This window comes from Rhodococcus sp. IEGM 1366, assembly GCF_033142425.1.
Lineage (GTDB): Bacteria > Actinomycetota > Actinomycetes > Mycobacteriales > Mycobacteriaceae > Rhodococcus_F > Rhodococcus_F globerula.
Genome location: NZ_JAWLRZ010000009.1, coordinates 144,860 through 201,947, shown reverse-complemented (window position 1 = coordinate 201,947; position 57,088 = coordinate 144,860). Strand labels below are relative to the sequence as shown.

General features: G+C 62.7%; 52 protein-coding genes (2 of these 52 cut by a window edge). 26 read left to right on the top strand and 26 right to left on the bottom strand.

From position 1 onward, the window contains the following. Nucleotides 1-489, bottom strand: partial view of a UDP-glucose 4-epimerase GalE gene (gene galE / locus R4P64_RS27065; protein WP_317823376.1) — the 5' end (the start) only. 495 nt of this gene lie to the left of the window's left edge; only the first 489 of its 984 coding nucleotides appear in the window; the start codon lies at nt 487-489; the stop codon falls past the left edge of the window. A gap of 8 nt (nt 490-497) precedes the next feature. Beyond that, complete coding sequence (locus R4P64_RS27060; protein ID WP_033234793.1) at nt 498-1,184, bottom strand: metal-dependent transcriptional regulator; 687 nt, start codon at nt 1,182-1,184, stop codon at nt 498-500. A gap of 176 nt (nt 1,185-1,360) precedes the next feature. On the opposite strand from R4P64_RS27060, the gene R4P64_RS27055 reads away from it, so the two are divergent. Both R4P64_RS27055 and R4P64_RS27050 read left to right on the top strand, forming a co-directional pair. Then, complete coding sequence (locus tag R4P64_RS27055; RefSeq protein ID WP_219111620.1) at nt 1,361-2,632, top strand: acetoin utilization protein AcuC; 1,272 nt, start codon at nt 1,361-1,363, stop codon at nt 2,630-2,632. Next, nucleotides 2,625-5,345, top strand: a complete 2,721-nt coding sequence (locus R4P64_RS27050) for a GNAT family N-acetyltransferase (RefSeq protein ID WP_317823375.1) — start codon at nt 2,625-2,627, stop codon at nt 5,343-5,345. The genes R4P64_RS27055 and R4P64_RS27050 overlap by 8 nt, the downstream gene beginning before the upstream one ends. A 102-nt stretch (nt 5,346-5,447) precedes the next feature. On the opposite strand, the gene R4P64_RS27045 is transcribed toward R4P64_RS27050, so the two are convergent. The 3 genes from R4P64_RS27045 to R4P64_RS27035 all read right to left on the bottom strand — a co-directional run bounded on the left by R4P64_RS27045 (nt 5,448) and on the right by R4P64_RS27035 (nt 8,469). Continuing rightward, nucleotides 5,448-6,419, bottom strand: coding sequence for a sigma-70 family RNA polymerase sigma factor (locus R4P64_RS27045; protein ID WP_033234790.1), 972 nt, complete (start codon nt 6,417-6,419; stop codon nt 5,448-5,450). A 163-nt stretch (nt 6,420-6,582) separates the two neighbouring features. After that, nucleotides 6,583-8,067: a methyltransferase gene (locus R4P64_RS27040; protein WP_045067418.1), complete on the bottom strand. Its 1,485-nt coding sequence runs from the start codon at nt 8,065-8,067 to the stop codon at nt 6,583-6,585. A 42-nt stretch (nt 8,068-8,109) separates the two neighbouring features. Then, the gene (locus R4P64_RS27035; RefSeq protein WP_045067419.1) at nt 8,110-8,469 is read right to left on the bottom strand and encodes a DUF3099 domain-containing protein; all 360 of its coding nucleotides are present in this window, start codon (nt 8,467-8,469) and stop codon (nt 8,110-8,112) included. Between the two features lie 85 nt (nt 8,470-8,554). Here R4P64_RS27035 and R4P64_RS27030 point away from each other — a divergent pair, with 85 nt between their 5' ends. After that, a complete protein-coding gene (locus tag R4P64_RS27030) occupies nt 8,555-8,791 on the top strand; it encodes a DUF3039 domain-containing protein (protein ID WP_033234787.1) in 237 nt (78 codons plus the stop codon). Here the strand turns inward: R4P64_RS27030 and R4P64_RS27025 are convergent. Further along, complete coding sequence (locus R4P64_RS27025) at nt 8,764-10,047, bottom strand: YihY/virulence factor BrkB family protein (RefSeq protein ID WP_317823374.1); 1,284 nt, start codon at nt 10,045-10,047, stop codon at nt 8,764-8,766. The two genes, R4P64_RS27030 and R4P64_RS27025, sit on opposite strands and share 28 nt — an antisense overlap. 255 nt (nt 10,048-10,302) lie before the next feature. On the opposite strand from R4P64_RS27025, the gene R4P64_RS27020 reads away from it, so the two are divergent. After that, on the top strand, nt 10,303-12,084 hold the full coding sequence (locus R4P64_RS27020) for a DEAD/DEAH box helicase (protein ID WP_033234785.1): 1,782 nt from the start codon (nt 10,303-10,305) through the stop codon (nt 12,082-12,084). 99 nt (nt 12,085-12,183) lie between these two features. On the opposite strand, the gene R4P64_RS27015 is transcribed toward R4P64_RS27020, so the two are convergent. Further along, a complete protein-coding gene (locus R4P64_RS27015) occupies nt 12,184-12,375 on the bottom strand; it encodes a hypothetical protein (protein WP_033234784.1) in 192 nt (63 codons plus the stop codon). A gap of 234 nt (nt 12,376-12,609) precedes the next feature. On the opposite strand from R4P64_RS27015, the gene R4P64_RS27010 reads away from it, so the two are divergent. The 4 genes from R4P64_RS27010 to R4P64_RS26995 all read left to right on the top strand — a co-directional run bounded on the left by R4P64_RS27010 (nt 12,610) and on the right by R4P64_RS26995 (nt 15,564). Next, nucleotides 12,610-12,987 carry a DUF952 domain-containing protein gene (locus tag R4P64_RS27010; protein WP_172935347.1) on the top strand — a complete coding sequence of 126 codons (378 nt, stop codon included), beginning with the start codon at nt 12,610-12,612 and terminating at the stop codon, nt 12,985-12,987. Between the two features lie 86 nt (nt 12,988-13,073). Then, entirely contained in the window at nt 13,074-13,556 is a 483-nt protein-coding gene (locus R4P64_RS27005) for a cation:proton antiporter regulatory subunit (RefSeq protein WP_033234782.1), read from the top strand. 7 nt (nt 13,557-13,563) lie between these two features. After that, on the top strand, nt 13,564-14,736 hold the full coding sequence (locus R4P64_RS27000; protein ID WP_033234781.1) for a cation:proton antiporter: 1,173 nt from the start codon (nt 13,564-13,566) through the stop codon (nt 14,734-14,736). Between the two features lie 21 nt (nt 14,737-14,757). Then, the gene (locus R4P64_RS26995; protein WP_317823372.1) at nt 14,758-15,564 is read left to right on the top strand and encodes a tyrosine-protein phosphatase; all 807 of its coding nucleotides are present in this window, start codon (nt 14,758-14,760) and stop codon (nt 15,562-15,564) included. Nucleotides 15,565-15,634: 70 nt separating this feature from the next. Here the strand turns inward: R4P64_RS26995 and R4P64_RS26990 are convergent, their stop codons facing one another. Together R4P64_RS26990 and ppgK are read right to left on the bottom strand one after the other, a co-directional pair. Next, on the bottom strand, nt 15,635-17,080 hold the full coding sequence (locus R4P64_RS26990; protein WP_202025569.1) for an RNA polymerase sigma factor: 1,446 nt from the start codon (nt 17,078-17,080) through the stop codon (nt 15,635-15,637). A gap of 112 nt (nt 17,081-17,192) precedes the next feature. Then, nucleotides 17,193-17,936, bottom strand: coding sequence for a polyphosphate--glucose phosphotransferase (gene ppgK / locus R4P64_RS26985; RefSeq protein ID WP_116104010.1), 744 nt, complete (start codon nt 17,934-17,936; stop codon nt 17,193-17,195). A 95-nt stretch (nt 17,937-18,031) separates the two neighbouring features. On the opposite strand from ppgK, the gene R4P64_RS26980 reads away from it, so the two are divergent. Further along, nucleotides 18,032-18,961, top strand: coding sequence for an inositol monophosphatase family protein (locus R4P64_RS26980; protein WP_317823410.1), 930 nt, complete (start codon nt 18,032-18,034; stop codon nt 18,959-18,961). On the opposite strand, the gene cei is transcribed toward R4P64_RS26980, so the two are convergent. After that, the gene (cei, locus tag R4P64_RS26975; protein WP_033234778.1) at nt 18,951-19,631 is read right to left on the bottom strand and encodes an envelope integrity protein Cei; all 681 of its coding nucleotides are present in this window, start codon (nt 19,629-19,631) and stop codon (nt 18,951-18,953) included. The genes R4P64_RS26980 and cei overlap by 11 nt on opposite strands. Before the next feature lie 535 nt (nt 19,632-20,166). Between cei and R4P64_RS26970 the strand changes: the two genes are divergently transcribed. Beyond that, entirely contained in the window at nt 20,167-20,469 is a 303-nt protein-coding gene (locus R4P64_RS26970) for a DUF4193 domain-containing protein (RefSeq protein WP_003942593.1), read from the top strand. A gap of 98 nt (nt 20,470-20,567) precedes the next feature. Here the strand turns inward: R4P64_RS26970 and R4P64_RS26965 are convergent, their stop codons facing one another. Then, nucleotides 20,568-21,068 carry a DUF3093 domain-containing protein gene (locus R4P64_RS26965; protein WP_141485953.1) on the bottom strand — a complete coding sequence of 167 codons (501 nt, stop codon included), beginning with the start codon at nt 21,066-21,068 and terminating at the stop codon, nt 20,568-20,570. Nucleotides 21,069-21,161: 93 nt separating this feature from the next. Between R4P64_RS26965 and dut the strand changes: the two genes are divergently transcribed. Continuing rightward, nucleotides 21,162-21,656: a dUTP diphosphatase gene (dut, locus tag R4P64_RS26960; RefSeq protein ID WP_033234988.1), complete on the top strand. Its 495-nt coding sequence runs from the start codon at nt 21,162-21,164 to the stop codon at nt 21,654-21,656. Nucleotides 21,657-21,659: 3 nt separating this feature from the next. Beyond that, complete coding sequence (locus R4P64_RS26955) at nt 21,660-22,487, top strand: DUF3710 domain-containing protein (RefSeq protein WP_033234776.1); 828 nt, start codon at nt 21,660-21,662, stop codon at nt 22,485-22,487. Here the strand turns inward: R4P64_RS26955 and R4P64_RS26950 are convergent. Further along, nucleotides 22,481-23,227, bottom strand: a complete 747-nt coding sequence (locus R4P64_RS26950) for an alpha/beta hydrolase (protein WP_317823369.1) — start codon at nt 23,225-23,227, stop codon at nt 22,481-22,483. The genes R4P64_RS26955 and R4P64_RS26950 overlap by 7 nt on opposite strands. Before the next feature lie 137 nt (nt 23,228-23,364). Between R4P64_RS26950 and R4P64_RS26945 the strand changes: the two genes are divergently transcribed. Beyond that, the gene (locus tag R4P64_RS26945; RefSeq protein WP_033234775.1) at nt 23,365-23,739 is read left to right on the top strand and encodes an OB-fold nucleic acid binding domain-containing protein; all 375 of its coding nucleotides are present in this window, start codon (nt 23,365-23,367) and stop codon (nt 23,737-23,739) included. A gap of 66 nt (nt 23,740-23,805) precedes the next feature. Further along, a complete protein-coding gene (locus R4P64_RS26940) occupies nt 23,806-24,483 on the top strand; it encodes a DUF3159 domain-containing protein (protein WP_045067432.1) in 678 nt (225 codons plus the stop codon). Here R4P64_RS26940 and R4P64_RS26935 read toward each other — a convergent pair. From R4P64_RS26935 to R4P64_RS26925, 3 genes are all read right to left on the bottom strand, one after another. Further along, a complete protein-coding gene (locus R4P64_RS26935) occupies nt 24,476-24,769 on the bottom strand; it encodes a GNAT family N-acetyltransferase (RefSeq protein ID WP_033234773.1) in 294 nt (97 codons plus the stop codon). The two genes, R4P64_RS26940 and R4P64_RS26935, sit on opposite strands and share 8 nt — an antisense overlap. A 50-nt stretch (nt 24,770-24,819) precedes the next feature. Beyond that, nucleotides 24,820-25,482 (bottom strand): potassium channel family protein, encoded by a 663-nt coding sequence (locus R4P64_RS26930; protein ID WP_033234772.1) that lies wholly within the window; start codon nt 25,480-25,482, stop codon nt 24,820-24,822. Nucleotides 25,483-25,560: 78 nt separating this feature from the next. Further along, on the bottom strand, nt 25,561-26,226 hold the full coding sequence (locus R4P64_RS26925; RefSeq protein WP_317823366.1) for a TrkA family potassium uptake protein: 666 nt from the start codon (nt 26,224-26,226) through the stop codon (nt 25,561-25,563). Nucleotides 26,227-26,397: 171 nt separating this feature from the next. Between R4P64_RS26925 and R4P64_RS26920 the strand changes: the two genes are divergently transcribed. From R4P64_RS26920 to R4P64_RS26905, 4 genes are all read left to right on the top strand, one after another. Further along, the gene (locus R4P64_RS26920) at nt 26,398-28,392 is read left to right on the top strand and encodes an APC family permease (RefSeq protein WP_033234770.1); all 1,995 of its coding nucleotides are present in this window, start codon (nt 26,398-26,400) and stop codon (nt 28,390-28,392) included. Between the two features lie 34 nt (nt 28,393-28,426). Continuing rightward, entirely contained in the window at nt 28,427-29,701 is a 1,275-nt protein-coding gene (locus R4P64_RS26915; RefSeq protein ID WP_317823364.1) for a class I SAM-dependent RNA methyltransferase, read from the top strand. A 150-nt stretch (nt 29,702-29,851) separates the two neighbouring features. Continuing rightward, entirely contained in the window at nt 29,852-30,358 is a 507-nt protein-coding gene (locus R4P64_RS26910) for a MarR family winged helix-turn-helix transcriptional regulator (RefSeq protein WP_033234768.1), read from the top strand. A gap of 4 nt (nt 30,359-30,362) precedes the next feature. Beyond that, nucleotides 30,363-31,964, top strand: coding sequence for an MDR family MFS transporter (locus R4P64_RS26905; RefSeq protein WP_052683516.1), 1,602 nt, complete (start codon nt 30,363-30,365; stop codon nt 31,962-31,964). Here R4P64_RS26905 and R4P64_RS26900 read toward each other — a convergent pair whose 3' ends face one another. Further along, nucleotides 31,965-32,633 (bottom strand): SIMPL domain-containing protein, encoded by a 669-nt coding sequence (locus R4P64_RS26900; RefSeq protein ID WP_317823360.1) that lies wholly within the window; start codon nt 32,631-32,633, stop codon nt 31,965-31,967. A 13-nt stretch (nt 32,634-32,646) separates the two neighbouring features. Continuing rightward, nucleotides 32,647-34,470: a glutaminase A gene (gene glsA, locus R4P64_RS26895; RefSeq protein ID WP_317823358.1), complete on the bottom strand. Its 1,824-nt coding sequence runs from the start codon at nt 34,468-34,470 to the stop codon at nt 32,647-32,649. 252 nt (nt 34,471-34,722) lie between these two features. On the opposite strand from glsA, the gene dxs reads away from it, so the two are divergent. After that, nucleotides 34,723-36,660: a 1-deoxy-D-xylulose-5-phosphate synthase gene (dxs, locus tag R4P64_RS26890; protein ID WP_317823356.1), complete on the top strand. Its 1,938-nt coding sequence runs from the start codon at nt 34,723-34,725 to the stop codon at nt 36,658-36,660. Between the two features lie 77 nt (nt 36,661-36,737). Here the strand turns inward: dxs and R4P64_RS26885 are convergent, their stop codons facing one another. From R4P64_RS26885 to R4P64_RS26870, 4 genes are all read right to left on the bottom strand, one after another. Next, nucleotides 36,738-38,180, bottom strand: coding sequence for a sugar porter family MFS transporter (locus R4P64_RS26885; RefSeq protein WP_317823354.1), 1,443 nt, complete (start codon nt 38,178-38,180; stop codon nt 36,738-36,740). A 158-nt stretch (nt 38,181-38,338) separates the two neighbouring features. Next, nucleotides 38,339-38,809 (bottom strand): SRPBCC family protein, encoded by a 471-nt coding sequence (locus R4P64_RS26880; protein ID WP_317823352.1) that lies wholly within the window; start codon nt 38,807-38,809, stop codon nt 38,339-38,341. 46 nt (nt 38,810-38,855) lie between these two features. Further along, nucleotides 38,856-39,869, bottom strand: coding sequence for an iron-siderophore ABC transporter substrate-binding protein (locus R4P64_RS26875; protein ID WP_317823350.1), 1,014 nt, complete (start codon nt 39,867-39,869; stop codon nt 38,856-38,858). Nucleotides 39,870-39,918: 49 nt separating this feature from the next. Beyond that, on the bottom strand, nt 39,919-41,256 hold the full coding sequence (locus R4P64_RS26870) for a lipase family protein (RefSeq protein WP_411742710.1): 1,338 nt from the start codon (nt 41,254-41,256) through the stop codon (nt 39,919-39,921). Between the two features lie 339 nt (nt 41,257-41,595). Between R4P64_RS26870 and R4P64_RS26865 the strand changes: the two genes are divergently transcribed. Both R4P64_RS26865 and R4P64_RS26860 read left to right on the top strand, forming a co-directional pair. Next, entirely contained in the window at nt 41,596-42,147 is a 552-nt protein-coding gene (locus tag R4P64_RS26865) for a TetR/AcrR family transcriptional regulator (RefSeq protein ID WP_033234761.1), read from the top strand. A gap of 166 nt (nt 42,148-42,313) precedes the next feature. After that, nucleotides 42,314-43,903, top strand: coding sequence for a GMC oxidoreductase (locus R4P64_RS26860; protein WP_317823347.1), 1,590 nt, complete (start codon nt 42,314-42,316; stop codon nt 43,901-43,903). A gap of 81 nt (nt 43,904-43,984) precedes the next feature. On the opposite strand, the gene R4P64_RS26855 is transcribed toward R4P64_RS26860, so the two are convergent. The 5 genes from R4P64_RS26855 to R4P64_RS26835 all read right to left on the bottom strand — a co-directional run bounded on the left by R4P64_RS26855 (nt 43,985) and on the right by R4P64_RS26835 (nt 50,890). Continuing rightward, nucleotides 43,985-46,090, bottom strand: a complete 2,106-nt coding sequence (locus R4P64_RS26855; RefSeq protein ID WP_317823345.1) for a 3-hydroxyacyl-CoA dehydrogenase NAD-binding domain-containing protein — start codon at nt 46,088-46,090, stop codon at nt 43,985-43,987. Next, nucleotides 46,091-47,311: a thiolase family protein gene (locus tag R4P64_RS26850; protein ID WP_033234758.1), complete on the bottom strand. Its 1,221-nt coding sequence runs from the start codon at nt 47,309-47,311 to the stop codon at nt 46,091-46,093. It lies immediately after the preceding gene. 161 nt (nt 47,312-47,472) lie between these two features. Next, nucleotides 47,473-48,786 (bottom strand): ribonuclease D, encoded by a 1,314-nt coding sequence (locus tag R4P64_RS26845; RefSeq protein WP_045067965.1) that lies wholly within the window; start codon nt 48,784-48,786, stop codon nt 47,473-47,475. 11 nt (nt 48,787-48,797) lie between these two features. Next, nucleotides 48,798-50,237, bottom strand: a complete 1,440-nt coding sequence (locus R4P64_RS26840; protein WP_141485947.1) for a WS/DGAT/MGAT family O-acyltransferase — start codon at nt 50,235-50,237, stop codon at nt 48,798-48,800. 62 nt (nt 50,238-50,299) lie between these two features. Beyond that, nucleotides 50,300-50,890: a DUF3000 domain-containing protein gene (locus tag R4P64_RS26835; RefSeq protein ID WP_045067451.1), complete on the bottom strand. Its 591-nt coding sequence runs from the start codon at nt 50,888-50,890 to the stop codon at nt 50,300-50,302. A gap of 181 nt (nt 50,891-51,071) precedes the next feature. On the opposite strand from R4P64_RS26835, the gene hemE reads away from it, so the two are divergent. The 5 genes from hemE to R4P64_RS26810 form a co-directional block, all read left to right on the top strand. Further along, nucleotides 51,072-52,169 carry a uroporphyrinogen decarboxylase gene (gene hemE, locus R4P64_RS26830; RefSeq protein ID WP_045067454.1) on the top strand — a complete coding sequence of 366 codons (1,098 nt, stop codon included), beginning with the start codon at nt 51,072-51,074 and terminating at the stop codon, nt 52,167-52,169. Next, nucleotides 52,166-53,527, top strand: a complete 1,362-nt coding sequence (locus tag R4P64_RS26825) for a protoporphyrinogen oxidase (RefSeq protein ID WP_317823344.1) — start codon at nt 52,166-52,168, stop codon at nt 53,525-53,527. Before hemE ends, R4P64_RS26825 begins: the two co-directional genes overlap by 4 nt. Before the next feature lie 4 nt (nt 53,528-53,531). Further along, nucleotides 53,532-54,227 (top strand): hydrogen peroxide-dependent heme synthase, encoded by a 696-nt coding sequence (gene hemQ / locus R4P64_RS26820; RefSeq protein WP_033234754.1) that lies wholly within the window; start codon nt 53,532-53,534, stop codon nt 54,225-54,227. A 48-nt stretch (nt 54,228-54,275) separates the two neighbouring features. After that, nucleotides 54,276-56,552, top strand: a complete 2,277-nt coding sequence (locus R4P64_RS26815; protein WP_317823409.1) for a molybdopterin-dependent oxidoreductase — start codon at nt 54,276-54,278, stop codon at nt 56,550-56,552. Nucleotides 56,553-56,701: 149 nt separating this feature from the next. Beyond that, nucleotides 56,702-57,088: the 5' portion of a YbaB/EbfC family nucleoid-associated protein gene (locus R4P64_RS26810; protein ID WP_245005992.1), read on the top strand. It continues 15 nt past the right edge of the window; only the first 387 of its 402 coding nucleotides appear in the window; the start codon lies at nt 56,702-56,704; its stop codon lies off the right edge, out of view.

Here is a 57,088-nt window from a genome sequence, read left to right as displayed (position 1 = left end):
GGTGGCGGCAAGACCGTGCGCGACGGAGTACGACGTGATCGCGTGGTCGATGGCGAGCTTCGACGCTCCGTACGGATTGGTAGGCCGAGTCGGAGCAGTCTCCATGATCGGAGTCTGCTCCGGCTCGCCATACGTCGCCGCAGTCGACGAGAACACCAACCTCGGAGTCCGAGAGGCGCGGATGGCCTCGAGGAGCGCGAGGGTTGTTACTACATTGCCCTGCCAGTACTTTTCGGGATGCAACACCGATTCGCCGACGAGTGACTGCGCGGCAAAATGCAGAACACCGTCGAAAATCGGGGAGTTGCCGAGGACCTTCGCCGCCGTCTTGGCTACATCACCTTCGATGAAGTCGGCGCCGACTGGGACGGCGTCGGCATTTCCGGTGGAGAGGTCGTCGATCACAACGACCTCGTGTCCGCGTTCGAGTAGCACTGTGCTGCAGACACTGCCGACGTAGCCGGCGCCGCCGGTAACCAAAAGTTTCATGAAATTCCTCAGACCAGCTTTACCTGTACGGCGTGCGCCATTTCTTCTGCCAACTCCACACCGTCGTGTCCGGGCACGATGATCGTCACTGAACCCGGGCGGGTTTCGACGGTCACCCTGGCGTCCGGAACGACGCCGGCGTCACGCAGTTGCGCGATCACATCGGGATCGGACTGCACGTGCTCGGCGAGCCTGCGCACAACCACAGCCGTCGGCTTGCCCGCCGGAACATCGGTGAGGCGCATCAAGGTTTCGGCTGGATTGCTCGGCCCGTCCAGACCCAGCTGATCCAGCCCGGGAATCGGATTACCGTACGGCGACGTGGTCGGGTTGTTCAGAACGACGACGAGTCGGCGCTCGACGTCCTCGCTCATCACATGCTCCCAGCGGCACGCCTCTGCATGCACGTCTTCCCACTTCAAGCCGATGATGTCCACCAACAGGCGTTCTGCCAAGCGGTGCTTGCGCATGACCGAAACGGCCAAGTCGCGGCCCTTGTCGGTGAGCTCCAGGTGTCGATCGCCGGCAACCATCAGCAATCCGTCGCGCTCCATGCGCGCAACGGTCTGGCTCACGGTGGGTCCGCTCTGCTCGAGCCGTTCGGCGATCCGCGCCCGGAGTGGGACAACGCCCTCTTCTTCCAAGTCGTAGATCGTCCGGAGATACATCTCCGTGGTGTCGACTAGATCCTTCACACTCAACCCCTTCGTCAACGGCCATTCTACCGTTCGGTTCCGGAAACTTGTGCCGCTCCATCAGCGGCGAGTCCGGCTGTTCGGCCGGTGGCGACATCCCTGGTGTGACGGCCTGGACACACTTTCGAGAACAGTGTGGTGCACGGCACGAATCGAACACGAAGTAGCGTGTTCCCATGACCGCCTCGATCAGATCTGACGAGGACCCCACGATGCCTCGAGCGAATCGAGTTGTGGTGTGGAGTCCGGAGTACCTGAGTTATCGGTGGAGTAACGATCACCCGATGAATCCGACCCGCCTCGACCTGACGATGGAACTCTCGCGTGGCCTGGGACTGCTCGAGGGAATCGAGTTCCTCGAGCCGGCACCTGCCAGTGACGTCGACCTCCTCCGCATACACACGCCCGCCTACCTCGCCGCCGTCAAATCAGCGGGCCACTCAGCATCCAACGGTGTTACCGGTGCGGATGTTCCCCACGGTCTCGGGACCGAGGACAACCCGGTCTTTCCGCAGATGCACGAGGCGAGCGCAATTCTTGCCGGTGGTTCCCTGGCCGCTGCCAAGGAAATCGCGTCGGGGCGCACACGTCGGGCGGTCAGTATCGGCGGCGGAATGCACCACGCGATGGCGGACTGGGCCTCGGGATTCTGTGTCTACAACGACGCGGCTGTCGCAATCTCCTGGCTGCTCGACAACGGGTACGACCGCATCGCGTACATCGACGTCGACGCACATCACGGTGACGGCGTGCAGCACGCTTTTCTCGGCGACCCACGAGTTTTGACGGTGTCTCTGCATCAGCATCCGGCAACGCTGTGGCCCAATACCGGTTGGTCCAGCGAAGTCGGGGACGGCGCGGCGGAGGGTACGGCTGTCAACATCCCGGTGTTGCCGGGAACCGTAGACGCATTGTGGCTGCGGGCATTTCACGCGGTGGTGCCCGGTGCGATCGCCGCGTTCCGGCCCCAGATCATCATCAGCCAGTGTGGTGTCGACTCGCATCGGGAAGACCCGCTCGCTGATCTGGCGTTGACCGTCGACGGTCAACGAGCAGCGTTTATCGCGATGCGTGATCTTGCCGACCGCTACTCCGAAGGACGATGGCTGGCGGTCGGTGGTGGTGGGTACGGGCTGGTGCGGATCGTTCCGCGGGCGTGGACGCATCTCATCGCGGCAGCGCTAGATCGTGACATCGATGTGAACACGCCACTTCCGGACGGTTGGAAGGAAAAGACCGGGGCGATGGCACCGGGCGTCGAACTTCCCGAGGTCATGGGGGACGGCGGCGACATCAACTTCTCGAAGTGGGACGGGCCGGGCGGTACGCCCGAAACCGGAGTGGCGTCGGTAGACAGAGCGCTCACCCGCATCGATTCCGCCATCATCGCGACGCGCCGCGCTGCGTTTCCCCTTCTCGGACTCGACCCGGAGGATCCCCGTGACTGAACAGTCCGACCCCAAGTCCGACCCCAAAGAATCCGACACCGAAGCCAAGACAGACGCTGCGGTCGACGCGGCACACAACTATCCGCACGAGTGGGTTGTCGACGTGCTCGCCTCGGACGGCGGCGCGGTTGCCCTGCGGCCGATCGTCCCCGAGGACGCGGACAAGCTTGTCGAATTCCACGGCAAGCTCTCCGAGCGCACGCGGTATCTGCGGTACTTCGGCCCTTACCCCACAATGTCAAAGCGCGACGTCACGAACTTCACGACGGTCGATCACCACAATCGGGTCGCGTTTGTCATGATGCTGGGCGACGAGATCATCGCCGTCGGCCGGTACGAGCGTCTCCTCGACGTCGGTGACGGCAAGTCGGCGGAGGTGGCATTTGTTGTCGCCGACGCCCATCAGGGTCGCGGCCTTGGTCCTATCCTGCTCGAGTACCTGGCAGCGGCAGCCGCGGAAAACGGGCTGACGATGTTCGTGGCGGAGGTCCTGTCCGAGAACCGCAACATGGTCACCGTCTTCCGCGAGGCCGGATATCAGGTCAGCCGAACGTTCGACGGGGGAGTGCTGCGCCTGGAGTTCGCGATCGACCCCACAGAAGCCCTTGTCTCCGTGCGCAATTCCCGTGAGCGGGCGGCTGAGGCCAGGAGTATGGGCAACGTGCTCAGCCCGCGGTCCGTTGCCGTGATCGGAGCGTCGGCCGACCCGGCGAAGGTCGGCAACGCCGTACTGACCAACCTTCTGCGTGGCGGGTTCACCGGCCCGGTCTATCCGGTCAATGCCGAACATCGTTCCGTACACGGAGTTCGGGCATACAAGACTGTCCGCGAGATTCCCGACGACGTCGATCTTGCGGTGGTTGCCGTCCCCGCCGAATCCATCAGTTCGGTTCTCGACGACTGCCTCGACAAGGGTGTCAAGGCGCTGGTTGTCGTGTCGTCGGGTTTCAGCGACAGCGGCCCGGACGGTCGCGCATCGGAGCGGAAACTTGTCCATGCGGCCCGCGCGCACGGGATGCGTCTCATCGGGCCCAATGCGCTGGGCGTGGCAAACAACGATCCAGCGATTTCCCTGAACGCGACGCTGGCGCCGGTTCTTCCGGCGGCAGGCAACGTCGGGTTCTTCTGCCAGTCTGGTGCTTTGGGAATCGCGATCCTCGACGAGGCCGCGCGCAGTCGAATCGGGTTGTCGGCCTTCGTCTCTGCCGGTAACCGTGCCGATGTGTCCGGCAACGACCTTCTGCAGTACTGGGATTCGGATCAGTCCACCGAAGTGGTGCTCCTGTACTTGGAGAGCTTCGGTAACCCGCGAAAGTTCTCCCGGATCGCAAGGCGCGTGGCGCGTAAGAAGCCGATCGTGGCAGTCAAGAGCGGACGCCACGCAGTGCCACCCGTGCTGGCGGCCACCGGAGTCGAGATCGACGATTCCATTGTCCGCGCGCTGTTCGAGCAGGCCGGTGTCATCCAGGTCGGGTCGATCTCCCAATTGTTCGACTGCGCACTGCTGTTCGGCTATCAACCGTTGCCGGCCGGCCCGCGTCTGGCAGTCATCGGTAACTCCACTGCCCTTGGTGTACTGGCCGCAGACGCAGCCCGCAGCGAAGGGCTCCAAGTCAGCGATCCGATCGACCTGGGCGCGCAGGCCAGTCCCGAGTTGTTTGCGTCAGCGGTGCGTGATGCCTTGGCGTCCTTCGACGTCGACGCCGTCATCGCGGTCTTCGTTCCACCGGTCGCCATCCCGGTCGAACCCTTCGCGAAAGCGCTCAAGGATGCGGTAGCGGGATCGGACAAGCCCATTCTCACGACGTTCCTGGCCGCGGAGGGAGTGCCGGAGGTGCTGACTGTCCGCGATGACGCCGGCAATCCGACTCGGGGATCGGTGCCGTCGTATCCGGGACCGGAGCGTGCGGCACTGGCGTTGGCGCGGGCCTGGCGATATGCCGAATGGCGAAGCAAGCCCGCGTCCAAGGTGGTGCGGCCAGCCGGCATCGACTCCGAGCGGGCTCGCCAGATGGTTGCCGCCTGGCTCGAAAACTCGTCCGGTCGTTGGCTTTCCGACTTCGAGGCATCGGAACTTCTGGCGTGCTACGGCGTCGACGTCGTCGAATTCCGCTCGGTCCTGAGCGAAGACGAAGCCGTAGAGGCAGCAGACGCACTCGGGTACCCCGTGGTTGTGAAGGCAACCGGCGAACTATGGCGCCATCGCCCGGATCTTGGTGGTGTGCGCCTCGACCTTGTCGGGCCGGATTCGGTTCGACTCGCGTACAGCGACCTTGCTGCCGCGTCGGGGGAGCCGCTCCTGCACGTGCAGAAGATGGCGCCAAAGGGCATCGGGTGTGTTGTGGCCGTGCAGGACGACCCGTCGTTCGGTTCACTGATCTCGTTCGGCCTGGCCGGCGTGATCTCGGATCTCCTCGGTGACCGGGCTTACCGAGTCCTGCCGCTGACCGAGGACGCCGCCACCGAATTGATAGACGCTCCCAAAGCCGCGCCGCTGCTCTCCGGCTACCGCAACGCCGTCCCCGTCAACAAGGGTGCGCTGGTGGATCTAGTGCAGCGGATCTCGACGTTGGCCGACGATATCCCCGAAGTTCGGGAGCTTGCCTGCGAGCCGGTACTGGCGTCCGCTGTCGGCGCCGAGATCACGGACGCCCGGGTGCGCATCGGACCGGAACCGAGCGCCGTGGACCTGGGGCCCCGCCGACTGCGCTGAACCTCGCGTTCGACACCCAGCGTTCAATACGAAAAAGCCGGCCACCGTACGTTCCCGATGGGAGAACATACGGTGGCCGGTGAGTGTCACACGGCGCCGCGATCAGCTGGCGTAGGAGCGCAACTTCTCGGCACGATCGCCGACACGGAGCTTGCCCATAACCTCGCGCTCGATCTGGCGCACCCGCTCGCGGGAGAGCCCGAAGAGCTTGCCGATCTGGTCGAGGGTGCGCGGCTGGCCGTCGTCGAGGCCGTAGCGCAGGCGGATGACCTGCTGCTCACGCTCGTCGAGGGTGCCGAGCACGCTGCGGACGTCGCTGTGCAGCAAACCGGCGATGACGGCGTTCTCGGCCGACGTTGCCTCGGCATCTTCGATGAAGTCACCCAAAGGTGCTTCTTCGTCACTGCCGACGGGCATGTCCAGGCTTACCGGGTCGCGGCTGTGGTCGAGAAGATCCGCGATCTTGTGTGCCGGGATTCCCGACTCTTCCGCCAATTCGTCGTCGGTCGCTTCGCGTCCGAGCTGCTGATGGAGTTCGCGTTTGATGCGGGCCAGCTTGTTGACCTGCTCGACGAGGTGGACTGGCAGGCGGATGGTGCGGCTCTGATCAGCCATTCCGCGGGTGATGGCCTGGCGAATCCACCAGGTGGCGTACGTCGAGAACTTGAAGCCCTTTGCGTAGTCGAACTTCTCCATCGCGCGGATCAAGCCGAGGTTTCCCTCCTGAATCAGATCCAAGAGGGGCATGCCGCGTCCGGTGTACCGCTTGGCCAGCGATACGACGAGTCGCAGGTTCGCTTCCAGGAGGTGGCTGCGTGCCGACTCTCCCTCACGAACGATTGTTGCGAGATCCCTCTTCTTGGCAGCTGTCAGGCGCTTTCCCGTAGCCAGAACGTGGCTGGCGTACAGCCCCGCTTCGATTCGCTTCGCCAGTTCGACTTCGTCTGCTGCTGTCAGCAGTGCGGTGCGACCGATTCCGTTCAGATAGACACGGACCAGGTCTGCTGACGGGCTCTGGGCGTCCAGATCCGCAGCGCTCGGACGAATGCGAGTAGTGGTGCTGGGGCTTGTCATGACTTGCCTCCCTATCGGCGGTCTCTCACAAGGTTCAACGCGTGAGAGTTCCGAGATAGTTCCCGCAGCGATTTCGTCGAAATTGCTCTGACCTGCTGTGTTCCCCGGGCCGTCCTGAGAAGTTGCTGAGAACCCGAAAATCTGCAACCCAATCGGAACTCGACTACGTGACCGGCAACACCAATCCGTGACGTACGAGTGACACGAGCAGAGTGACGACGCCGGCACTGAGAACTTCGGGGTCTTCACCGTTTGCGGCGGCAAGAAGCTCGACCAATTCCTCGACCACAAGCCCGTCGGCCCGCAGGCCCGCCAGTAGTGCGGCACCGAGGTCGTCGATCTCATGCTGCCAGTGTGGTCCGTTGCCACGGTGAATCCGAGTGACAACCTGCTGCCACCCTTCTTCACCGGGAAGATAGACGCGTTCGAGGGCGGTGTTCGGATCGACGACAAACCGCTCCTGCAGCACGTCGTGTTCACGCAGCCAGGCAACTCGGTCGAAGTACGCCAGCGCCTCGGGCCCGAGCGGGTCGGAGAAACCGTGCAGGAGATCTTCGGCCATCAAGTCCGTCGGCGAGTCCGTTCGCCGCAAGAAGACGAAGCCGAATCCCACACCTTCCACGTGCGATTCCTCGAGATGATCGAGCCACGCGTTGGCGCGTTCCTCGGTGGCGGGGTCCCGCGGGTCCTGACCGCCGTCCTTGAGCCACGTCCCGACGTACAGCGCGGGATCCGCGACGTCACGCTGCACCACCCAGGCGTCGACACCGTGTGCCGGCAGCCACGACGCGATCCGCGATCGCCAGTCTTCGCCCTCGACATGGACCCACGACGCCAGCAGCGCTGCGGTGCCACCGGGATTCAGATAGTCGACGGACCGCGAGATCATCAGTTCGCTGGCCCCGTCGAGATCGAGACCGGAATCTCGATATGTGTGGTGAACGCGGGCCTCGCCGACGACAAAGGGGGGATTGGCGACAACCTGGTCGAAGGTTCGTCCCTCGATCGGTTCGAACCACGAACCCTGATGCAATTCGACGTCGAGGCCGTTGAGCGCCATAGTTGCTGCGGTGAGATCGATCGCGCGCTGATTGATGTCCGTCGCGGTGACGGAATCAGCGTAGGTCTTGGCGTGCAGGGCTTGGATTCCGCAGCCGGTGCCCACATCGAGAACCGTTCCGACGCGAGACGTCGGCGTTGCCTGCAGTAATGACAGTGAGGCGTGGCCAACACCGAGGACGTGGTCGCTGGTTGTGGACTGCTTCGGCCGAATTCCACCGTCCAGGTCTGAAATCACCCAATGATCGCCGGCACCGACGTCGATGGGCCGCAGATCCACGGCGGCACGCACAGCGGAGTCGGCTGAATTTTCGAGCAGACCGGCTTCGATCGCATCGTCGACGGTCAGCGGCGCCAACGCGGCGGCGACGTCCTCGCGAGCACAGTCGTCGGCGAGAAGGAACAACCGGATGAGAACACCAATTTCTCCGTGCTCACGGCTCGCGCGTCGCACCGGAACCGGTTCACTGCGACCGAGCGCTGCGTGAACTTCCGGACCGAGCAGCTCGAGCAGGGTGTCGGTGTCGAACCGATTGCGCAGCAGAGCCGTGCGCAGCGCAGGGGTGATGGACAGGAGAGTTGTGCTCACCCGGACATTCTCGCAGGCGACGAATTTCTACCAGGTGATGCGTCAGCTCTCGATGATGTGATGCGGACTCGACTCGATCTCGCCGGCGTTGCGGCGTCGGCCGTCGTAGCGACTCGGCTCGTCCTTCGTGCGCGGTGGTCGATCATTTGCGATGAGGACCGCGATCCACGGAAGTGGGATGGACGCACCGATAATCAGCATCGAGACCCAGCCGTTCTCCCAAATGCCATACGCGATGGCAGCCAGAATCAACGCGGGGAAACGGAAAGCCATGATCGTCATGTACTTCCGCACGCGCGCTTTGTGCTGCTCGTCGATGGACAGCTGTGCTTCGGTGATCAATACGGGATTGTCGGGTGTTCCGGCTTCGTCGGGGTGACCGAACGCGCCATTTCTTGCCATAGCTCCACTGTTCCACTCTCGGCCGACAATTGCACACGCGGCCCGACGCTCGCACCGCTGCCGCGTAGACGGCATTATTGGAGGTATGAGCACCCAAACCAAGGAACGTCCCGACGTCTCGACCGACGAAACGACCGATGACGACACCCCGAAGGTCTTTCACTACGTCAAGAAGAACAAGATCGCCGAAAGCGCCGTGATGGGCACCCATGTGGTTGCACTGTGCGGCGAGGTCTTTCCGGTCACCAAGTCTGCGAAGCCGGGATCGCCCGTGTGTCCCGACTGCAAGAAGATCTACGAAGGACTTCGCAAAGGCGAGTGACCGGGCAATCGGGAACGGCGTCGTTGCGCCGGATCCGATCCGCAGTCCGAACTCGGCGACTCGACAGTGTCAGTGCAGTCGGTCGCCGGGTTCGTTTCTGCTCCGATGCCGTCGCAATCCTTGACGTCTGAGTTGGCACTGCCGTCCGAGCTGGCACAGCTGTCCGAGTTGGCGCGCCGACTTCGCGGCCGACCGTAGGTCGGCACTGCCGCCGGATCGGACTTGTCACCGGACACCCGAATCGGACTTGTTGCCAGGTGCCACGTCAGAGTGGTCACCGGCCCGGCGCTGTTGTCGTCGTCCTGCTGTGCGGCCAGCCACTCGCGGACCTGTTCCAGGCGCGTCGCTCGCGCCGGCCAGAATTCTTGCACCGTCGCGTTGAACTCGGCGCCGAGTACCACTGCAAAGCCGAGGAAGAATGTGAACAGCAGGAAGGCGATCGGCGTCGCCAAGGCTCCGTAGGTGTAGCCGGTGCCCGTGACAAATCCCAGGTACCAGCGCAATCCGGTGCTCGCGGCCATGAAGAACACACCGGCCACCAGTGCGCCCGCAAGAAGTCGATGCCACGGCAGGGACTTCGGTAGCGCGACTTTGTACAGCGTTGTCAGGCCGATGATGACCAGCAGGCCTACGGCCGGGTAGTAGAAGGTGTCGACCAGGTTGGAGCCCACGTCGTACCACGACGGTGGCAACACACGTCCGATCATGGTCGGGCCGAGCGCGACCATCGGCAGGATGAACACGGCCATCCCGAGGAACATCACGTAGAGCAGTAGCGCAAAAATTCGCTGCCAGATCGCGTTACGGGCATCCTTCTGCCCGTGCGCTTCGACAATCGAATCCACGAACGTCGAGATCGCCGACGAACCGGCCCACAGCGACAGCAGGAAGCCGACCGAAATGATTTCCGGCCGGCCGCGCTGGAGAACGTCGGTGACCGTCGGCCTGATGATCTGATCGACGACGTTTTCGCTGAATATCGTCCCGCTGAACGTGACGATCTTCGACTCGATGATCTCGACCGTGTTCGGTCCGAACCAGCCGCCGATGTAACCGATCATGCCGAGCAATCCCAGTAGTAGCGGCGCCAGTGAGAGTGTCTGCCAGAACGCAGCCGTTGCGGCTTTGCCGAAGATCGAGTCGTCCCAAGCCTTGCTCAGAGTGCGGCCGATCAGCTGGCCCGTGCGGCGCAGCGGATGCCATCTGCGGTGATGCAGATCACTTCCGTGCGTTTTCGGGCCCGCCTTTTCACTCATAATCACTCCAGCATTCCTGATGACACACCTCGTTGCCCAACCGTGGCGTCGCCGTGTCGCATATTTTTCCGCGGTGAGGTTGTGTCTCCGATCTCGCGAAACCTCGCCGCGGGGAGGGGATCGACAGTGAATCCGGCCATGCCCGGGCGCTTCGGGTGCGGCTTTCGTCGGTAGCGACAGTTAGGCTCGTCGCCGGACATTCATGAAAAATCTAGGAGCGCGAGGCAACAGTGCGATTCCAGCGGAGGCGCGCTTATGACGTCTGAGACAACGACGACAGAAGTGACAGGGGCAGCCGAAGTGAACAACTCGACCGAGAGTGCCGGAGCGCAACCGACGGCCTCGACAGGGTCGCTTCGCGCGTGGCAGCGGCGGGCACTCACCAAGTACTTGGCGAGCAGTCCTCGGGACTTTCTCGCGGTGGCAACACCGGGTGCAGGTAAGACGACATTTGCGCTGCGAGTGGCGTCGGAACTGCTTCGCGACCGGACTGTCGACCAGATCACCGTCGTCGCGCCCACCGAGCATCTGAAGCATCAGTGGGCGGAGTCGGCGCAGCGTTCGGGCTTGTCGTTGGACTCGCGGTTCTCCAACTCCACCGGCCAGACGTCCAGCGACTATCACGGCGTCGTTCTGACGTATGCCCAGGTGGCGGCGCATCCTACTAAGCACCGAGTCCGGACCGAAGGTCGCAAGACCCTCGTGATTCTCGACGAGATCCACCACGGCGGTGACGCAAAAAGTTGGGGTGAGGCAATTCAGGAGGCGTTCGGCGACGCCACCCGGCGCTTGGCACTGACCGGAACTCCGTTCCGAAGTGACGACAGCGCAATACCTTTCATTCAGTACGAGCCCGACAAAGAGGGATTGCTCCGATCCAAAGCCGATCATTCCTACGGCTACTCCGACGCGCTCAAGGACGGCGTTGTCCGTCCGGTTGTCTTTCTCGCGTATTCCGGTGAGGCCCGCTGGCGCAACAATGCCGGCGAAGAGTTCACCGCCCGACTGGGTGAGCCGCTCAGTGCCGAGCAGACCGCCCGAGCCTGGCGCACCGCACTCGACCCTGCCGGTGATTGGATTCCCGCCGTCCTGCAAGCAGCAGACACCCGTTTGGGGCAGCTGCGTTCCACCGGTATGCCCGACGCCGGTGGGCTGGTCATCGCCACAGACCAGACAGTTGCTCGCGAATACGCCAAGGCGTTGACCGCGATCACGGGGGAGGAGCCCACCGTGGTCCTCTCCGACGATCCCACCGCGTCCAAGCGCATTGCGGAATTCGGTGCGAGCGACCAGAAATGGATGGTCGCCGTGCGCATGGTGTCGGAGGGCGTCGACGTTCCGCGTCTGGCTGTCGGCGTGTATGCGACCAGTGCATCGACACCGCTGTACTTCGCGCAGGCCATCGGCCGATTCGTGCGTTCACGGCGTAAAGGCGAGACCGCAAGCGTCTTCCTTCCGTCGGTACCGGTCCTGTTGGACCTCGCCGCTCAGTTGGAGGCCCAGCGCGATCACGTCCTTGGCAAGCCGCACCGCGAAAAGGACGGCCTCGACGACGATCTTCTCGCCGACGCCAACAAGCAGAAGGACGAACTCGGCGAGGAAGAGAAGGCGTTCACGTCCCTCGGCGCCGACGCCGAGCTCGACCAGGTGATCTACGACGGTGCCTCGTTCGGAACCGCAACGTTCTCCGGCAGCGACGAGGAAGCCGATTATCTCGGTCTGCCCGGTCTGCTCGACCCCGATCAGATGCGCGCACTCCTTCGGCAACGCCAGGCAGAACAGGTGAACAACAACTCCGCCAAAGCGTCGGCTCCGGCGCCGACTGCCGCAGTGGTCGCCGAGCGCGCTGCTACAGCCGATCAGCTGGGCGCCTTGCGACGAGAGCTGAACGGCCTGGTCGCGATGAATGTGCACCGCACCGGACGGCCTCACGGAATCATTCACGCCGAACTGCGTCGCGTGTGCGGTGGCCCGCCGACGGCAATCGCGACGGTCGATCAGCTCACCGAGCGCATTGCGATTCTGCGTAGCTGGTAGAAATCCTGAAGACGGCAAAACGGGCGATCACAGTGATTGTGATCGCCCGTTTCGGCGTTCATGGTGCGCCTCGCGAAGAGGCCACCCCCGGCTGACAGGTTAGTTTGCGGGTTCACTCTCGGAGACGACGGCATTCATCTCGCGAAGTCGATCCGCGTGTTCGGTTGCGTGGTGTCCGCAGAAGAGAAGCTCGCCGCCGGTGGGAAGCACGGCGCGTACGCGTGCTCCGGCACCGCACCGGTCGCACCGGTCGGCAGCGGTCAACTGTGGGCTGGTCAGTGTTCCGGGCATGACTCCTCCGTACTGGCTTGACGGCTTTCGTGCCGCGTGCCTGGGGCCTGGTCCGCCGCGTCGGAATGGCGCGGTAGATCCACTCTTACAGACGTTTGGCGTTCATGGGTTGTTCCCAGAAGAGTTTCTTAGTGTTGTGTCTCACTGGAAATGCGCTGGGCAGGCATTCTGTGTGCAGAATTGTTCGCTGAGAGCTGATTCAAATCCGCGTGTACAGAGCGATATTCTGGGGCGATGAACCAGGAAACCGGAACGGGCGCCGACGCATCGGCCGAGTTGCTCCATATGTGCACACGCGTCGAATGGGAGCGTGCGCAAGAGGTCGGGCAGCGCGTTCCCGACGGATTTGCCGCCGAGGGTTTTGTGCACATGTCGACGCCCATTCAGGTTCATCTACCGGCGAACCGGATCTTCGCGGGCCGAGACGACATAGTGTTGCTCTCCCTGGATCCGGCTCTGCTGGGAGCTGAAGTCAAGTGGGAACCGGGGGTGCCGTCGGATCCTGATTCGATGCGCTTTCCTCATCTGTTCGGGCCGATTCCCGTCGCGGCTGTCACTGCCGTTACTGCGTACATTCGCGACGAGAACGGTGCATTTCCGTCCCTGCGGTGACGCGATGGAATACGCAGCGCAGCACCGGTCGACGATAATTTCGCCCTCCTGCGAAACTTGTCACAGATCGGCGCTACCGTTGATATATGAATGTAGAAGTCACCCCTCTGCCGGGCATCGGGACTCGTAAGGATTTTGTCCTGGCCTCCGGTCGCCGCGTGGGTGTCGTCACTCATCGTGACGGACATACGGACCTCATCGTGTCCAAGGAAAACGATCCTGATGCGTGCGCCGCGTCGTTGCCGCTCACCACGGAAGAGGCCGCTGCACTGAGCAACCTGCTTGGTGCGCCGCAACTCGTGGCCCAGCTCGAAGACGAACACAGTGACATACCCGGGATCAGAACCAAACAGCTGTACATCAAGGACGGTTCCCGATACGACGGACAGACACTCGGCGACACCGGGATGCGGACACGCACCGGCGTCTCGATCGTCGCCGTGATGCGTGCCGGGCAGGTGAATCCGTCGCCGAACCCCGACTACACGTTCACCGGAGGTGATCTGCTGGTGGCAGTCGGTACACCCGACGGCTTGGCTGCCGCTGCAAAAATCCTGACCAACGGCTGACTGGCAGGTGGATACAACCACACTTGCACTCATCGAACTGGGCGCGGTCTTCTTCGCGCTCGGTCTTCTGGGAAGGCTCGCAGCACGATTCGGCATGTCGCCGATCCCGTTCTACCTGATCGGTGGCCTGTGCTTCGGTCAGGGTGGATTCATCCAACTCGGCGATATCGGCGAATTTGCGCACCTCGCAAGCGAAATCGGTATCGTGCTCCTCCTGCTCCTGCTGGGACTCGAGTACACCGCAGCCGAATTGATGACCGGGCTCAAACGGTCGAGGGTTGCCGGCATCGTCGACATCGTTCTCAACGCCACACCGGGCGCGGTAGTCGGTCTGATGCTCGGGTGGGGTGTTGTCGGCGCGACGGTCATGGCCGGTGTCACCTACATCTCGTCGTCGGGAATCATCGCGAAAGTTCTCAGCGACCTCGGACGTCTGGGCAACCGCGAAACACCCGTCGTTCTCTCGATCCTCGTGTTCGAGGATCTTGCGATGGCGGTGTACCTGCCGATTCTGACGGCGATGCTGGCGGGTGTCAGCTTCATGGGTGGACTCGAAGCTGTGGGAATTTCGCTGCTGGTCATCACCGTCGTTTTGGTGGTGGCCTTGCGATACGGACGGTATGTCTCGGCTCTGCTGGACAGTCCCGACAGTGAGACATTGCTCCTGAAGTTGCTTGGTGCTGCACTGCTGGTGGCCGGCGTCAGTTCCGCGATGCAGGTCTCCGCGGCGGTGGGGGCCTTCCTGCTCGGCATCGCGATTTCGGGTTCGACGGCACACAACGCCAGTCGGGTGCTCGAGCCCCTTCGTGATCTTTTTGCGGCGATGTTCTTCGTGGTGTTCGGACTCAGCACCGATCCAAGCACCATTCCGCCCGTGCTCGGGTGGGCTGCGATCTTGGCAGTCGTCACCGCGATCACCAAACTGATCACCGGGGCCTGGGCGGCAAAACGTCAGGGCGTGGCCCGCATGGGCCAGGCCAGGGCGGGCGCGGCACTGATCGCCCGCGGCGAGTTCTCGATCATCATCGCCGGTCTGGCAGTGTCCGCGGGTGCCGTAGAACCGGAACTCGCAGCGCTCGCAACGGCATACGTGCTTCTGATGGCCGTGATCGGTCCGGTTGCGGCGCGAGTTGTCGAACCGGTCACCTCGTTGTACATCAGAGTTCGCACAAAGTCCTGATTGCGACAATATTCTGGTTGGATGCCCAACGGATTCGCTCGTCCCGCCGCGACAGTGGCGTGTGCCTTCCTGATCGCGTGTGCTCCGGTTCCCGCGTTTGCGGGCGGGATTCCCACCACAGACCAAGGCGTGGCGGCAGCGCAGGTTGTGGTCGATCGATCGCTGCACCTCGAGGGTGCGTCGAATGCGAGGGACGTCGGCGGCTATCGAACGTCGGATGGACGTACGGTTCGGATGGGACAGGTCTTCCGGACCAATGCACTCGACAAACTGACGCCCTCGGATCTTGCGGTGCTGCACCAGCGCGGCGTGGCGTCGGTCGACGACTTCCGGACGGTCGTCGAACGCGCCATGTCCCCGGACCGCATCCCGGAGGGTGCCCGGAGCAATTGGTTCGACGTGATCGGGACCAACCCGGCGAACTTCCCGGCTCTGGCGGATATGCCGTCGATGTATACGGTCATGGTGAGTGATCCCGGAGCGAGCCGAGCATTCCATGACGCACTGGCGAATATCGCTGACACGGACGGCGCTGTCCTGTACCACTGTTCGGCAGGCAAGGACCGAACCGGCTGGATGACTGCCGTTCTGCTGACACTGCTCGGTGTGTCCCGCGAAGACGTGAACGCCGACTACATGCTGAGCAACCAGTACCTGACCGGTCCCCGCACCGGCATAGCCTTCGTGGACGGTGTCGAGCAGTCGTGGCTGGATACGTCGTTCGCGACAGTCGAGCGCATCTACGGCAGTTTCGACAACTACGTCCGGGACGGCCTTCAGTTGAGCCAGGACGATATCGCACGGCTCGAGGACAAACTCTTGGCCTGACGCTGTACGAAAGAAAAAGAGCCGCTCCCCGAAGAACAGGGGAGCGGCTCTTTTTGTGGAGCTGGTGTGACTAGTCGAGGTAGTCGCGCAGTACCTGCGAACGCGACGGGTGGCGCAGCTTCGACATCGTCTTCGATTCGATCTGGCGAATACGCTCACGCGTGACGCCGTAGACCTGTCCGATTTCGTCTAAAGTCCTCGGCTGGCCGTCGGTGAGGCCGAAGCGCAGGCGAACCACGCCGGCTTCGCGCTCGGACAGCGTCTCGAGGACCGACTGCAGCTGATCCTGCAGCAAGGTGAACGAGACGGCGTCAACCGCGACAACAGCTTCGGAGTCTTCGATGAAGTCACCGAGCTGGCTGTCGCCCTCGTCGCCGATGGTCTGGTCGAGAGAGATGGGCTCACGCGCGTACTGCTGGATTTCCAGCACCTTCTCCGGCGTGATGTCCATTTCCTTGGCGAGCTCTTCCGGCGTGGGCTCACGGCCCAGGTCCTGGAGCAGCTCTCGCTGGATACGGCCGAGCTTGTTGATGACCTCCACCATGTGCACCGGGATACGGATGGTGCGTGCCTGGTCGGCCATTGCGCGGGTGATTGCCTGACGGATCCACCACGTTGCGTAGGTCGAGAACTTGTAGCCCTTGGTGTAGTCGAACTTCTCGACTGCACGGATCAGGCCCAGGTTGCCTTCCTGGATGAGGTCCAGGAACGCCATGCCGCGGCCCGTGTATCGCTTCGCGAGCGAGACGACGAGTCGGAGGTTGGCTTCGAGGAGGTGGTTCTTGGCGCGATTGCCGTCGCGGCAGATCCAGCTCATGTCGCGGCGCTGAGCTGCAGGCAGCTTTTCGCCCTTGTCAGCAAGATCCTGCATGATCTGCACGGCGTACAGACCGGCTTCGATGCGCTTGGCGAGTTCGACTTCCTCTTCGGCGTTGAGGAGTGCGACCTTGCCGATCTGCTTGAGGTAGGCGCGAACGGAGTCGGCGGACGCCGTGAGTTCGGCATCCTTACGAGCCTGACGAAGTGCCTCGGACTCTTCCTCGTCCCAGACGAAGTCGCCGGACGCTTTGTCCTTGTCGGTCGGTTCCTCGGTGGCGGGCTCTTCGTCCTCGCCGACTGCGACGACCTCGACCTCTTCGAGGTCTCCGTCCGTGATGTCGATGTCTTCCAACTCGACGTCGCCGTCTTCTACATCAGGATCCCCGGCCTTCTTGGGGCCTGCCTTCTTTGCTGCGGCCTTCTTCGCCGGAGCTTTCTTGGCGGGGGCCTTCTTAGCTGCTGCCTTCTTGGCGGGGGCCTTCTTCGCCGGTGCCTTCTTGGCGGCCGGAGCTGTGACGGTGGCCGCCTCCACGGCTGAAGATTGTGGCTCTGACTCTGATGGAGAATCAGCAGTCTGACGTGTATCGGTGGCTGCCACGTACGCCCTTTCGTGACGGTGTCGTGCGGCGTCACGCCAGAGTGGTGATCCGGCGGAGAGGTCAATGGTTGTGGCCGGCGCGCAGCCGGACTCCACCATTGTAACGACTCTCAGGAAACTCTTACGTCACGACGGGCGTTAACGGCTTTTTTCGGACCGGATTAACCCCTTGTTTCACCTTTTCGCTCGGCCCATCGCCAGCGGAATCACCCTAAATTTTCGATGCGGCGAGGGCGGCGCCTGCGATTCCGGCGGTGTTCAGGAGTGCGGCCGGAACGACTGGCGTGCGGTTGGTCAGCAGCGGAATCCACTTCTCGTGTTTGCGACTGATCCCGCCGCCGGCGATGAACAAATCGGGCCAAGTCAGATCCTCGATCGTCGTGAGCACCTTCGAGACCTCGACGGCCCAGTGCTTGTAGCTCAGATCTTTTTTCTCCTTCACCGACGACGCAGCTCGATGTTCGGCTTCCTTGCCGTCGACTTGGAGGTGGCCGAACTCGGTGTTGGGCAACAGAACTCCGTTGTGCAGAATCGCCGACCCGATGCCGGTTCCGAAGGTCAGCAAGATGACAACCCCGGACGCGTCCTTGCCGGCGCCGTAGGTGTCTTCGGCGATACCTGCGGCATCGGCGTCGTTCAGAACGGTGACGGCCCGGCCGCCGAGAGCCTTGCCGAACAGTGCAACAGCGTCGGTTCCGATCCAGGACTTGTCGATGTTGGCGGCGCTGCGAGCGACGCCACCGGTGACGACCGACGGCAGGGTGATGCCGACCGGTCCGGCCCAGCCGGCTTGCTCGACGATCTGCGTCACAGTCGTGGCGATTGCCTCGGGAGTCGAGGGTTGCGGGGTCAGGATCTTGATGCGCTCACCGATCATCTCGCCGGTGCTCAGATCGATGAGAGCGCCCTTGACTCCACTGCCGCCTACATCGATTCCGAAACCTGTCGTTGTCATCGTCCTGCGCTCCTGAGGGCTCGAATTCGAATGTCGCGATCTGACCGAATCAAACAGTAACCCGATTGGGTACGCGTGGTGCGGCGCAACGAGGGATGTGTTGCGATGGTGGTGTGCGCCCACAAGAGATTTCCCTGTCCGAGTTGTCCACGGATTCGCTCGATCCTGCCGAACTGAGAGTGGTGGTGGTGGCCGTCGCGGAACGCGCTGCTGCGCACGTTCGCGCCCGTCGTCCGGAAGTGTTCGGCGTCGTCGGTTCGGGTGAGAGCGAGAACGGTTCCGACGCCGGAACCGTTGCGGCCAAGAGCACACCGACCGACCCGGTGACGATCGTCGACACCGAGACGGAACAGGTGATCCGGGATCTGCTTGCCACGCTGCGGCCGCACGATTCGATTCTCGGTGAGGAAGGTGGCGGAGACGCAGGCGACGTCGTAGGGGTCCGCTGGGTTGTCGATCCCATCGATGGAACTGTGAACTTCCTCTACGGAGTTCCGGCGTTCGCGGTATCGGTAGCGGTGCAGATCGACGGAGTTTCCGTGGCCGGCGCGGTAGTCGATGTGTCTGCAGGGGCGACGTATTCGGCGCACCGCGGTGGCGGCGCCACGATGACCACCGAGGACGGTGCGGTCAGTGAGCTCGCCGCCAACCCGGTGACCGAGCTGTCAATGGCTTTGGTGGCTACAGGTTTCGGATACGGCGCTCAGCGACGCAAGGCACAAGGGCGGTTCATCGCGGAGATTTTGCCCCAGGTGCGCGACATCAGGCGGATCGGTTCTGCGGCGCTGGATTTGTGCATGGTGGCGACCGGTCGCGTCGATACCCATTTCGAGCACGGACTGAGCCCATGGGATTGGGCTGCCGGTTCGTTGATCGCTGAGGAAGCCGGTGCCGTGATCTGCATTCCGGGCCCGAATTCGACGTCTGCGGCGGGCGACATCGTCTACGCGTGCGCCCCGGGGATCGCCGACGAGTTCGCGGCGATGCTCACCGCATGCGGTGCGGACCGCCCGATCAGCACCTAGCGGTTCGCGCAGCCTTCAGGAGATCGATGTCCATTGCCGCGGCTTCGGCATTCGCGGGTTGCTCGGCGAGGGCGCGGAGCACCTCGCCGGCATCGGTGTTGGGGGAGACCTTGCTGAAGTACGTGCCCAGCGCAAAATCGACCGTGTCGTCGGTCCGGCCGTCCCTGATCAGTTCTGCACACGGAGCGACCAGCCACACGGCACTGGCTGCAGCGATTCCGTTCTCCCCGAAGCGGATCTGGCCCTGGCATTGCATGTTCTGATCAACGTAGACCGGGTCGTTGCCCACTTGTACGTCTGGAGCGCTGGCAAAGCCGTAGTCCTTCAGCTGGGCGGCTACCTGCGAGGCCTGACCGCTTTCACCGTTGGCGTTGAAGACTCGAACCTTGGTCGCAGCCAGCGGCGCCGGTTCCACGTCGAGCAGCGTGGTTCGGTCCACAACCGAACCGAGGGGCATCGGTTGTGGGGCGGCCGGATCGGACGATGCCTGCGGGCGATTGCAGGCGACCGTATCGCTGATTTTTGCGTCAGCCGTGAGGATCTTGATCCACAGCGCGCTGCCGAGGACGGCGAGTACCGCGAACACCGCGACGACCGGCCACACGCGTCGGCGCCGGAACGGACGACCTCGGTCGTCGGTCGCGCTGCCTTCGGTGATCAGAGAAACCACGGTATCCCTCGACTTTCTGGACGAGTTGGAGCTTCGTCGTCAAGCCGAGCAGAGCGGGCGTGACGTTCGGTGCCTACCTTAGAGGGCGCGCGGTTCAATCCCGTTCAGGTGTGTGGTGACTGGCCGTCAACCGAATTTCGCCGAGTTGATACGTCGGTGCTGCTGCGGTGATACCGCGGTGATTTCAGGGGAGTTTTCGGGGTCGAAGATCACAAAATGCTGTGTAGTTGGTGACGATTCGCAGACTTTTTTCGGAAATGACCGAATGGGTTACTACTTTCGCGCTTACTTCGGCTACTGTCTGGCGGCCCAGGTCGTTCGACTGGGCGTCGGCTCCATGCCGTAATGACAACCAAATGAGGCACAGATCACGTTCTCGGGAGAAGTTTCCGGGCACTTTTCCACCCGCTGCCACGTTGTGCAGCGACAGGGAATGATCTCCATGCCACGGCGGTTTCCATGCGCATGACGGGATCTACCGGATTCCAGGCGTTCATGGGACCGGGATACACGAGAAGGATGAGGGGTAAGCGACATGGCAACTGACTACGACGCACCGAGGCGTACAGAGTCCGACGAGGTTTCGGAGGATTCGCTCGAAGAGCTGAAGGCGCGGCGCAACGAGGCGCAGTCGGCTGTCGTCGATATCGACGAGACCGACACTGCAGAATCCTTCGAGCTGCCCGGTGCAGACCTTTCCGGCGAAGAGCTGTCGGTTCGGGTCGTTCCGAAGCAGGCCGACGAGTTCACGTGTTCGAGTTGCTTCCTGGTGCATCACCGCAGCCGTCTGGCGAGCGATGCAAACGGACAGCTCGTGTGCATGGACTGCGCAGCCTGATAGTTCTTCGCAGCTTTACATTGCGTCCCGACGGTCGACCCGATGTCTTCGGGTCGACCGAGGGATCAAGGCGGTCGTGAGACCGCCTACTACTTTGCTCAGTCTTCGCTGAGAGCTTTGACCAGTGCTTCGGGTCGACGTGAGCTCACGAGCCAGTACGGCGTCGGATCTTCCGGATCATCGAGGACGATCAAGACCATGGTCTTGACCCACGGTCGGTGCTGGACAAAAGCGGACGGGTCGAGCTGGCGACCCATCGCGGCACTCTTTGCCGAAGCAGGTACCGCAGCGGCGCGTGAGATCAGATTCACTGGAATGTGCGCTCGGCCGACATGCAATTCCTTGACCCCGCCGGTTTCGACAACCTCGACGCGGGTGCGGCTGAGCCAGAACGACAGCCAGATCGGGATGGGTAGCAGCACCACGTACGCGAGCAGCGACACCAGGCCCGGGCGCCCCATGTGGACTTCCGCTGCCAGGAGCGCGGCCACGGCGATTCCGGCGATCCACCACCCGATGGGCAGCCAGAGGCGCTCGGAATAGAGCGTCGTGGACGCAGGGGCTGTGGTAGCGACGTCAGGTCGAGATGATTCGGGCACGAGTCAAGGATAGTCCGTCTCGCGCAGTGGTCCTCTAGGTGCTCCGCGCCCAGTAGTCCTCTCTCCAGTCTGCGCCGAGTAGTCTTGGCCGACGTGAGCGATCATCTCTCCATCGCCTTGAAGCGACTGGACCCAGACCTGCCGGTTCCGCAGCGTGCACATCCCGGTGATGCCGGTGTGGATCTGTGCTCCACCAGCGATGTCACTATCGAGCCCGGCCGCCGTACCCTCGTTGGTACGGGTATTGCGATTGCCTTGCCGGTCGGCACTGTCGGACTCATCCATCCGCGTTCCGGACTTGCCGCAAAATCGGGTTTGTCCATCGTGAATGCGCCGGGCACCGTGGATGCAGGTTATCGAGGCGAGCTCAAGGTGTGTCTGATCAATCTCGACCCGGACACAGCGGTCGAGATTCGTCGCGGCGACCGAATTGCGCAGCTCGTGGTTCAGCGCGTCGAACTGCCGGTATTCGAGGAAGTGGAGTCGCTCGACGACACCGCCCGAGGTACCGGTGGATATGGTTCGAGCGGCGGACACGCGATACTCGACACCGATGCAGGTGTGAGTCCTGTCGTAGAGGGAGTCTGAAACATGTTCGGACGTAAGAAGAAGTCAGATGTAGACGAGGAACCGACAGGTTTCTTCGAGGACGAGGATGTCGACCAGGTCGACGAATCCGACGACGCAGATGACACGGTGAGCGAAGAGTCCGAGGGCCCGTACGACATCGCGGACATCGAGTCCGACGATCCGACTGCCGGTCGGAACGGTCAGCGACTCGATCTCGGTTCTGTTCTGGTTCCGATGCCTCCTGGCGGCCAACTGCAGGTGGAGATGGCGCCAAACGGGTCACCCCAGGCCGTGCACCTGGTCACCGAACACGGACGGGTCACTGTCGCCGCCTACGCGGCACCGAAATCGCCTGGCCAGTGGCGTGAGGTTGTCGCCGAACTGGCGCAGTCCTTGCGAGACGACAATTCGCCGGTCAGCATCGAGAACGGTCCGTGGGGTCGCGAACTGGTCGCGGAGACCGCTGCCATGGATTTGCGTTTCATCGGTGTCGACGGTCCGCGGTGGATGGTTCGGTGTGTTGTGGCCGGTCCCAGTGGATCGACAGCCGCCGGCGCGCCGCTGGTTGCTATTGCGCGCGACATTCTGCGCGATACCGTCGTCAATCGCGGAGCGGAGCCACATCCGGTGCGGACTCCGCTGCCGGTGGTGCTGCCGCAGGCGTTGGCCGAGCAGCTCGCTGCCGCGCATGAACAGCAGATGGTCGCGCAGCAGCAGGCCGCAGCTCAGCAACAAGTCGATCAGCAGATCGCTGCGAGCCAGCAGGTGCAGCAACAGCCGCCCACGCCGCCGGTCCCGCCGCAGCGCCGGGGCGAATCCGGTTCTGCCATGCAGCAATTGGGTCAGTAACTCACGTTTACTTCAGGCGCTCGCGGCGGTTGAGAGAATCCGGCCGCCGTGAGCGCCTCGAGGCAGGTGGCCCCGAGTATCGCGGCATCGTGGCCGATCTGGTCGAGCTCGAGTGTGCCCACTTCGGCGCGGGGGAGCGCGGCCGCCCATTCGTAGCCGACGGTCGCCGGATGAACCGGATCGTCGAGCGCTATCGCGATTCCGACCGGAACGTCGATCTCCGTAAGAGCTGGTTCGGTCAGCGAGCAATACGTCGCGGCTTCGTCGAGAGCCGCCGGCAGATCCGGCCACTGCGAACGCCACGAACGTTCCAGTTCGCGTCCCAGCCAGGCCGGGCTGGAGGCGAGCATCGCTGCAATGACCGCTTCCAGACCTTCGCTGCGCAGTTGTGACGAGGTAAACCGTGCGCTCGCCGCTGCCGGTGCGTGATCGGGTGCTCCGGTCCACGGTGGCAGCGCCGCCAACACTCCCGACGTCTTGTCCGGATTGAGCGCTGCCCACTGCAAGGCGACGGCAGCACCGATGGACACACCACCGACAAGGATTTTCCCGTATTCGGTGGCTGCGGCATCCATCGCGTCGAGGTAGCTGCCGACGACACGCCGAGGGTCCGGTTCGATTGCGACGGTGCGCACACTTCGAGCGCTGAGCGGCCCGCGGAACGCGTGGTCCACGAAGTGTGCGTCAGAGCCCGTACCAGGGAGAACGACGGCAACGGACGGTGAATGTGTGAGCGCCATTACCTGATCTTGCCTGGTGCCCCGAGATCACCGATCGACCGGTGTGGTTACCCGCTCGTAATGGGGCTACAGTGGCGAACACACAGCCCTTCCGTGACGCGAAACCCGTGCGTCACATTTGTTCGCAGGAGCGCGCAATGGCACCCGCCGCCGCAGGATATTTTCGCCGACTGACTCGTCGCCTCACCGAGGATGTCGATCAGTTGGATGCACAGGAAATGACCGAGTCCATCGAGGCCGTGGGAGGCCGGAAAGCATGCGACTGTCGGCGCGGTGAAGAAGTCACGATGGAGGGTCGACTCCGTAGCGTCGACGCGTGTCCGAAGTCGGGCAATGCCAGTATCGAAGCGGAATTCTTCGACGGCACCGAGGTCATCAACCTCGTCTGGATCGGCCGACGCCGCATTCCGGGCATCGAGACCGGCAAGACTATCCTGATCCGTGGCCGCGTCGGCGAGCGGGACGGGCGCAAGGCAATCTTCAATCCGTACTACGAGCTGCGCGGCGAGTAGCCGCAGCCGTAGGACCAGACACAGCGCATTTGCCGCATAACGCGGCGCGTGTGGCACCCTCGACAGGTGAGCGAACCCAAACAGCAATCGGTGATGGACCAACTCGGTGGAGTGAGTGGTCTCGTCTACACGTCGCTGCCGATTCTGATCTTTGTTCCGGTCAACAGCATCTGGAACCTCACCGCTGCCATCTGGGCGGCAGTGGGCGTGGCCGTGCTGATCGCAGCGTGGCGCGTCTTCCGTAAAGAGTCGATCCAGCCGGCAATTTCAGGCGTTCTCGGTGTCGCCGTATCGGCGTTCATCGCGCACCGCACCGGAGATGCGAAGGGCTACTTCCTCTTCGGGATTTACACGAGCCTCGCCTATGGTGCCGCATTTGTAGTGTCGATACTGATTCGCTGGCCCCTGGTCGGCATCATCTGGGGTTTTCTCAACGGTCACGGCAACCTGTGGCGTCGACACAAAGGCGCGGTGCGGGCTTACGACATCGCTACCGCGGCATGGGCGTTGGTGTTCGGCGCCCGGTACGTCGTGCAGTCGCAGTTGTACGACACAGATCACACGGGTTGGCTCGCGGTGGCACGTATCGCGATGGGGTGGCCGCTCGCAGGCCTGGCGTTTGTGGTCACCATTTGGGCTGTGCGCAAGGCAGATCGGATTGTCGAGCCCCCGCCTACCGAGAGCGATATCGAAGCGGTAGGCGAGGAGCCAGGCGATCAGCCGGATCAGCGCGACGTCAGCTGACCAGATCCTGATACTCGGGGTGCTTGCCGACGAACTTCACGACGTACGGGCACACCGGGTGTACTTTCAGCCCGCGTGATCGCAGTTGGTCCAGTGCGCCGCTCACCAGGATTGCTGCCAATCCGAATCCCTCGAAACGGGGATAGATCTCGGTGTGATTGAACGAGAGCACGTCGCCGGCAGTGGTGTAGTCCTCGATCCCGGCAAGCTCGCCGTCGACGTGAATCTCGAAGCGGCTCTGAGCCGGATTGTCGACGACAACGGTATTTTCGGGTGCAGCGGCCATGATTGTCCCTTTCGTTGTGTGATGTCGGTGTCAGGCGTCGAGGCTCGATGTCAGGCGTCGAGACGCAGCGCCGTTCGGAGTTGGTCCTCGGTGTCGATAGCCGCGACGAAAAGAAGTTCGTCGCCGCCTTCGATCGGGTCGTCGAGTTCGGGAACGATGACGCGGCCTCCGCGCAGGATCGTCACGAGCGCGCAGTCTCGGGGGAGTTCGAGCCGCTTGACGGGCTTGCCGGCGAGGGGAGTGTTGTCTGGCAGGGTGATCTCGACGAGGTTGGCCTGCCCCTGACGCAGAGTCATGAGTTTGACCAAGTCGCCGACCGAGACGGCCTCTTCGACCAGCGATGCCAGCATCCGGGGGGTGGAAACGGCGACGTCGACGCCCCACGACTCGTCGAACAGCCACTCGTTTCGCGGATCGTTGACGCGGGCGACAACGCGGCGGACGCCGAATTCCGTTTTTGCGAGCAAGCTCAGTACGAGGTTGGCTTTGTCGTCACCGGTTGCGGAGATCACCACCTCGTACTCCTCCAGCGAGGCCTCCTCGAGTCGGCTGAGCTCACAGGCATCGGCATGTACCCAGGTGGCTTCGGGCACTGACTCGGGTTCGACGTGTTCGATCTTGCGTTCGATCAGCATGACGTCGTGGTTACTGCGAATCAGCTCGCGCGCAATGGAGCGACCTACGGCACCTGCGCCGGCGATGGCGACCTTCACCTGGAACTTCCAATCACGTTGTGGTGCATCATGTTTTCGGGCAGTGCGGTCGGGTGTGACGTGTGCATAGCAGCCGCCTCAGTCGTCGCTCGGAGGCGGATTGCCGGCGAGCGCGATGGCTTCGGCGACAGTTCCCGACACCGCTGCGACGTAGACCTGGTCGTCGGCTTGGATGACGGTCTTGCGATCGGGGAGAACGCCGGTACCGAAGCGGATGATGAATGCCACCCGGGAATTGGTCGCGCCTTCGAGAACCGAGATGGATTTACCGGCCCAATCCTCGTGTAGCGCAAGTTCGGTGATCGCGACGTTTCCCGACGGATCGCGCCACTTTGCCGTCTGGCTTTCCTTGGTCAACGTGTGCAGGAACCGGTCGGTCGACCATGGAACTGTTGCCACGGTGGGGATGCCGAGGCGCTCGTACACAGCGGCGCGCTTCGCGTCGTAGATTCGTGCGACGACGCGTTCGACACCAAAAGTCTCGCGCGCGACCCGGGCCGCGATGATGTTGGAATTATCACCCGACGAGACTGCCGCGAAGGCGTCGGCGCGCTCGATGCCTGATCGAATCAGCACGTCGCGGTCGAAACCCATGCCGAGGACTGTGGTTCCCGGGAAATCATGGTCGAGACGCAGAAATGCACTCTGATCGCGGTCGATGACCGCAACTTCGTGTCCGATCCTGGTCAGGGACGCGGCGAGGGAAGATCCCACACGACCGCATCCCATGATGACGACATACACGACCTACTCCGTTCATGGACTTTCGACGCGATTGCACGCCGAAACGAACCGTACATCGCTGAGCGGGAAGAGCAAGTCTCGACTGGCGCAATTCCGTTGTGATTGCGGGGATGACGGTGCAGTTCTACGGCGGATGACTCCATTTCAGGCTCGACGGCTTACGCTTTGGACGTGTCTAAGCTCTCGACCGCGACCAAGCGGCTCTTGCTCGGCCGGCCGTTCCGAAGTGACAAACTCGGGCACACGCTGCTACCCAAGCGGATTGCGCTCCCTGTGTTCGCGTCCGACGCCATGTCGTCCGTTGCCTATGCCCCCGAAGAAATCTTCCTGGTTCTCTCCGTTGCGGGCATTTCGGCGTACGCCTACACGCCGTGGATCGGCCTGTCGGTCGCCATTGTGATGGCTGTCGTGGTGGCGAGCTACCGTCAGAACGTCCACGCGTATCCGTCCGGTGGTGGTGACTACGAGGTGGCGACGGTCAATCTCGGGCCGACAGCGGGCTTGACCGTGGGCAGCGCGCTGATGGTCGACTACGTGCTCACTGTTGCTGTATCGATCTCGTCAGCGGCGTCCAACATCGGTTCGGCACTGCCGTTCGTGGCTCAGCACAAGGTGCTGTTCGCGGTGGCGGCGATCGTCCTGCTGACGGCGGTGAACCTACGCGGCATCCGGGAGTCGGGAACTGCATTCGCGATTCCGACCTACGCCTTCATCGTCGGGATGTTCTTGATGTTGGCTTGGGGGTTCTTCCGGATCTACGTGCTCGGTGAAGATGTTCACGCGGAATCGTCGTCGTTCACACTCAATGCCGAGGACTCGCATCTGTACGGAATTGCCTTCGCGTTCCTGATCGCGCGCGCGTTTTCCTCGGGTTGTGCCGCGCTGACCGGCGTCGAGGCAATCAGCAACGGTGTGCCGGCCTTCCAGAAGCCGAAGTCACGCAATGCTGCCACGACCTTGCTTCTGCTCGGTTCGATCGCCATCGTCTTGCTGATGGGCATCATCATCCTGGCTCAGAAGATCGGCATCGTCTACGCCCACAATCCGGCAGAACAGCTGGTCGGCGCTCCTGAGGGTTACCACCAGAAGACCCTGATCGCCCAGATCGCCGAAGCTGTGTTCAACGGATTCCCGATCGGATTCTTCTTCATCGCGATTGTCACCGCGCTGATCCTCGTGCTGGCAGCGAACACCGCGTTCAACGGATTCCCCGTCCTCGCATCCATCCTGGCTCAGGATCGCTATTTGCCGCGTCAGTTGCACACTCGCGGCGACCGCCTGGCATTCAGCAACGGCATTTTGTTCCTGTCGGCTGCAGCCATCGCGTTTGTGGTCATCTTCGGCGCTGAGGTCACCAAGCTGATCCAGCTGTACATCGTCGGTGTCTTCGTCTCGTTCGTGCTCAGTCAGACCGGCATGATCAAGCACTGGACGCGCCACCTGAAGTCCGAGACGGACAAGGCGCAGCGCGCTCGTATGCAGCGGTCACGGGTCATCAACTCGATCGGTCTCGCCATGACCGGCGCTGTGTTGATCATCGTTCTGATCACCAAGTTCGCAGCGGGTGCCTGGATCGCAATCGTCGCGATGGTGGCCATCTTCGGCGTGATGAAGCTGATCAGACGCCACTACGACAGCGTTGCCGCCGAACTCGAGGAGCAGGAGTGGGACGGTGTGCTTCCCAGCCGCACGCACTCGATCGTGCTTGTTTCGAAGCTGCACATGCCGACGATGCGCGCCCTGGCCTATGCACGAGCGACACGACCGGACACGCTCGAGGCCATCACCGTCAACGTCGACGAACCTGACACCCGCGCGCTCGTTCGGCAATGGGAGAAGAGCGATGTGACTGTGCCGCTCAAGGTGATCGAGTCGCCGTACCGCGAGATTACGAAGCCGGTTCTCGACTACGTCAAGCGAGTGCGACGTGATGCACCCCGTGACGTGGTTACCGTGTTCATCCCCGAGTACGTGGTCGGCCATTGGTGGGAGCAGATCCTGCACAACCAGAGCGCATTGCGACTCAAGAGCCGTTTGCTCTTCCAGCCCGGCGTAATGGTGACGAGTGTTCCGTGGCAGTTGAGTTCGTCGGCAAAGGCCAAACCCCTCGATATCGAGAAGACAGCCGGCGCTACTCGTCGTGGTTACGACGCCGGAGAAAAATGATTGATCAAGAAAATGGAACGGCAGGCGTAGTTCGTTGAGTGAGAATTGGACCGGGCAGACCTTCGAGGCCGAACTGGGCAAGCCCGGTCACGGCGGGTTTGTTGTTGCCCGCCACGAGGGGCGTGTGGTGTTCGTCCGTCACGGCTTGCCAGGGGAGCGGGCACTGGTTCGCGTTACCGAGGACAAGGGCGGATCGTTTGCGCGCGCCGACGCGGTATCCATTCTCGAGGCGTCGCCGCATCGGATCGACCCGACGTGCCCTATCGCCGGACCCGGAGGAGCAGGTTGCTGCGACTACTCGCATGCCGATCTGCAGATCCAGCGTGAGATGAAATCTCTGGTGGTGGCCGAGCAATTGCAGAGACTGGCCGGCGTCGAACGTGACGTGCAGGTTGAGGAACTGCCGGGCACCGGCGACGGCACCGGGTGGCGGACTCGCGTTCGGCTCGCCGTCGACGGAAACGGTGAGGCGGGGTACCACGCGTTTCGCAGCAATCGCATTGTCACGGACCTGCGATGCACCCAGATCGAGGAACGTGCCTACGACGGATTGGCCGGAGATCAGTGGTCTCCGGGCAGTGAACTGCAGGTGGTCCTCGACGCCGCCGGTGCCAGGCATGTGGTCGAGATCAGTGCGCCCACCATCGCGAAGGCGGGGCGTCGTGCGCCCGGTCGGCGCGGGGCGACGGCTCGCCGTGCTGCGAGCAGCGGCCCGCGGAAAACTCGTGTTGCGATCGGTAATGACACCGTGCGTGAGCGCGTGGGAACCCGCGAGTGGAAATTGTCCGCGACGGGCTTCTGGCAGGCGCATCGTGGTGCCGCGCAAGCATATTCAGAGGTTGTGCGGGACTGGGCCGGCGTCGGCTCCGGTGCTACCGCGTGGGATCTGTACGGCGGGGTCGGAGTGTTCGCGGCGGTACTGGCCGATCTTGTCGGACCGGATGGCGTCGTGGAATCCGTGGAGTTGTCGGCGCGGGCAACATCGGACGGCCGGGCAGCGTTGTCCGATCTGGAACAGGTCCGATTCCACACTGACCGGGTGGAGAAGATTGTCGCAAGCGCGTCATTGTCTTCCGCGCCGGGTGTGATTGTTCTCGATCCGCCGCGAGCGGGCGCCGGCCGACCGGTGGTGGAGGCGATCGCGTCGACCGGCACTGAACGCGTGATTCATATCGGGTGTGATCCGGCATCGTTCGGCCGGGATATCGGTCTGTATCTCGCGCAGGGATTCCGCATCGGTGGACTCCGTGCCTTCGACGCTTTTCCTCAAACGCATCATGTGGAATGCATAGCGCTGCTCGAGCGTTGATCACTGTCAGGGTCTGATCGCTGTCGGTTAGCTGATTCCCGAATCGGGTGTGACCCTTATCGCGTCGCCAGAGGTTGCTTGAGCTATGCAACTAAATGTATAGTTGCGTTCTGCAAGTAGTTTTCGCGTAGATCGTTGTCAGGGGTTCTCATGTCAGTGCAGCCGGATACGGCCCAAGCTCTTGTCGACACGGTTTTCCTGTTCGGCAGATCCTTGCGGGCCGTGGTGACGCACAGCGCTGAAAGCGTGTTGCCCCCGGCGCTGATCAGTGTGTTGTTCATGCTGGCAGCCAAAGGGGAGTGCAGACAGAACGAGCTGGCAGTAGACCTCTGTGTCAGCCAGTCTTCGCTCAGTCGGCAGATGTCCGATCTCGTGGATGCCGGGTATGTCGAGCGAAGTCCCGACCCCGCAGACAAGCGAGCGTTCCGGATCCGGGTCTCGGACGAGGGGCACAGCGTTCTCGAGGAAACAAAACAACGGCGAGCGGCGCGATTGCGCAGCATGCTCGAAGACTGGAGCCAGGAAGAGGCCATGGCCGCAGTGTCATCGCTACAACGTCTCAACGAGACGTTCGGCGCAGCGCTCCATCGTCAGGCCTCACCTGCAGTCCCGCACCCGGCCTTGCCGGTCGCGGGCGTAGAAACTATTGGGAGATAAGCACATGTCAGCCACAGTTGGAGAAACTCGGGCTAGTACCGAGAGCGGTGCGATGACGCACAGCGAAATTTTGAAAGTCCTCACCGGACTCATCGCGGCACTCTTTACCGCGCTGCTGAGCAGCACCATCGTCTCGACGGCTCTCCCGACCATCATCGGTGAATTGCACGGAACGCAGACGCAGTACGCCTGGATCATCACGGCGGCACTGCTCGCGACGGCCGCGTCGACGCCCATCTGGGGCAAATTGTCTGACCTCTTCAACAAGAAGTTGCTGGTCCAGACGTCGATCGTGATCTTCGTGGTCGGTTCCATCATCGCCGGCGCAGCGCATAACGTGCCGCTGCTTCTTGGAGCCCGCGTGATTCAGGGCATCGGCATGGGTGGTTTGACTGCCCTCGTCGTGGCCATCATCGGCTCCATCATTCCGCCGCGTGATCGTGGTCGGTACTCCGGCTACATGGGTGCTGCCATGGCTGTCTCGATGTCCGGTGGACCCGTTCTCGGCGGTGTCATCGTCGACACGGTCGGTTGGCGCTGGTGCTTCTACGTGTGTGTTCCGTTGGCAGTCATCGCACTGTTCCTCCTGCAGCGCACATTGCACATCGAGACCGAGAAGAAGGAAAACGTTTCCATCGACTGGTTGGGTGCCACCTTGCTCACCGCCGGTGTCAGCGTTCTGCTGATCTGGGTTTCCTTCGCCGGTCAGGATGACTACTACGCCTGGTTCTCGATGCAGTCGCTGTACTTCGTCTTCGGCGGACTTGCCTTGCTGGCTCTGACGATGTTCGTCGAATCCAAGGTCAAGGATCCGATCCTGCCGATCAAGATCATCACCGAGCGCACCACCGCGTTGGCAATCATCGCGTCGGTCGCAGTGGGTGTCGGCCTGTTCGGTGCGACGACCTTCCTGACGCAGTACTTCCAGACAGCTCGCGGTTTCGATCCGACGGCAGCCGGACTGCTCACCATCCCCATGGTGGCAGGCATGCTCGTCGCCTCGGTCGGCTCGGGTCAGATGATCACCAAATTCGGTCAGTGGAAGCCGTTCGTTGTTTCCGGCGCAGTGCTGCTGCTCATCGGTTTCGGTCTGCTCTCGACGATCGACCACGCGACCAACCTGTGGACCATCGGAATCTTCATGGCCATCGTCGGTTTGGGTACCGGCATGCTGATGCAGAACATCGTGCTCGCGGTCCAGAACACCGTCAGCGTCGAAAACATCGGCGCGGCAAGCAGTATCGTTGCGTTCTTCCGTACCTTCGGTGGTGCGATCGGCGTGTCGGTACTGGGTTCCATCCTGGCAAGTCGCGTCGGCACCCTGACCAAGGAATCCGTGTCCGCACTGCCGCCCGAGCAGCAGATGGTTGCAGGCAAGAGCTTGCAGGACGGACTCGACCTGAACAACATGCCCGACTTCGTCGGACAGATCGTTCGATTCGCGTACGGCGACGCAACGGGACGCATCTTCCTGGTCGCAGCCGTTGTTGCCATCGTCACCTTGGTAGCGGTTTCCTTCATCCCGAACCGGGCACTGCGGACCACGATCGACATCGTTGTACCCGAGGCGGACGAGGTCAACCTCGAAAAGTCGGCTTCACGCTGATCACGCCATAGACCATCGAACACGGATCGAGATCGTTTCCTCGATCTCACCGTGTTCGACGGCTAGCGGAGCAGAATCTGCCCGAGCCGCGGCAAATACACCGTGCACCGGGACCATCTGGTCGGCGCCATCGACAATCTCGAGGGTGTCGACCAGATTTTTCCGTGCCAGGGCCGCGAACTGTGCGGCTTTTGATTGTGCTGACGCCCAGGCAGATTCGCGGGCGAGCTCGGCCAGCGCCGTTCGATCCTCGAGGTCGAATGCCACGCTGTCGAGTCGGATCGCGTCGCCGGAGGCGGACACACAATCAGCGATAACGGCGGCGGGAGAATGCGAGCTGTTCGCACTCAACTCGCGCACTACTATTCGAAGTGTCGTCGACGCAGTGAAACCGGTGGTTTCTGCTCGGCCGCCGTCCACCCACTGAGTCTGCGGGTGGATGCTCAATCCTGTTGTCACGAGGTCGGCTCCGCGGATGCCGTGTGCGTGCAGTACGTCCGTCAATGCGGTCGAGTGCCTGGCCAGGGCACCGAACGCGTCGGCAACTGCCGGGTCTGTCACCGAGATGCCAATCGACAACCGGGCAATGTCGGGAGTGGCTGTTGCGCGGCCGATTCCACTGACCGTCACGCTGGTCGCGTCCGACTGTTCCGAATGAGTGAAGGTCATTGGGCTTCTCCGATCAGATGCGTCCTGCGCCGATAACACTGCGCAAGGTCATGTCGAGTTGTTCGTACGCGCCCGATGCCAGGCTCTCGAGCAGCGCAAGTTTGAGCTCCGGTGCCGCAGAGGTCAGTTCGTTGTACCGCGCAGTCGTGAGGACAGCCACAACCACAGTGGTGTCGGCCCGGACGTCGTTGAGGAAGCGGGAGTTCAGGAACATCGTCATCTCGCCGAACGTCATTCCGGCGGACAACGTCGCGATCCGGTGCGTGAGGCCTTGAACGTCGGTGAACGTCGTGCTGACCTGTCCTTGCAGAATCAAATAGAACCCTGACGCCGCATCACCGCGGCGGGCGATAGTTTCGCCCCTGGCATACGTTCGGCTCTCGAGCTGAGACACGAAGGCAGACACCTGTTTCGGTGACAGCGCGTCGAGGACGGGGTGATCCTCGATCGACATGCTCGCCGGCTGACGCTGCTGTGAGCAGTGGAGCGTCAGGAGAGCGTCCTCGCACCACGCCATCGCCGCGTCGAGGTCGGCAAAAACCCGTCCGCCGCGTTGCGCGGGATTGATGCTCGAACTTGCCTGTCCGAGAAGCCCGCTCGGATCCACCAATGCCACGGCGCAACCCTTGTCGGCCAGTTGGGTCCGCAGAGCCGTGATCATGCGAATCGCCACGTCGCTGGCGTCGTCGACCCGTCGTACGTCGATCACGACCACTTCGAGTCCTTCGTCCACCGAACCGATCTCGCGCACGGCGGACTCCGCGCCGGTGAACAGGAGATCGCCGTGCAGTTCGTAGATCCGGCTCCGCTTGCCGACGTCTTCGAGAACAGCCTGTTCGGTGGGTGTGCGCCTGACTCGGGAAGGAGCCTGAGTCACGTTATAGCGCGCGCGGATCGACGACCTCGACGCCCGCGTCACATGGAGGAAGTGAAGTTCCAACTCCTTGGACAGCGCCTTTGCCGCGGCCACACCACGAACGCTGTTTCCGTGAGCATCGAGTCTGGGGGAGTAGACGGCGATCCCGATCTGCCCGGGAAGAACTGCCAGGACGCCGCCGCCGACGCCACTCTTGGCGGGTAACCCCACTTCGACCAGCCACTTCCCGGCGCCGTCGTACATTCCACACGTCGACATGACGCTGAGGACCTGTTCGACGCCGACGGCGGTGAGTGCGCGCTCGCGGGTCAACGGATTGACGCCGTTGTTGGCCATCGTCGCGGCCATCAGGCTCAGGTCGCGGCACGTCACGTCGATGGAGCACTGACGGAAGTACAGGTCGACGGCGTCGTTGGGGTCGCCGGAGATCACATCGAACGAGCGCAGCATGTGTCCGATCGCGCGATTGCGATGTCCGGTGCGCGCTTCGGATTCGTAGACGGCTTCGTTGAACGGCAACTCCCGGCCTGCGTAACGCGAATATGCTGCGCGAATTCGTTCGAAGCGGGTTGCTTGATCTGCACCCGTCACCAGCGAGGCCGCGGTGATCGCGCCCGCGTTGATCATCGGATTCCGTGGTCGCTCGGTGAGGGGATCGAGGCTGATCTCGTTGAACGGCTCACCGGACGGTTCGACGTCGATCTTGGCGTCGACGGCCTCGGCACCGCGATCGGCGAGAGCGAGTGCGTACGTGAACGGCTTGGAGATCGACTGGATCGTGAATGGATGCCGGGAATCGCCGATTTCGTAGACGTATCCGTCGATGGTGGCGAGGCAGATCCCGAACGAATCGGGGGCGACGGCAGCAAGTTCGGGTATGTAGTCGGCGACTTCTCCGGCATCGAGTGATCGGACGTCGTCGAAGACTCGGGCGATCAGATCGTCAACCACGTTTCCCATAGGATGACTGTAGGCGGACGAGTTCCACAATTTGTGGTCGCCGAGCGGATGTCTACAAGACCGGCCATCCGTTTTGTCTGTGATTGCAGTCACGGACCGCCGCCCCGGTGGTGCTGTAACTCGAAGTTATAGGTGAATACCGCCGAGTCCGCGTGTCGGTTCGCTGAGTCGCTCCGTAGACTGACAGAACTGTCGTACAGACAGCCGCGGCGCGCACCGGTGCAGCTGTGAAGCACGGAAGGAGCGATCTCGTTGGGTGTTCTTGCCCGCATTCAAGGTCCTGACGATCTGCGTCAGTTGAGCCACGCCGAGGTTTCGGAGTTGGCTGACGAGATTCGTGAGTTCCTGGTGCAGAAGGTCGCTGCCACCGGTGGTCACCTCGGCCCCAATCTCGGGGTTGTCGAGCTGACCCTTGCCCTGCATCGAATTTTCGATTCTCCGCAAGATGCCATCATCTTCGACACTGGGCATCAGGCGTATGTCCACAAGATCCTGACCGGACGCAAGGATCAGTTCGAGACCTTGCGCAAGCAGGGTGGTTTGTCGGGATATCCCTGCCGGGCCGAAAGTGAGCACGACTGGGTCGAGTCCTCCCACGCGTCAGCTGCACTGTCTTATGCCGACGGTTTGGCAAAGGCGTTTGCGCTGACCGGTCAAGATCGACACGTTGTCGCCGTTGTCGGTGACGGTGCGCTCACCGGCGGTATGTGTTGGGAAGCCCTCAACAACATCGCGGCCGGCAAGGATCGCTCGGTGGTGATCGTCGTCAACGACAACGGTCGTTCGTACGCGCCCACCATCGGCGGACTCGCCGATCACCTTTCTGCGTTGCGTACCGCCCCGAGCTACGAGCGGGCCCTCGACAACGGTCGCAGGATGGTCAAGAAGCTTCCCTGGGTGGGTCGCGCTGCTTACTCGGTGCTGCACGGAATGAAAGCCGGTCTCAAGGACGCGGTCAGCCCGCAGGTCATGTTCACCGACCTCGGCATCAAGTACCTCGGCCCTGTCGACGGCCATGACGAGCAGGCCATGGAATCGGCGTTGCGCCGGGCCAAGGCATACGGCGGACCGGTGACCGTTCATGCCGTCACCCGCAAAGGCAACGGTTACGCGCACGCCGAGAACGACATCGCGGATCAGATGCACGCAACCGGGGTCATCGACCCCGTGACCGGTCGCTCCGACAAGACGCCGGCACTCGACTGGACATCAGTTTTCTCCGCCGAGTTGATCGAGCAGGCTTCGCGCCGCGAGGACATCGTGGCGATCACAGCCGCGATGGCCGGCCCGACAGGCCTGGCCGCGTTCGCGGAGGAGTTCCCCGACCGCATGTTCGACGTCGGTATCGCGGAGCAGCATGCGATGACGTCGGCAGCTGGATTGGCTCTCGGCGGATTGCACCCGGTGGTCGCTATTTACGCGACCTTCCTCAACCGTGCCTTCGATCAGCTGCTCATGGATGTTGCGCTCCTGAAGCAGCCGGTCACGGTAGTTCTCGACCGTGCCGGCGTCACCGGGGTCGACGGCGCCAGCCACAACGGTGTTTGGGACCTGTCCCTGCTCGGCATCATTCCCGGAATTCGTGTTGCGGCTCCACGTGACGCCGTCACGCTCCGTGAAGAATTGGACGAAGCACTCAAGGTCGACGACGGTCCCACAGTCGTCCGGTTCCCGAAAGGCGCTGTCCCCGAGGGGATTCCGGCGATCAAGCGGCTCGACGGAATTGACGTGCTTCGTGAATCCGACGGCGATCGCGGCGATGTGCTCCTCGTTGCCGTCGGACCATTTGCCTCCTTGGCCCTCGCGATCGCCGATCGTCTCGACAAGCAGGGCATCGCGGTGACTGTCGTCGATCCGCGTTGGGTTCTGCCCGTCTCGGACACGCTGGTCAAGATTGCCGACAAGTTCGCGCTGGTTGTCACCCTCGAAGACGGCGGGGTGCACGGCGGTATCGGATCGACGGTTTCCGCAGCGTTGCGGGCTGCGGGTGTTCACACCGCGTGCCGCGACATGGGTGTGCCGCAGCAGTTCCTGGATCACGCCTCCCGTGAAGCCATCCATCAGGAACTGGGTCTGACGGCGCAGGATCTGTCCCTGAAGATCACCGGTTGGGTGGCCAGCATGGGTGGCTCCGCGGTTCACGTTAACGGGGATGCGCCTGCACGTGGCGACGCCCCTGCCCAAGGCTGAGTAACGCTTCATACAGATCGGCACTGCTGGAAATTGCTTCCCAGCAGTGCCGATACGTATATGAGCTGGTGCTGCAATTACTGCACCGATTCGAGTGTGCTGCCTCGAGTTTCCTTTACGAATCTCAGCACCACGAACAGGGACAGCAGTGCCATTACCGCGTAGCCGCCGTAGGTGAGCGACAGATTCCAATCGGCCAGCGACGGGAAGGTCCAGGACACCAGGAAGTTGGCGACCCAGTTTGCTGCAGTGGCGAGACCGACTGCGGTGGCGCGCACACGGTTGGGGAACATCTCGGAGATGAGGACCCAGACGACCGGTCCCCATGACAGCGCGAAGAAGAACACAAACGCGTTTGCACCGATGAGGGCGATGGTGGCGTTGGCGCCGCTGAGTGTCGCGACGGATTCGCCGATCTCGTTCTTTGTCACTGTTGCCGAATGGAAACAGATAGCCGCGGTGCCGAGTGAGATTGCCATACCGGCGGAACCGACCAGCAGCAACGGCTTTCGCCCGACGCGGTCGATGACGGCAATCGCGACGAAGGTGCCGATGATGTTGACCAGCGCACTGACGACGCTGATCAGGAGCGAGCGGTCTGCGCCGAATCCGACGGCCTGCCACAGCGTGCTGGAGTAATAGAAGATGACGTTGATTCCGACCAGCTGCTGGAGTGCTGCCAAGGCGATGCCGAGCCAGACCAGGTACGAGACACCGAGGCGCTTCGAGAAAAGCTCACGCACAGTGGTTTTGGCCTGCTTGAGTTTGAGAGACTCGCGAATCTCGTTCATCCGGCCGGTGACTGCGTCGTGGTCGCCGCCTTCGAGGTCGGAGATGATCTTGCGTGCCCGATCATCCTTGCCTTGAGCGACGAGGAAGCGAGGAGATTCCGGGATCGTGGTGGTCATCACGAGATACAGAAGTGCAGGTACTGCCTCGAGCATCAGCATCCACTGCCAGGCTTCGAGGCCCGCGATCTGATTGCGCGCGCCACCGGCAGCGGCTTGCAGGGCGTAGTTGACCAACTGTGACACCGCAATTCCGAGCACGATGGCCAATTGATACATCGAACCGAGGCGGCCGCGGATAGCGGCCGGCGAGATCTCCGCGATGTATGCCGGCGCGATCACCGACGCAAAACCGACAGCGACGCCACCGACGATGCGCCAGAATGTCAGGTCGTAGACACTGAACGGAACGGCCGAACCGACGGCGCCGACAACAAAGAGCACTGCCGCGATCTGCATGACGCGGATGCGACCGAGTCGATCAGCAAGTGACCCCGCTATCCAAGCGCCCAAGGCTGCGCCGAGCAGGGTCAGGGACACGGTCAGGCCGGTGGCACCTGCGCCGATGTCGTATTTGTCGCGGATCGCTCCGACGGCTCCGTTGATGACAGCTGTGTCGTATCCGAACAGGAATCCGCCGAGCGCGGCAGCGCCGGCAAAGAGAACTGCATGTCCGACGGCGGCGCGTGTAGCGCCGGAACCGCCACTGTCGGTGGTACCGCTGAATGCCATTCCTGCCCCCTCCGGGCCAAGTGAACGATGCCCCGCTGCGTCGTCCGCGTGTAAAAGCACTCTGGACGCTACGCCCACCACGCGCGATTTGGCGGTTAGTCGAGTCTTGTTATCCACCTGAGTTGTTCGGGACATTCATCGGCGACGCCGATCACGCGTCAGGTTGATGCGATCCGTTCGGCCTTTGCGGCGAAGTCCGCGAGATCCGCAGCCATCATCTTTCGGGTGATTCGAACCCCGAGGCGTCCGAATACAGCACCGAGGACTTTGGACACGACCGACTGGGCTTCGGAAACACCGGCGAAGTTCATTTCGAGGAGCGTGCCGCCGGGTGCGGGCTTCAGCGTGAATCCGGACGTGTAGTCCATGCCATTCGAATGTGCTTTCACCACAGTGCGAATGGGCGCCTCGACCTCCACGACCCACATTTCCTCGGATGCTTCCTTGCCCATCAGCTTGCGGGTTTCACGCCACCTGGTGCCCACGGCGTACCCCTCACCGGCAAGGCGTTCGATACGAGTTACGCCGGTGAGGGTGTCGACCGCGCCGTCGAGGTCGGTGACGACCTTCCACACGGTGTCCACGGGTGCATTGACAACTCTGGTCACGGAAGTAGCAAGTTCAGGCATGCGCAGAGACTAGGTCGTGACACCGACAAGCGGGGGTTACTTACTGTCAGCCGGCGCGGTTGGCAGCTTCCGTCAACGACGGCGTTATCTGGTCGAGGACCCACGGGGTGCTCAGTACGTTGACGTTGCTGAGGCCGCCGATGACTCTGGTGTCGCTGAGGAAGACCGTCGATCCGCGCTTGACGGCGTCGAGTGCGCTGACCGCGGGAATGCTTGCCGGGTCGGTGGTTCCGTCGGTGAAGCCGACAATGACGTCGGCGTCGATGTCGGCGATGTTCTCGTAGGAGAGCGTCGTGAAGAACGATCCACCGGCATTGGCAGCGCCGAGCTTTTCGACGCCGGGAGCGTTGACAAACCCGAGTTCGTTCAACACCTGCACACGGGGATCTGTCGGGAGGTACACGTTGACGTTGCTGGCGTCGGTGTCGAAGTTGACGACGGCAATGGTTTTTCCGGCGTATTCGGGATGCGCAGCGGCGGTGTCGGCAAGAGTGGTGTCGAGGCCCTCGATCAATGCGTCGGCTTCGGTCGGCTTGCCTACGGCCTTCCCGACAATGCGTGTCTGGTCCTGCCAGGTTGTCTGCCACGCATCGCCGGGATAGGCAACAGTCGGCGCAATCTTGCTCAACTGTTCGTAGACCGACTTCTCGAATCCTTCGTATGGGGCAAGGATCGCGTCGGGAGTCAGGGAAGCGACAATTTCGACGGGCGGCTCGCCAGTGGCCGGCATGTCGAACAGCGTGGTCTTGTCAGCGTCGAAGTATTCCTGTGCCCACGGCATCACTCCGTTGTCGTCGGCCCCGTAGGTGTACTTGGGCTGTCCGACCGGAGTGAGACCGAGTGCGTACAGGATGTCCTGAGCGTTCCAGCCGAGGGTGACCAAACGTTCCGGTTGGGTTTCGATCGTGGTGGTGCCGAAGACGTTGTCGATGCTGACAGGGAAGCCCTCCGAGTTTGCCGGAGTAGACGAGGAGTCCGAATCGGACGAGCAGGCTACGAGTGCGGTGGCGGTGAGTGCAGCCAGACCCAGTGCTGCCCATCCGCGAACGGTAGGTTTCATGTAGGCAAGCCTAACCTGTTCCGGTGGCCGGAGGGCGACCTCTTCGGGATCAGTCGAACTGGCATCCACTCACCGGTACTCCATTGAAGCGATCGCGGAGGTAGTCGAATGCGTTGTTCGGGCCGAATCCGTCGATGATTTCCGGACCGAAGTGGTTAACAAAGGTTGTGCCGGGTGCGATCGGTGGCAGGTCGTTGGTTCTGAAGGTGACCGTGGCACCGCGTGAGCACCACGACTGCGCAAGGCTGCGAGCCTGGGAATAGGGGATGGTGTCGTCGTTGATTCCGCTGGTCACGAGAACTGGAGACGTAGGCGTCAGGTTGCCGACCTGTTGTTCATCGAGAATCGTTGCCGCTTCGGGGATCTCGTCCAAGTGTGCAAGGAGGGGCCGGCCGTCGACCGTCAGTGCGTCGGTGCGCATGAAGGGGTGTTTCACGATGATGTCGCCGACACATTCGGTGGACAGTTGACCAAGAAGCGCGCGCCCTTGCGGCGTGATTCGCTTGTCCAACGATGTATTCAGGTCGGGATAACGCGCGAGCAATCCGTTGATGTTGAATCCGACGACACCGCCGATCAGGTTGCCGTCGATCTGTCCGAGTACTGATCGCAGATCGGCTGGGGGAGCCCCTGCCCAGGTTCCTGCGAGATTGAGTTCCGGTGCGTAGCTCGGCTGGAGTTCGGCCGCTGCTGCAGTCGCTCCGCCGCCCTGCGAGTATCCCCAGAAAGCCAAGGGAGTGTCGGAGCCGGTTCCACTGAGAATGTTCGCCGCCCGGGCAGCGTCGAGCATTGCGTGTGCTTCTTCGATTCGATTGACGTAGGTGTGAACGCCGGGGGTGCCCAGACCGATGTAGTCGGTGACAAAAACGCGGGCCCCCAATGCATTCCACGTTCCGGCGGAGAACAGCTCCTGATTGGCGGACATCGACAGCGGATCGGTCTGGATCAGCAGAGCGTCGGGAAAGGCACGCGATGGTGCGCACTGGTCGCCCTGGCCCATTGTGCCCGGTCCGATGACAACAGTGGGTCGCTCGCCGGTGCCTTGCCACGGCTTCGACGAGTCGATGTAGGTGCCCGTCACCGCGGCGGGCGTGCCGTCCTGTAATCGTGATGTGTACATGACTCGTTGCGCCGGCGCGGGCCACGGACCGTTGTAGTCGGGTAGTGATGCCCGCAGGGTCATCGGTTCGGTGCGAATGACACTTCCGGGACCTGTCGGGAAATTCGCCGGCGGTTGATAAAACTCCGGGATCGCCGGAGCGGCAGCGGCCGGGTTGATCGCGGTGACGGTGCAGAGCGTCGTTGCGACGACGGACATGCCGACCACTGTGGCCATCCGGAGTCGTCGAGTGAGCGTGCGCCGAAATTCTGCGGACAACTTCTTCATGGAAGCCTCTCGATGCGTGTCGACGACAGCGCACGAGTTGCTGCGATCGACAGAAAGAAGTGTGAAAGACGGTCCTCGGCAGAGTCCCGCGTGCCGGATCGGAACGCCGTACGCATAGGTGCGGCAATCGATCTCGGCAGTGCTCGGAAAGTGTGGTGCGGAGCTCACCCCTATGAGCTACCGGCGAGTAACAACATAGCCGATAATTTCGTGAACTGGGTCACGAACGTGTGATTTCGCCCGAAAATCTTCACGAATGGTTCGAAAATCGTCGTGACCTGCGGCCTTGTTGCAATCCTGGTTTGGGTGAATCGGGTAGTAATAGGCGATAATTGTCCGGTGCGGTCGCAGCAGAAGATCTTGAACGCCACGCTTCGACTGATCGAGGGTGGCGGGTTCGAGGCCGTCAACATGGCGGCGATCGCTCATGAAGCCGGTGTGTCGCGCCAGACTGTGTACTCCAACTTCGGGTCCCGTGAAGAAGTGGTGTCGAAGGCGATGTCCGATCTTACTGTCGAGATGTTGAGTGGTATCAAGGCTCGACTGGCTACTGTGGAGAGCGCCTGCGAATACGTCGTCGAATTCATCGTGGCGTCGCGGGCCGAGGTGCGGGCTCACCCAGTGCTGACGACGTTGTTGCTCGCAGAACGGGGTGATCCGGTGTTCTCGGCGGAGATGATGGTACGTGCCAAACCTGTTGCACACGAGTTTCTTTCACCCATTGTCGAGCGAGGGCTCGCAACCGAGGAGGAGTTGGACGGCATCATCGAAATTGCCGTTCGACTGGGTTTGTCGGTCATCGCGTTCGACAGTGAGTCCATCCACTCCGACGACGATTTACGAACCTTTCTCACCCGTTGGCTTCAACCCGCAATGGGTTCCACAGCCTAGATATCAGCCTTCTCTTCAACTTTTCTTGACACTTTTCCGGTAAGTGTCTAGTTTTGGACTCGCTCGGTTGTTTTGTCCATACGGAACTAGGCACTTCCCCCTGATTTCTGGTGCCCCGTGAGTTTTCGCCGCCGGCACATCGGCGATTCACCAAGGGAGCACAGCTATGTCTGCACTGAAACGGCGAGCCTTTCTGTCCGGAGCCGCCGCGGCAATGGCCGCAGTGGCGATACCGAGTGTTGCTCGGGCCGGTACCTCTGCCAGAACCGTCGGGGTGCCACTCACCCGCGAAGAACACCGCGTTGTCGTGATCGGTTCGGGATTCGGTGGCGGCGTGACCGCGCTTCGTCTGGCCGAGGCGGGCGTTCCGGTTACGGTGCTGGAGAGGGGAATTCGGTGGCCGTCGGGTCCCAATGCCGAGACATTTCCCCATCCGGCCAGTCCTGACAAACGGATCCTGTGGCACCAGTCCAGTCCGACGCTCTTCGGGAGACCAGTTGCTTTCGAGCCGTACGTCGGGTTGCTGGAGACGGTGTCCGGGGAGAACATGACATCGATCTGCGCGGCCGGCGTTGGCGGTGGATCGTTGGTGTATCAGGGTATGACGCTGCAACCTGCCGAATCCGTCTTCAACGAGCACTTTCCCGAGCAGTTGGACTACGCGACGATGGACCGCGTCCACTATCAGCGCGTGGCATCCATGCTGCAACTCGCAGTAGCGCCGGACGAGTTGGTTGCGAGTCCGAATTACGAGGCAGCCCGTGTATTCGCCCGCAATGCAACGCGTTCCGGGCTTCCGGTGTCCAAAATCCCGATGCCGATAGACTGGGACTTTGCGCTGGCCGAACTGCGCGGTGAGATGAAAGCCTCGTACACCAACGGCGACGGCGCACTCGGCGTGAACAACGGCGGCAAGCACTCGGTGGACGTCACCTACATCGCTGCCGCAGAAGCCACAGGATTGGTGAAAGTCGAGACGTTGCACCAGGTTACCGACGTCGAGCGCGCGGAAGACGGCCGGTGGCGGGTATATGTGAACCGCACCGACACAGCCGGTCAGGTGCTCGAGAACAAGATCCTGACGACAAAGGCACTGGTCATGGCCGCGGGCAGCGCCAACACGACCAAGTTGCTCGTGCGGGCCGGTGCGCAGGGGCGGATTCCCGATCTGCCCGGCGAGTTGGGCGGCGGCTGGGGCACCAATGCCGACCGCATCTACATCTGGTCCGACCCCACTGAGAATTTCGGTAGCACCCAAGGCGGCCCGGTTGTCTACGGAAGCCGGAACTGGGACGACCCGGATTCGGCGTTCACCCTCATTCAGGCGTCGTTCCCGCCGGTGCCGTTCGATGCGCACAGCACGGTAATGGTCGGATTCGGTGTCAGTAGAGACCGAGGCCGGTTTGTGTACGACTCCGCGCGGGACGAGGCAGTGCTCCGTTGGCCGAAGGACGGCGACTCTGCTATCCAGCTAGGCCACATCGGGCCGGCCGCCCACAAGATCGCCGGGAACACCGGCATCCTCACCGACACGAATGCGCTGCTGTCGTCGACGTGGCATCCGCTCGGCGGCGCATGCATGGGAACGGTCTGCGATCTCGAAGGTCGCGTGCAGGGCCAGCGCGGACTGTACGTGCTTGACGGTGCCTTGATGCCGGGTAATGCTGCTGCGTGCAATCCGTCGATGACTATCGCTGCCGTGGCGGAGCGGGCACTCGACTACATTGTGAAAGAGGATGTCGGAACAGTGTTTTGAGCTGCCGCACAGTGTGAACTATCGCGAACGGCGCACCCGGAAAATTCGAGTGCGCCGTTCGGCTTCGTCAGAGCGAGAGAATCAGATGCTTGCAACACCAGGCGCGAGGAAGCGCTTGCCGTTGACGGCCTCGGAGGTGCCGGTGCGGTCCAGGTACGGCGTGATGCCACCGTTCCAGAATCCGAATCCGCCGCCGAGCAGCAGGCAGAGGTCGATGTCCTCGGCTGCGGCTACGACGCCTTCGTCGAGCATGATCTGGATTTCCTCGGCGAAGGCACGGCGTGTGCGCTCGAGTACTTCTTCCGAGGTGGACACCTTGTCGCCTCGAGGCCACAGCGCGGCAACCTCAGGATCGACAGCTTGGCCGTTCTCGCCCCAGGTCCAGACGCCGGGCTTGCGGGCTTCGACGAGTGCTTCGAGACCGGGCGAGCTCTTGAACCGGTCTGGGTACGACGCCTGCAGGGTCTCGCCGGTGTGCAGTGCAACTGCGGGTCCGACGAGGGCCAGCAGGGTGAACGGCGACATCGGCATACCGAGTTCGGCGATGGCATTGTCCGCGACGTCGAAGGGGGTGCCTTCGTCGACGGCGGACATGACCTCACCCAAGGTGCGGGTGACGAGGCGGTTGAAGACGAAGCCGGCCTTGTCGCCGCAGAGGACGGCGGACTTCTTCAGCGACTTCGCGGTGGCGAAAGCCGTTGCGAGCGTGGCGTCGTCGGTCTTCTCACCCTTGATGATCTCGAGGAGGGGAAGTACGGCAACCGGGTTGAAGAAGTGGAAGCCGACCACACGCTCGGGATGCTTGAGGCCGGACGCCATCTCCGTGATGGAGAGCGAAGACGTGTTGGTGGCGAGGATGGTTTCGGGAGCGATGAACTGCTCGAGTTCCGCGAAGACCTTCTTCTTGACGTCCATGTTCTCGAAGACGGCTTCGATGACGAAGTCGGTCTTGGCAAACGCGGCCTTGTCGAGTGAGCCGGAGACGAGGGCCTTGAGACGGTTCGCGGCGTCGGGGGACAGGCGCCCCTTGCCGAGGAGCTTGTCGATTTCGGTGTGGACGTAGCCGACACCCTTGTCGATGCGCTCCTGGTCGATATCGGTCAGAATGACCGGCACCTTGAGCTGGCGGACGAACAGCAGCGCGAGCTGGCTGGCCATGAGACCGGCACCGACGATGCCCACGCCGTTGACCTTGCGGGCCAGCGAACGGTCGGGCGCTCCGGCGGGACGCTTGGCGCGCTTGTTCACCAGATCGAATGCGTACAGGCCGGCGCGGAGCTCGTCGGTCAGGAGGAGATCGGCAAGTGCCTCGTCCTCGGCCGCAAAGCCCTTGTCGAGCGAAGCCGCATCCGTGATGTCGGTGGTGCGAGCCAGTTCGAGCAGCTCGACAGCCTTGACGGCGCCGGGAGCGTTGCCCTTGGTCTTACCGTCGACGATGGCCTTCGCACGGGCAATCGCGTCGTCCCAGCCCTGGCCACGATCGATCTCGGGGCGAGCGGGAGTGACGGTACCGGCCAGAACCTGCGCGGCCCAGGCGAGTGACTGCTCGATGAAGTCGGCGGAATCGAGAACGACGTCGACGACGCCGAGTTCGAGTGCCTTCTTGGGGGAGAGCACCTTGTTCTGGTTGAGCGAGTTCTCGATCACCACGGTCACGGCGTTGGACGGGCCGACGAGGTTGGGGAGCAACTGCGTGCCACCCCATCCGGGGACCAGGCCGAGGAACGCTTCAGGCAGGCCGAGGGCACCGGCGTTGGCCGCAACGGTTCGGTAGTGGCTGTGCAGGCCGACCTCGAGGCCGCCGCCAAGGGCGACGCCGTTGATGAAGGCGAACGTGGGAACGGAGGACTCACGCAGGCGTCGGAACACCTTGTGGCCCAAGCGGCCAAGCTCGAGTCCCTGCTCACGTGAGGTGATCGCGGGAACACCCTTGAGGTCCGCACCGGCGGCGAAGATGAACGGCTTTCCGGTGACGGCGACGGCCACCGGGTTCGCGGCAAAAGCTTCGTCCAGTGCGGCGTCGAAGGATGCGAGCCCGCCGGGGCCGAAGGACGACGGCTTGGTGTGGTCGAAGCCGTTGTCGAGGGTGATCAGTGCAAACGGGCCCTCGATGCCGGGGACCGAGATGATCTTGGTGTACGCGTTCGTCACGACCTCGTCGGCGAATGCTGTTGCAATATCAGACATTTAGTTAACTCCTGCCTGGTAGTCAGCGTGGTTCGGGTTCTCCCAGATGACGGTGCCGCCCATGCCGAGGCCGATGCACATGGTGGTCAAGCCGTAGCGCACGTCGGGACGTGTCGCGAACTGGCGGGAGAGTTGCGTCATCAGGCGCACGCCCGACGAGGCGAGGGGGTGGCCACACGCGATGGCGCCGCCCCACTGGTTGACGCGGGGGTCGTCGTCGGCGATGCCGTAGTGCTCGAGGAACGCGAGAACCTGAACCGCGAACGCTTCGTTGATCTCGAAAAGTCCGATGTCCTCGATCTTCAGACCGGTGCGTGCCAGAAGCTTCTCGGTGGCGGGGACCGGTCCGATACCCATGACCGCGGGGTCGACGCCCTGGTAGGCAAAGCCGACCATGCGCATGCCGACGGGCAGTCCGAGCTCCGCTGCGGTGTCTTCACCGGCGAGAAGTGCTGCCGTGGCGCCGTCGTTGAGGCCTGCGGCGTTACCGGCGGTGATGCGCCCGGCGGGGCGGAACGGTGCTTTGAGCTTCGCGAGGTCTTCGACGGTAGTTCCGGGGCGCGGCGGCTCGTCCTCGGTGGCGAGGCCCCAACCGGCTGCACTGCGGGTCGCGACGGGAACCAGCGTGTCGGCGATGAAGCCGGCCTTCTTGGCAGCATCGTACTTGTTCTGGCTGTTCACGGCGTAGGCGTCCGTGCGGTCTTTGGTGATGGTCGGGAACCGGTCGTGCAGGTTCTCGGCGGTGTTACCCATCACGAGTGCGCTCGGGTCGACCAGACGGTCGGCGAGGAAGCGCGGGTTGGGGTCTGCGCCCTCACCCATCGGGTGGTGGCCCATGTGCTCGACGCCACCGGCGACAACAACGTCGTACTGGCCGAAGCCGATGCCCGACGCGGTGGTAGTGACGGCGGTCATCGCGCCGGCGCACATGCGGTCGATGGCAAATCCGGGGACGGTTTCGGGCAGGCCGGCGAGGATCGCGGCGGTGCGGCCGATGGTCAGTCCCTGGTCACCGGTCTGAGTGGTGGCAGCGATCGCCACTTCGTCGATCCGCGCGGGATCCAGCTGCGGGTTGCGACGAAGCAGTTCGCGGATGGCTTTGACGACCAGGTCGTCTGCACGCGTCTCGGCGTACATGCCCTTGGGGCCTGCCTTGCCGAACGGGGTGCGAATGCCGTCGACAAAGACGACGTTGCGTTGGTTGTGTGTGGATGGAGCCACGCGAATTCCTCCTGATGGAGATGCCCACCACGCGCTGGGCGGATGGGACTTACGGTTCGGCAATCACGGCCAAGCGTCCGGCCTTGTAACAAGCGTACTACTGCCCATTACTCACCGGTAACTTAACGGGTCGAATTGCTCCACCCACACCCGCAACCCCGTCAGGATTCGCCGGTTGCCGCTGCTTCCTCCTCGGCTGCGACCGCGTCGTCCTCTGCCGGAACTACCGAGTTCAGCGCCTCGGCGAGGACCGGCACGGTCAAGGTGCGCTGCCACAATCGGGCGCCGCCGGACGTGAGCTTCGTCTCGATCGCAGCCGTGACCACGGCGATGTCCGATCCCGGCTCGATTGTCCAGTCCCAGCACAGACGACGCACCAGCTCCGGTTGCAGCAGATTTTCGACGGGGACCGATACCTCGGAACTGAGATCCGACAAGGCTGCGCGGGCTGCGGTCAGTCGATCGGCGGCTTCGGGATCCTGACGCGCCCACCGTCCGGGAGCTGGCGGGCCGATGTTCGGTGGAGTCTTCGGGGGAAGCTCGCTGTCCGGCAGGGACCGAGCTGATTCCAATGCAGTCATCCAGATTCGTGAATAGCGTCGTTGCCTCGGTCCGCCGAACACGGGCAGCGACCGCAGCGCATCCATCGACCGGGGATCCTTGAGCGCCGCGTCGATGATCGCCGAATCCGGCAGCACTCGGCTGGGAGACACGTCGCGCTTACGTGCGAGATCTTCACGCGCCTGCCACAGCGCCCGGACCGCAGCCAATTGGCGAGTGGTCTTCAGTGACGTGATGTGCGACGTGCGGCGCCAGCGATCCGGCTTCGGCTTCGGCGGGCCGGCAAGTCGAATGTGCTCGAATTCTTCTTTCGCCCAATCCAATTTGCCTTGTGCACGCAGTTCGGCTTCCATGGCGTCGCGCAATTCCAGCAGCACTTCGACGTCGAGCGCGGCGTAGTTCAGCCATGGTGCCGGCAGTGGCCGTGTCGACCAGTCGGCGGCGCCGTGGCCCTTGCGAAGCTCGACATGCAACGTGCGTTCCACGATCGCGGCCAGACCGACCCGTTCGAATCCGGCCAGTCGGCCCGCCAATTCAGTGTCGAAAAGTACAGCCGGATACAACCCCAACTCGGCCAGTCCGGGCAGATCCTGATCTGCGGAATGCAGAACCCACTCCAGAGGGTTGATCGCCTCGGCCAGCGGTGCCATGTCCGCGGCGGTGGGGATCGGATCGATCAGAAACGAGCCGGCGCCCTCACGTCTGAGCTGAATCAGATACGCACGGGCGGAGTACCGGAATCCCGACGCACGCTCGGCGTCAACAGCCAAAGGCCCGGTGCCCGCTGTCAATTCAGCGGCAGCCTTCGCGATCCCGTCTGCGGTGGTGATGACATCAGGCACACCGTCACGCGGCACCAGGAGTGGTTCGACATCGGACGTGGGCTCGGTTGCATCATCGGTGACTTCGGACATGATCGATAACTCTACGTCGCAGAAGGCGTCGTAGTTGCGCAACCTTCCCCGTCACTTTCTTCGTCGCCTTTCTCGGCTGCTCCCAGGAGTTCGTCGAGCGCCAGGGCGAATCCTTGCGCGAGTTCGTGCAATTGGGGTGCCAGGTCCGTGCAACTGACAATGCCCACATCTACTTTGCCGTCGAGCGACATCACCGTCACATTGAGTCCGGCGCCGTGAAAGATGGGTCCCAGTGGGAACATTCCCGTAATGCGTGCGCCCAGGAAGTACAGCGGAACCGGCGGGCCGGGAACGTTCGACACCACGAGATTCGACACGACGGGGTGCCGTTCTGCGAGCTTGAGTGAGGAGTAGACGCGCATTGCGGCGCCGAAAACTGCCGGCGACGCAAATTGTGACCAGTCTTGAAGCATGTTTGCGCCCAACGCCTCGTTATGGTTTTTCGAGGTCGCGTTGTATTCGCTGATCGCGCGCAAGCGGTCGAGTGGGTCGACGATCTGGGTGCCCAGTTGCGTGAACATACCGGAGATCTGGTTTGTGCCGGCGCGGTCGGATTTCCCGTGAACCGACACGGGAACCATCGCGACCAACGAATCCTCGGGAAGCTCGCCGCGCTCCTCGAGGTAGTTGCGCAGCGCTCCGGCGCACAGCGCAAGAACGACATCGTTGACCTTGACGCCGTGACGGTCCTTCACGGCTTTCACTTTGGCCAGGTCGAGCTGGGCGAAGGCAATATTGCGATGACCGGTGATGGCGCCGTTGAACGACGTTCGAGGGGCGGTGAACGGCGCAGGCATCGCTCTGCCTTTGCGCGCGCGGGTCACCCATTTGGGCAGCAACGCGATACCGCCGGGGACGAGGCGCGCCAGCCGCGCAGGCCTGGAAATTACGGCGAGGAGGCCGCCGACAGCGATGTCGAGTGTGCCGGCGTCACCGGCGCTCTCGGTTGTGGTGTCTACCAGTGCGGGGGATTCCGGTTCCAGACTGCACAGTTGAGCCAGGATGTTGGCACCGGTAATGCCGTCAGCGGCACTGTGATGGATCTTCGACATGACGGCGATGGTTCCGTCGGCAAGTCCTTCGATGACCCACATTTCCCACAGCGGACGGGAACGGTCCAACGGTTGGCTCGCGATATGTCCGGCAAGTTCTGCCAGCTCGTCGTGGCCACCTGGCGCCGGTACCGATGTGCGATGGCAGTGTCGTTCGATATCGAAGTCGTGGTCGTCCACCCAGACGGGGTAGTCGAGGTTCAAGCGTGAATCTTTCAGCTTGCGCCGGAACGTCGGCATCGCTGCCATGCGGGAGTCCAACTCGCCGAGTAGTGATCGGTAGCGGTAACCGCCCGGGATGGTCGACGGGTCCAGTATCACCAGGCCGCAGACGTGGAGTAGCTGTGTCGACGTTTCCAGGTACAGGAAGGTGGCATCAAGTCCGCTGAGACGCTGCATCTACCGATTTTAGAACGGGTTCTAGTTAGATTTTGGTGGAATGATCAAACCGGCGTTGGGGATCAGTCGTTCTTTCGCGACAATTCTGTTACCCCGGCGGGTGGTAGGCCCGCGGCGTAGGCCAGCACTTCGCAGAATGCCTCGACGTGATGTCCCAATTCCGTTGACGTGGCAGTCCAGGAGGCCCGCAGTTCCAGTTGATGCGCCCGCGGAGGCCCCGCGATGTCGCCGTAGCGAACCGACGTTGTTGCCGTGACCGTGCCGCCGAGCGCTACAAACGGAGCGCTGCCGGCTTCGAGGGCGTCCACCAGCCAACTCCACGCAACTTCGGGCAATAGTGGATCAGCGGCAAGTGATTCGTCGAGATCGGCCTGGATGTAGGCGACCAGACGCATGGTGCCGTTCCAGGCTTCGTCCCCGTCGGGGTCGAAAAGCAAGATGAGTCGACCGAAGGCATCACCTTCCGATTGCTCGGACACGGTGTCCGATTCGGGGTGAAGCACCTCGGCGCCGATTGCGTGGCTGTACGGGGCAAGTCGTTGTGGCGGGCGTATCGGACCGACTTCGATCTCGGACCGGACCTGTGCTGAGCCCATTGCGGCGATTGCGGCACGGAATTCGGCCGGGTCAGCGGTGGATCCGGAAGTTGTCACAGGTCAGGACGTTAGTCGGGGAAAAGGTCCCTGAGGTGGAGGCGCGCCGATCAACTGTGACGTGCTCCGCACAGATAAGTGTGAGCACCGTCACGAAATGTGACGTGGACTTTTCTGCGCGCCGAACATGGCAGCATTGGGAGCGGTCGGATACACATGTTGGCGGAGAGCGCGAGGATTGATGAGCGGGTTGGACAACTTGAATTCAGGCACCATCAGGTCAGCGGAGTACAGCGCACGGCGCGTGCTTCCGGATGCGCCGTTGTTGGCGGCGGCCACCGGTCGGACGCCGGTGCGGCGTCCGGTGTGGTTCATGCGGCAGGCCGGCCGCTCGCTGCCCGAGTATCGCGAGATCCGCGCCGGAATCGGAATGTTGGAGTCCTGCTTCGATCCGGCGTTGGTCTGTGAGATCACGATGCAGCCGGTGCGTCGCCACGACGTCGACGCCGCAATTCTCTTCTCGGACATCGTGGTGCCGCTGAAAGCAGCCGGCATCGACCTCGACATCGTTGCCGGTGTCGGTCCGGTGGTTGCCAATCCTGTTCGCTCGATCGACGATGTCGCGTCGCTGCCGCGCTTGGTGCCCGACGAGGTCGGCGCAATTGCGCAGGCTGTGCGTCTGCTCACCGCCGAGTTGGGTTCGGTGCCGTTGATCGGGTTCGCCGGAGCGCCCTTCACGTTGGCGTCGTACCTGGTCGAAGGTGGGCCGAGCCGCAACCACGAGAAGACCAAGGCGCTCATGCTGTCGGATCCGGCGACGTGGCACCAGCTCCTCGGCAAGATCGCCGACATCACGATCTGCTTCCTGCAGGCACAGCTCCACGCCGGTGTCGACGCCGTTCAGCTGTTCGATTCCTGGGCCGGAGCCCTCTCGCTCGCGCAGTACCGCGAGTTCGTACTTCCACACTCCGAGCGCGTGTTGGCCGAGGTTGCGAGCGCAGGAGTGCCGCGTATCCACTTCGGTGTTGGTACCGGTGAACTGCTCGGCGCCATGGGTGAAGCCGGGGCTGACGTCGTAGGCGTCGACTGGCGTATTCCGCTCGACGTTGCCGCGAGGCGAGTCGGTCCGGGCAAGGCGCTGCAGGGCAATCTCGATCCGGCAGTGCTGTTCGCGGGTCCAGAGGCGGTCGACCGTGAGGTCAGACGCATCGCGGCTGAAGGTGACCGCGCTATCGAGGCCGGCGCCATCGGGCACATCTTCAACCTCGGACACGGTGTTCTTCCGGATACCGATCCGGCGGCAATCACGGCGGCGGTGGAGCTGGTGCATTCGCTGTGAGGACAACGCGTCCGTCGGTAGCGGTGATCGGGGGCGGAATCTCCGGCCTGGTCGCCGCCTACCGGCTTCGCCGTAGCCTCGGAGCGGACGCCGAGATCACGATCGTCGACCACAGCCGCAGGCTGGGCGGAAAGTTGCGAACGGTCGATATCGGCGGCGGGCCGATCGATGTCGGCGCCGAGGCGTTCATTGCGCGTCGGCCCGAGGTTCCGGCACTTCTGGCCGAGCTCGGTCTCACCGACCAGATCGTGTATCCGGCGGGACGCACTCCGTTGATCTGGTCGCAGGATTCGTTGCATCGTCTCCCCGTAGGCACGTTGATGGGCATTCCGGCGAGCGCCGACGCGGTCGAGGATCTTGTCGACGACGCAACCCTGGCGCGGATCGCGGCGGAACCGGAGCGCCGGATCGACTGGACTCCGGGTTCGGATAGCAGTGTGGCCCAACTTGTTTCGGATCGCTACGGCGATCAGGTAGTCGCCCGCTCGGTTGATCCACTGCTCGGGGGTGTGTACTCCGGATTGGCGGAGAACATCGGAATACGGGCCGCATTGCCGACCCTCGCGGCGGCGTTGGACGCCGGAGCGCGGAGCCTGTCCGAAGCCGTGACAGCGGCGCTGCCGACGCCGGCTCCCGGGCCGGTCTTCGGTGCGTTGAAGGACGGATACGGAGTGCTCCTGGATGCACTCCGAGAGGCAGCTGCCGCGCATGTCGTTCACGCGGAGGCCGGAGTCGTGCGCGCCGACGGGAGCCGCTGGTTCATCGATCCGGTCGGCGCGGTCGACGCGATTGTCCTGGCAGTTCCCGCTCCGAACGCCGCAGTGCTCCTCGCTGACGTCGCGCCACAGGTCGCCCGGATCGCGGCTCGGATCGAGCTGGCGTCCTCGGCTGTCGTGGCGATGCGTCTGCCGGGCAATGTCGAGTTGCCGGAGAATTCGGGAATCCTCGTCGCGACGGACGCAGATCTCACGGCCAAGGCATTCACGCTGTCCAGTCGCAAGTGGACGCATCTCGCCGATCGGGGTGAGCATCTCGTGCGGGCGTCGTTCGGCCGCTTCGGTGCCGCAGACATTGTCGATCGCGCAGACGACGAACTGATCGCTCTGGCCAGCGCTGATCTTGCAACAGTGACGGGAATCACTGCGAGTCCGGCTGCGTCCTTTGTCCAGCGCTGGCATGGGGGACTGCCGCAGTACGCACCAGGTCACGTGCAGAAAGTGGCTGAAATCGAACAGTCGGTCGCAGCGTTGGACGGTATCGAGGTGGCCGGTTCATGGCTACACGGCGTCGGCGTTCCGGCGTGTGTTGCCACTGGCACGACGGCGGCGACACGGATTTTCGAACGGGTGGCACGATAGAGGTATGGCACGCCTTGATTTCGACAAACTGAACTCTGAAATCCGATACCTCATGTTCTCCGTGTTCCAGGTGGAACCCGGTGTGCTGGGCGACGATCGGGAAGCTGCGGTCAAGGACGCCCGCTTGTTCTTCGAAGGTCTCGAAGACAAGGGCGTCGTGGTTCGCGGAATCTACGACATCGCCGGCATGCGCGCAGACGCAGACTTCATGATCTGGACCCATGCAGCCAGCATCGAGCAGCTGCAGGCCGCGTACTCGGACTTCCGCCGCACCACGACACTGGGCAAGATCAGCGCTCCGGTGTGGAGCAACTCCGCCGTGCACCGTCCGGCCGAGTTCAACAAGAGCCACGTGCCGTCGTTCATCGCGGGCGAGGATCCGGGCGACTACATCTGCGTCTACCCGTTCGTTCGGTCGCTCGAGTGGTACCTGCTTCCCGACGAGGACCGTCGCAAGATGCTCGCCGATCACGGTATGGCGGCACGCGGATACAAGGACGTTCGCGCCAACACGGTGCCGTCGTTTGCGCTCGGCGACTACGAGTGGATTCTTGCCTTCGAGGCACCGGAACTCATTCGCATCGTCGATCTCATGCGCGACCTGCGCGCCACCGAGGCTCGTTTGCACGTGCGCGAAGAGGTTCCGTTCTTCACCGGACCGCGCGTCGACATCGAGAAGCTGGTTCTTTCCCTTCCCTGATCGAAAGTAGCTGCTGTGGCCACCACGCCGAATCGGCGTCATCAGCACATGTCTCACTGGGGCATGTTCACTGCCGAATCGGTAGCCGGCGAAGTCACTGCGGTGCATCCGTACGAGGGAGATTCCAATCCTTCGCCGATGCTCGGCAACTTCGCCGGTTCGGTGCGCAGTCGCAGCAGAGTGGCCGGCCCGGCAGTGCGTCGTGGCTGGCTCGAGAACGGTCCAGGCCCCACGGAAAAGCGGGGCTCTGACGAGTTCGTCTCGGTCGAGTGGGACGAACTGACAGAACTGCTGTCCCGCGAATTGCGCCGGGTCGTTGACACTCACGGCAACAACGCGATCTTCGGTGGTTCATACGGATGGGCCAGCGCCGGTCGATTCCACCACGCACAGAGCCAGGTTCACCGGTTCCTGAATCAACTCGGCGGTTACACCAAATCGGTACACAGCTACTCGCTCGGAGCGACGGGCGTCATCATGCCCCGTGTGGTCGGGACCCACAGTCAATTGTTCGAACGCTCCACGTCGTGGGACGTCATCGCGCAACATTCCGATCTGTTGGTGTGCTTCGGTGGGGTGCCGATCAAGAACACTGGCGTCAATGCCGGTGGTACCAGTGAGCATCCGACTCGCGGCGCGATCGACGCATTCCGTCGTCGCGGCGGAAAGATCGTCTCGATCAGCCCGTTGCGTGACGATCTCGACGGTGAATGTGACTGGATCGCACCGATTCCCGGGACCGACGTGGCGATCATGTTGGCGCTGGCGTATGTCCTCGCTTCGGAGGGTTTGCATGACATCGCATTCTTGAACCGGTACTGCGTCGGCTACGAGCGATTCGAGGAGTACCTGCTCGGACGCAGTGACGGTATCGCGAAGGATCCTCACTGGGCCCAGGAGATTTCAGGAATCCCCGCCGAGACTCTGGTCGATCTGGCCCGCCGCATGGCCGCCGGTCGCACGCTGGTCTCTGTCACCTGGTCACTTCAACGCATCAAACACGGTGAGCAAGCCCCGTGGATGGGGGTGACCCTCGCCGCGATGCTGGGTCAGATAGGGCTTCCCGGAGGGGGATTCGGACACGGCTACGGTTCGATGAACGAGCCGGGAATGACGTCGATCCCGTACCCGCTGCCCACCTTCCCGCAAGGACGGAATCCGGTCACGGACTTCATTCCGGTCGCTGCGGTATCGGATCTTCTGCTCTCGCCCGGCGAAGACTTCGACTACGACGGCAGACGCCTCACCTATCCCGACATTCGCCTGGTCTACTGGGCAGGCGGCAATCCGTTCCACCATCATCAGGACATCCCGAGGCTGCGACGGGCATTGGCACGTCCGGACACGATTGTCGTTCATGATCCGTACTGGACGCCGATGGCCAGACACGCCGACATCGTGGTGCCATCGACCACGTCATTCGAACGCTCCGATCTCAGTTGTACGCGCAACGACGCGTTGCTGGTCGCGATGCACCAGGTCACCGAACCGTTTGCAGGTGCGCGCGACGACTACGAGACCTTCGCGGCACTTGCCGACGCGCTGGGATTCGGTGACACGTTTACCGAGGGACGATCGTCGCAGCAATGGATCGAGCACCTCTACGGTCAGTGGCAGCCGAGCGTCGACGCGGACGGTGGCAACACCCCGTCGTTCGAGGACTTCTGGGCCGATGGTCACTACCGGATGCGCACGCGCGGCGACGAGGTTCTGTTCGGCGACTTCCGCGAGAATCCCGAGAAGTATCCGCTTGGCACACCCAGCGGAAAGATCGAGATATTCTCCGAAACCATCGAATCTTTCGGCTACGACGACTGCGTCGGCCATCCCCGATGGTACGAGCCTGATGAATGGCTGAAAGGTCCACGTGCGGAGGCGTTTCCGCTGCACCTCATCGCCAACCAGCCCAAGACGCGGCTGCACAGCCAACTCGATCACGGTGCCGTGAGCCAGGCGTCGAAAATTCACGGGCGAGAACCGATTCGGATGCATCCCGATGCAGCGGCAGAGCGAGGCATTGTCGGCGCGGACGTGGTGCGGGTGTTCAATGATCGCGGCGCGTGCCTGGCAGGTGTTGTCGTCGATGCAGACCTTCACCCGGGCGTTGTCCAACTTGCGACGGGAGCCTGGTACGACCCACTCGATCCGGCCGACCCGGACTCGCTGTGTGTCCACGGAAATCCCAATGTTCTGACCCCGGACGTCGGCACGTCGCTGCTGTCACACGGATGCACCGGACAACACGTCCTGGTGCAGATCGAGAAGTTCGAGGGGGAACTTCCCCCTGTTCGCGCATTTGATCCGCCGGTGCTGAATCCACGCTGACGGAACCGATCGAGGCCAGGCCGCGTCGAACTTGGTGAGCACCTGATATCCGGGTGAGCACGTCGAGCGAGGTGGGGGCCATCGTGAGTACAGCGCAGTGGAATTCGGCACGGGGGAGATCGGAAGTCCTTCGCGGGCAGATTGATTCAATGATGGAGGACCTGCACGAGCGGACGCGGTTACTTGCGCTCGCGCAGGAGAAGATCGCGTTGTCGACTGCGCGTGCTCTGTCGGCTGACGGGTTGGTGGAGGTTGTCGTCAATGCCTCCGGAGCCGTTGTCGGCGTGAAATTCTCATCGGACGCGTGTGCGAAATCAACGCCGAAAAAGCTTGGTGCGTCGGTGCTGGCGGCGTCGACGGCAGCGTCGGCAGACATGCGTCGGCAAAACGCCGAGATATTGAAGCCGTTCACAACTGCGACGCAGTTGGATCTTCCGGATCTGATAACCGGAGCGCCCAGCGTGCGCGGTCTGTCCGCAGTGCCTCAGATAGCCGAGCACATGGAACAGGATTGGGATCAGACCGTTCTCAGGAGC

What these genes read in the sequence shown, in the direction of transcription:
- R4P64_RS27055 (WP_219111620.1), top strand. Translation starts at nt 1,361, where the DNA reads ATGACCGCCTCGATCAGATCTGACGAGGACCCCACGATGCCTCGAGCG.
- R4P64_RS27045 (WP_033234790.1), bottom strand. Translation starts at nt 6,419, where the DNA reads ATGACAAGCCCCAGCACCACTACTCGCATTCGTCCGAGCGCTGCGGAT.
- R4P64_RS27035 (WP_045067419.1), bottom strand. Translation starts at nt 8,469, where the DNA reads ATGGCAAGAAATGGCGCGTTCGGTCACCCCGACGAAGCCGGAACACCC.
- R4P64_RS27030 (WP_033234787.1), top strand. Translation starts at nt 8,555, where the DNA reads ATGAGCACCCAAACCAAGGAACGTCCCGACGTCTCGACCGACGAAACG.
- R4P64_RS27025 (WP_317823374.1), bottom strand. Translation starts at nt 10,047, where the DNA reads ATGAGTGAAAAGGCGGGCCCGAAAACGCACGGAAGTGATCTGCATCAC.
- R4P64_RS27020 (WP_033234785.1), top strand. Translation starts at nt 10,303, where the DNA reads ATGACGTCTGAGACAACGACGACAGAAGTGACAGGGGCAGCCGAAGTG.
- R4P64_RS27015 (WP_033234784.1), bottom strand. Translation starts at nt 12,375, where the DNA reads ATGCCCGGAACACTGACCAGCCCACAGTTGACCGCTGCCGACCGGTGC.
- R4P64_RS27010 (WP_172935347.1), top strand. Translation starts at nt 12,610, where the DNA reads ATGAACCAGGAAACCGGAACGGGCGCCGACGCATCGGCCGAGTTGCTC.
- R4P64_RS27005 (WP_033234782.1), top strand. Translation starts at nt 13,074, where the DNA reads ATGAATGTAGAAGTCACCCCTCTGCCGGGCATCGGGACTCGTAAGGAT.
- R4P64_RS26995 (WP_317823372.1), top strand. Translation starts at nt 14,758, where the DNA reads ATGCCCAACGGATTCGCTCGTCCCGCCGCGACAGTGGCGTGTGCCTTC.
- R4P64_RS26990 (WP_202025569.1), bottom strand. Translation starts at nt 17,080, where the DNA reads ATGGTGGAGTCCGGCTGCGCGCCGGCCACAACCATTGACCTCTCCGCC.
- ppgK (WP_116104010.1), bottom strand. Translation starts at nt 17,936, where the DNA reads ATGACAACGACAGGTTTCGGAATCGATGTAGGCGGCAGTGGAGTCAAG.
- R4P64_RS26980 (WP_317823410.1), top strand. Translation starts at nt 18,032, where the DNA reads ATGTGTTGCGATGGTGGTGTGCGCCCACAAGAGATTTCCCTGTCCGAG.
- R4P64_RS26970 (WP_003942593.1), top strand. Translation starts at nt 20,167, where the DNA reads ATGGCAACTGACTACGACGCACCGAGGCGTACAGAGTCCGACGAGGTT.
- R4P64_RS26955 (WP_033234776.1), top strand. Translation starts at nt 21,660, where the DNA reads ATGTTCGGACGTAAGAAGAAGTCAGATGTAGACGAGGAACCGACAGGT.
- R4P64_RS26950 (WP_317823369.1), bottom strand. Translation starts at nt 23,227, where the DNA reads ATGGCGCTCACACATTCACCGTCCGTTGCCGTCGTTCTCCCTGGTACG.
- R4P64_RS26945 (WP_033234775.1), top strand. Translation starts at nt 23,365, where the DNA reads ATGGCACCCGCCGCCGCAGGATATTTTCGCCGACTGACTCGTCGCCTC.
- R4P64_RS26935 (WP_033234773.1), bottom strand. Translation starts at nt 24,769, where the DNA reads ATGGCCGCTGCACCCGAAAATACCGTTGTCGTCGACAATCCGGCTCAG.
- R4P64_RS26910 (WP_033234768.1), top strand. Translation starts at nt 29,852, where the DNA reads ATGTCAGTGCAGCCGGATACGGCCCAAGCTCTTGTCGACACGGTTTTC.
- R4P64_RS26905 (WP_052683516.1), top strand. Translation starts at nt 30,363, where the DNA reads ATGTCAGCCACAGTTGGAGAAACTCGGGCTAGTACCGAGAGCGGTGCG.
- R4P64_RS26900 (WP_317823360.1), bottom strand. Translation starts at nt 32,633, where the DNA reads ATGACCTTCACTCATTCGGAACAGTCGGACGCGACCAGCGTGACGGTC.
- glsA (WP_317823358.1), bottom strand. Translation starts at nt 34,470, where the DNA reads ATGGGAAACGTGGTTGACGATCTGATCGCCCGAGTCTTCGACGACGTC.
- R4P64_RS26885 (WP_317823354.1), bottom strand. Translation starts at nt 38,180, where the DNA reads ATGGCATTCAGCGGTACCACCGACAGTGGCGGTTCCGGCGCTACACGC.
- R4P64_RS26880 (WP_317823352.1), bottom strand. Translation starts at nt 38,809, where the DNA reads ATGCCTGAACTTGCTACTTCCGTGACCAGAGTTGTCAATGCACCCGTG.
- R4P64_RS26875 (WP_317823350.1), bottom strand. Translation starts at nt 39,869, where the DNA reads ATGAAACCTACCGTTCGCGGATGGGCAGCACTGGGTCTGGCTGCACTC.
- R4P64_RS26870 (WP_411742710.1), bottom strand. Translation starts at nt 41,256, where the DNA reads ATGAAGAAGTTGTCCGCAGAATTTCGGCGCACGCTCACTCGACGACTC.
- R4P64_RS26860 (WP_317823347.1), top strand. Translation starts at nt 42,314, where the DNA reads ATGTCTGCACTGAAACGGCGAGCCTTTCTGTCCGGAGCCGCCGCGGCA.
- R4P64_RS26855 (WP_317823345.1), bottom strand. Translation starts at nt 46,090, where the DNA reads ATGTCTGATATTGCAACAGCATTCGCCGACGAGGTCGTGACGAACGCG.
- R4P64_RS26845 (WP_045067965.1), bottom strand. Translation starts at nt 48,786, where the DNA reads ATGTCCGAAGTCACCGATGATGCAACCGAGCCCACGTCCGATGTCGAA.
- R4P64_RS26840 (WP_141485947.1), bottom strand. Translation starts at nt 50,237, where the DNA reads ATGCAGCGTCTCAGCGGACTTGATGCCACCTTCCTGTACCTGGAAACG.
- hemE (WP_045067454.1), top strand. Translation starts at nt 51,072, where the DNA reads ATGAGCGGGTTGGACAACTTGAATTCAGGCACCATCAGGTCAGCGGAG.
- hemQ (WP_033234754.1), top strand. Translation starts at nt 53,532, where the DNA reads ATGGCACGCCTTGATTTCGACAAACTGAACTCTGAAATCCGATACCTC.
- R4P64_RS26815 (WP_317823409.1), top strand. Translation starts at nt 54,276, where the DNA reads ATGTCTCACTGGGGCATGTTCACTGCCGAATCGGTAGCCGGCGAAGTC.